Here is a 41,308-nt window from a genome sequence, read left to right as displayed (position 1 = left end):
CTTGCGGAAATCCGGGATCTGGCACACCTGCCACAGCAGCTCGACCCGCTCGCGACCCGCCGCCAGGGCGGCGATCTCCTCGTCGGCGGCGAGGCTCCGCAGGCTGCTCTGGTCGTCCGCTTCCTTGACGCGCAACAGGCCGGGCAGGGGCGCCGGCCGGTCGAGCGTGCGCAGCAGGGCTTCGACGCTGGAGAAATCGAGATCGGAGGAGCGCCATTGCAGCAGGCGCACGGGGTCGAAACGGTGGTTCTCGACCCTTGAGACCATGTCGTCGTCGAAAGGCTCGAGGCCCGCCGTGGTGCCGAAGGTGCCGTCGCGCATGTGGCGCCCGGCGCGGCCGGCGATCTGGGCCACTTCGGTCGGCGTCAGGGGGCGCTGTTGGCGGCCGTCGAATTTGTCCAGGCTGGCGAAGGCGACATGGTCGACGCCGAGGTTGAGGCCCATGCCGACCGCATCGGTGGCCACCAGATAATCGACCTCGCCCGCCTCGAACATTTCGACCTGGGCGTTCCGCGTCCGGGGCGACAGGGCGCCCAGCACCACGGCGGCACCGCCCCGCTGGCGCCGCACCGCCTCGGCCAGGGCGTAGACCTCGTTGGCCGAGAAGGCGACGATCGCCGAACGGCGCGGCAGCCGCGCCAGCTTGCGATAGCCGGCATAGGACAGGGTGGAGAGCCGGGGCCGCGAAATGAAGGCGGCATCCGGGATCAGGTGGCGGATCGCACCGCGCATGGTCTCGGAGCCGAGGAACAGGGTCTCGGAAAAGCCGCGGGCGTGGAGCAGCCGGTCGGTGAAGACATGGCCGCGCTCGCTGTCGGTCGCGAGCTGGATCTCGTCGACCGCCAGGAACTCGAAATGCCGCTCCATCGGCATGGCTTCGACGGTGGCGACGAAATAGCGGGCTTCCGACCCGATCACCTTTTCCTCGCCGGTGATCAGGGCGACCGCGGCCGGCCCCTTGATGCGCACCACCCGGTCGTAGACCTCGCGCGCGAGCAGGCGCAGCGGCAGGCCGATCACGCCGCTCCGGTACGCCAACATGCGTTCGATGGCGAAATGGGTCTTGCCCGTGTTGGTCGGCCCCAGCATGGCCGTGACCCGGCCTTCGGCGACCACCTGGGCCGGTCGGGCGGAGGGGCGGTGAATGACTGACATAACGGCCTGAACATCGGTCGCCCGGGCAGGAATCTCAAGACCGACGTGTCGGCGCCCGAAATCGCTCCGATCCGGTAAGGGATTTTTAGGGGGCCGCGCCGAAAATGTCTCCAATGGGATGCTCGGCCCGGACTCCGCGACGGCCGGTGCCTGCGAAAATATCGACGGTAGAATATGGGGGCAAAGATGGCGCTCGGCTTCAAATCCAGGACTTCGACGGTTGCCGCCCATCCGGTGGCCGCGGTCGGCGCAGTGGACAACGACGAGGCGGTGAACCTGCGGCGCCTCTATGCTTCGATCGACCGTTCGCAAGCCGTGATCGAATTCTCCCTCGATGGCGACGTCCTCGGCGCCAACCAGAATTTCCTCGACCTGACCGGCTACCGCCTTGACGAGATCGTGGGCCGCCACCACCGCCTGTTCGTCGACCCCACCTATGCCGAGAGCCGCGCCTACCGCGAGTTCTGGGAAAAGCTGGGGCGTGGCCAGTTCGACGCCGGCCAGTACAAGCGGATCGGCAAGGGCGGCAAGGAAGTGTGGATGCAGGCGAGCTACAATCCCGTGCTCGACGAGAGCGGTCGTCCGGTGAAGGTGGTGAAATTCGCCACCGACATCACCGCGACCCGCATCCTCCAGGCCAACAACGAAGGCCAGCTCGCCGCGCTGCAGAAGTCGCAGGGCGTGATCGAATTCTCCCTCACCGGCGACATCGTCGACGTGAACGACAATTTCCTGCGCATGCTGGGCTACCGGCGCGAGGACCTGATCGGCCGGCACCACTCGATGCTCGTCGATCCGGCCTTCCGTGCCTCTCCCGCCTACCGGGAATTCTGGGACAAGCTCGGCCGCGGCACCTATGACGCCGGCCAGTACAAGCGCCTGACCAAGGACGGTCGCGAAATCTGGATCCAGGCCAGCTACAACCCGGTGCTGGACATCAACGGCCGGCCCTTCAAGGTGGTCAAATATGTCACCGCCGACATCACCGACCAGGTGAAGATGGTGATCCGGGTGAAGCAGATCGCCGGCATGGTCGCCTCGGCGGCGGTCGAGGTCCGGGCCACGGCCGAGGCGATGCAGGCGACCGCGGCGGATTCGACGCGCCAGGCGGAAATGGTCAGTTCGGCCGCGGGCCAGGCGTCCGGCAACGTGCAGACGGTTGCCGCCGCGAGCGAGGAACTGGCCGCTTCGGTGGCCGAGATCAGCCGTCAGGTGGTGGACTCGACCGCGATCGCCCAGCGCGCGGTCAGCGAAGCCTCCTCGGCCAACGAATCCTTCAACATGCTGGCGGAATCGGCGCTCAAGATCGGCGACGTCATGAAGCTGATCCGCGACATCGCCGGCCAGACCAATCTGCTCGCCCTGAACGCGACCATCGAGGCCGCCCGCGCCGGTCAGGCCGGCCGCGGCTTCGCCGTCGTGGCCTCGGAAGTGAAGGCGCTCGCCAATCAGACCGCCAAGGCGACCGAAGACATCGGGGCCCAGATCGTGGCCATGCAGAACGCCACCTCGACCTCGGTCGAAGTGGTGAAGAACGTCGCCCGCACGATCGACAAGAGCGCCGAAGTGACCTCCATCATCGCTTCCGCTGTCGAAGAGCAGCGCGCCGCGACCAGCGAGATTTCCCGCTCCGCCGCCGAAGCCGCCGACGGTACCGCGCAGGTCACCTCCAACATCGAAGGCGTCAGCCGGTCGGCCGCGGAAGCCGCCAACCAGGCCGAAGCCCTGCTCGACGCCGCGGGTGAACTGGCCCAGCAGGCGGAGGCGATGCGTGGCGACGTCGACAATTACCTCGGCCGGATCGGCGCCGTAGCCGCCTGAACCGCTGCCACTTTGAACAGCCTGCATCCGAGAGGATGTGGGCTGTTGCGATAGGTCATTGCGGCGGGCGCGATCTTCGCGCGAGTATTCTTCCCGCAATGCCTCATCGTCCGTGCAGACTCGCCGCCGTTCTTCTTGCCTTCGCCGCGCTGGCCGGGTGTCAGACCGGCGACGCCGTGAAGCCGCCGGCTGAGGCTCTCTTTGTCCTCGGCCGGACGACCGAAGCCGATATCCGCGCCCAATACGGTGCGCCCACGTCGTCGGAGCGGGAGACGACACCGCAGGGCTCCGCGACCGGGTTGCCCAGCGGCGGCTCGCCCTTCGACGCCGTCCCCTTCGAAGGCACCTACACCCGCCTTCGCTACGCGCTGACGAACGAGGCCGAAGCCCGGCTGCTCGGCGGCGACACCAAAACCAAGACGGCCGAATTCCTGCTCTGGAACGATGTCCTCATCGACTATCACTTCAACAGCAGCTTCGAGGCGGACGCCACCACCTTCGACCTCGCGCGCCTGAAGGACGTCGCGATCGGCCGCACCATCGAGGCCCAGGTGATCAGCCTGCTAGGCCCGCCGTCGGGCCGGGGCATCTTCCCGGCGGTGCGCGACCCCGGCAGCCATGTCTTGCATTACAACTATTTCGCCGTCCACCAGGGCTTCTTCGTCTGGCAACGGGACGTCCAGCGCCAGCACGCCGACGTTCTGATCGACGAGCATGGTTTCGTGCAGGCCTACCGGGGCGACGACGATGCGGCCCTGCCCATGAACCGGCGTTGAAATCGTGACACGGAAGACATCATGCGCTCACTGTTGATCTTCATGGCCGCCTGTCTGCTCGGTGCCTGTGCCCGGGGCCAAGACGTCGCGCGGCCGACTATGGCCTCGGTCGTCCTGGGCGGTTCGACCGAGGCCCAGATCGTCCAGGCCTTCGGGACGCCGTCGAGCCGCCGCCAGCAGGTGGCGCCGGTGCCGAGCGCGGAGCAGCTGGCGGCCGTGAAGAGTCCCTTCGATGCCGTCCCGGCGGAAGGCGGCTACAGCCGCATCGAGTATGAATATTCGAAGCCGGACGGGCTGGATGGGACCGGCGGCGGCACCCGCGTTTGTTTCTTCGCCTTTATGAACGACCGCCTGATCAGCTACGACTGGATCAGCGGCTTCGCCGACAATTCGAGCCAGTTCGACGAGAGCCGGATCGCCTCGATCAAGCGCGGCGCCACGACCAAAGCGCAGATCGTCGAGCTTCTGGGCGAGCCCACCGGCCAGGCGATTTATCCGGCGGTACGCGACAAAGGCATGCTGCTGCTCAGCTACAGCTATGTGGGCCTGACGCCGCGCCAGCGACTGCTGTTCGACAGGTCGCGCCAGATCGTCCTGTCCTTCCTTGAGGTGCTGATCGCGCCGGACGGCAAGGTCGTCGACTATCGTTCGCGGTCGGAGACCAAGCCGATGCCCCAGGCCCCGGCCTCCAGCCCGACCTTCATGCCCATTTTCATTCCGACGAAATGAGACGGCGCCTCAGAAGCTCCAACTCGCGCTGAGGGCGCCGAAGGCGGAATGGCCCTTCTGACCGTCGAATTCCTTGGTCCGCACGACATAGGAATAGGTCAGGCGCGTCGCCCCCAGGAAGACCGAGGCGCCGGCCTGGAGGTCGCCGACCAGGATCTTCTTGTCCACGCTCGGGCTGTCGCGGAAGGTGTTGCCGTCCAGGAAGATGTCGCGCAGCACGACGCGGCCCTGCACGCCGGCGAAGAGATACCAGCCGAGGCCGTCGCGCTTGTCGTAGAAATTGGCGGCGGCGAGCGCCGGGCGGATGCGCGGCACGCCGAAATCGGAATCGAGATTCTGGCCGAAGCGCAGCATGGCGCCGGCCGCGCCATAGGTCGCGACATTGCCGAGCGAGACGGTGATGTTGGGCGACAGATCCAGGCTGAGCCCGGTGCGCTCGCCGACCAGGGTGATGGCCCGCCATTGCCGGTCGAACACGATGTTCAGGCCCGGCTCGTCCTTCAACTGATGGTCCCAGCCTTCCGAGTGGGTGTCGCGGATCAGGTCGTGGAAACCGTTCTGGATGTCCTTGCCCAGTGCCGAAGGCCCGACCACGCCGGCCTGGATCTCGATCGAATTCAGCTCGGACTGGGTATAGGCGACGAAGGAGAGCGTGCCGTAGAGGAAGGCGGCATAGGGCCGGTCGGTCGGATCGGGCACCCGGGTTTCCGTGTCTTCCGGCGTATAGATCGTCTGGCCCAGCGAAAAGCCCCAGCGGAGCTGGGCGTCCGGCCGCAGGAAGAAGCGGCCGAGGTCGCTCACGCCTTCGAGCGCCGGCGGCGGCCGGGAGGGCGAGAGCCAGGTGAGTTGGGCACCGTTCGTGTAGTAGCGATCGGTATGGGCGAAATAGTCGTTCTCGATCTGGAAGGTGAAGGTGCCGTTGGGATCGGGCGACGGGCCTTCGGCCAGGGCGGCGGCCGGGCATCCGGCGGCGAGCGCTGCGGCGAGGATGAGGGAACGGGAACGCGGTGCGTACGTCATGCTGATGTCCATCGAACGGAAGCGCAGGAGATCACGGGTTGCGCCCAAGGTCTAGCCGCCCCCTTGATTGACTTCGGGGCCGGGAAGATCCTATTACGGCGTGACGTATTCTCAGGGGTGGCAGGCGATGGCCGATTTTCCGAAGCGTAGCCTTGAAGACTGGCAGGCACTGGCGGCGAAGGAGCTGGGCGGCAAGCCGGCCGACAGCCTGACCTGGAACACGCCCGAAGGCATCGCCGTGAAGCCCCTTTATACCGCGGAAGATGCCGAAGGCCTGGAGACGACGGGCGGCCTGCCCGGCTTCGCGCCCTTCACCCGCGGCGTGCGCGCCACGATGTATGCCAACCGGCCCTGGACCATCCGCCAATACGCCGGTTTCTCGACCGCCGAAGAGTCGAACGCCTTCTATCGCAAGAACCTGGCCGCCGGCCAGATGGGCCTCTCGATCGCCTTCGACCTGGCGACCCACCGCGGCTACGACAGCGACCATCCGCGCGTCACCGGCGACGTCGGCAAGGCCGGCGTCGCGATCGACAGCGTCGAGGACATGAAGATCCTGTTCGACGGCATCCCGCTCGACAAGATGTCGGTCTCCATGACCATGAACGGCGCCGTGCTGCCCTGCCTCGCCAATTACATCATCGCGGCGGAAGAGCAGGGCGTTTCCCAGGACAAGCTCTCGGGCACGATCCAGAACGACATCCTGAAGGAGTTCATGGTCCGCAACACCTATATCTATCCGCCCGAGCCTTCGATGCGGATCATCGCGGACATCATCGCCTATACCTCCAAGAACATGCCGAAGTTCAATTCGATCTCGATCTCCGGCTATCACATGCAGGAAGCGGGCGCGAACCAGGTCCAGGAACTGGCCTATACGCTGGCCGACGGTCTCGAATATGTCCGCGCTGCGCTGTCGAAGGGTCTCGACGTCGACGAATTCGCCGGCCGCCTGTCCTTCTTCTTCGCGATCGGCATGAATTTCTTCATGGAAGTGGCCAAGCTCCGCGCCGCCCGCTTCCTCTGGGCCGAGCTGATGGCTCAGTTCAAGCCGAAGAAGGCGTCCAGCTCCATGCTGCGCACCCACTGCCAGACCTCCGGCGTCTCGCTGACCGAGCAGGATCCCTACAACAACGTCGTCCGCACCGCTTACGAGGCGATGGCGGCGATCTTCGGCGGCACCCAGTCGCTGCACACCAATTCGCTCGACGAGGCGATCGCCCTGCCGACCGAATTCTCCGCCCGCATCGCCCGCAACACCCAGCTCATCCTGGCGGAAGAGACCGGCGTCACCCACGTGATCGACCCCCTCGGCGGTTCCTACTACGTCGAGAAGCTGACCGCCGACCTGGTGACCGAGGCGCGCAAGCTGATCGCCGAAGTCGAAGCCCTCGGCGGCATGACCAAGGCGGTCGAGAGCGGCCTGCCCAAGCTCCGCATCGAGGAATCGGCGGCGCGCCGCCAGGCCGCGATCGACCGCGGCGAGGAAGTCATCGTCGGCGTCAACAAGTACCGTCTGAAGGAAGAGGCGCCGGTGGACATCCTGGACGTCGATAATGTCGCCGTCCGCGAGTCCCAGATCACCCGCCTGAAGCAGATCCGCGCGACCCGCGACGAGGCGGCGGTGACGGCCGCGCTCGACGCCCTGACCGAAGGCGCCAAGGGGACCGATGCCAACCTGCTCGACCTCGCCGTCAAGGCCGCGCGCGTGCGCGCCACCGTGGGCGAGATCTCGGATGCGCTCGAGAAGGTCTTTACCCGCCACAAGGCGGTGATCCGCTCGATCTCCGGCGTCTATGGCGCCGCCTATGAGGGTGACGAGGGCTTCGACCGCATCCGCAAGGAAGTCGCCGCCTTCGCCCGTGAGGAAGGCCGCCGGCCGCGCATGTTGGTCGCCAAGATGGGCCAGGACGGCCACGACCGCGGCGCCAAGGTGATCGCCACCGCCTTCGCCGACATCGGCTTCGATGTCGACGTCGGTGCCCTGTTCCAGACCCCGGCCGAAGTCGCCCGCGACGCGGTCGAGAACGACGTCCATGTGATCGGCGTCTCGTCCCAGGCGGCGGGCCATAAGACCCTGGTGCCCGAGCTGATCGCCGAGCTGAAGAAGCTCGGCGCCGAGGACGTGCTGGTGGTCTGCGGCGGTGTCATCCCGGCGCAGGACTACGACTTCCTCTACAAGGCGGGCGTCGCGGCCATCTATGGCCCCGGCACCAACATCCCGGCCGCCGCGGCCGAGATCATGTCGATCATCGCCAAGCGCCGCCAAGCCGCCTGATCGTCTGCCGGCCCCCGCCCGGCCGGGCGGGGGCCGTTGCGCCCGTCGAGCGTCTGTTAGTGGCGGGCGTCACAGCCAGGGGGGCTGCGGCGGCGCTATTGTCGCGCCCTCCAAGGACGACCGGCCCGACCGCCGGCCTGATGACAAGGGAGGGAAAACTGCCATGGCATCCATTCTCGACTGCGCCCGCATTTCGACCGACGTCTACAATACGAGGAACAGCGACGCGCCCGGCTGGGTGCGCGGCGCGGTCACGGCAGATCTCGCCGTGGGCGAAGCCTTCTTCGGTGCCACCTATCTGCGCGGCAATGAGGTCGTGGTGGCCTTCCGCGGCAGTGTTGAGGCAGTGGACTGGACCGACGCCGATGCCGATATCGGCCGCGGCCGCCTGCCGCTCGGCCAGCTCGCCGACGCGGTCGGCTATATGAACCGGGCTTCGGCCGCGGCGGCCCAGCGCGGCATCACGAGGCTGGTGATCACCGGCCATTCGCTCGGCGGCGGCCTCGCCCAGCTCGCCGTCGGCATTCGTCCCAATTCGGTCGGCGTCACTTTCAACGCGCCCGGCTGCCGCAACCTCACGGGGGCGGTGCATCTGAACCTCGCCAATCAGGACGTCTGGAATTACCGGACGGCGCGTGATCCGGTCAGCCGCACCGGCGTGCCGCTCGGCCGGCCCTATGTCAGCCTGCCCGTGCCGGCGACCACGGCGGAACGGGTCAGCCGCGCCGTCGGCGGCCTTCCGGGCCTGCTCGGCGGCTATCTCGCCGGTTCCGGCAACGAGCACCGCATGGCACTGATGCTGCAGGCGCTGGGCGGCAGTTCGGAATGCGGGCGCTGCGTCTGAGCCTCAGCGCCCGAAGATGCCCTTGAAGAATTGCGCCAGGGAATTGCGGTTCTGCTTGCGCCCCAATTCCTTGGCGTCGGGCAGCCAGGCGATCTGACACCCGCCGTTCGCCGGTGAAGGGGCGGTGGCCGTGCCACGGGCCGCCCGGCAGGAAGCCGAAGACGGTGCCCATGGTGGGCGGCACTTCGGTCGCGAAGGGCTCGAAATCATGGTCGTCGTAGAGCATGCGCAGGCGCCCCGCGACCGGCTCGGTCCATTCGTCGTTCATATGGACGAACAGGGTCATCACCTTGCCGGCGCCGTCCGTGAGATAGCCGTGCTCGGTGATCGCAGGAAAATCCTGCGCAGGGCCGGGATCGCTTCGGGCCGCCGATATCGGCTCGAAAAGCCCGCTACACGAGCATGGTTAATCTATAGGGCCGGCTTGCGACGGTGTTGTGGCAGTCAGCCGCCCATTTTGTCGCGATCGGGTGGCGGCAAATAGGCGGCATCGCCGAGCGACTCGCCCGGGCCGGTGACGTGGTCCACCATCTGCGCGACGACGACACCGAATTCGGTGTTGACCGCCACCTTGACCGGCACGGCGCGGGGCAGGCCGGGCAGGCGCACGAACCAGACGTCGATCGTATTGGGGAATTTCTTGGCTTCGGAGCGTTCCCAGTCGGGATCGAAGCCTTTCACCCGCCGGTATTGCACCTGGCAATGCAGGGCTTCGCCCGAATAGAAATCGCCGTGGCCGTCCAGCGTATCGGCGCCCTGGTTGTCGAAGGCGACGTCGTAGCGCCGCCTGCCGTCGAAGATCTTGTAGCCACCGTGGCACAACTCGCCGTCGCTCGACGCCGATGTCGCCATGATCGCGGCCGAGGCGGGATCGATGGCGCCGACCAGGAATTCTGGCTCGACGGGCTTGCGTCCGTCCTCCGCATTGTCCGGCACGGTGTGGACCATGGTCGGGCCGTTGTCGCCGAAGGTGACGTCGATCGAGCGCCGCTTGCCCACGCGGCCGTCATAGCGGATCTGATAGAGCAGGGGCTCGACCTTGGAGCCGGCCAGCACGCCGTCGACCCGGCTCTGCATCCGCGCCTTGAACATGCCCTCCCAGAGGCCGATGGTCCGGGTCAGGCTGTCCATCCGGTAACGCTGGGCGTCCACGATCGTCCTGGTGTCGACTTCGACCACCGGAACGCCGCCCAGGAAGACGCGATAGGTCAATGCGACCTGGCCCGGCGCGGTGGAGCCGGCCTGTCCGGCGCCCGCCGCGGGGAACATCATCAGGGTCGCAAGGAGGGCGATACGGCGAACGACGGACATGACGGCTACTCCATCCGTATGAACGCGGCTTCACGAACGCAGCTTCTGGGCTTTGCCTTCGGGCGCTGCCCTGATAAATCGAGCCGATGATGACAGGTTCCGTTTCCGCCGGCGAGCCGGCTCCGATGTCGCCGCAAACGGCCCAACTCGCCGAGGGCATCCTCCGGGGCGAGCGCCGTTCCCTCGCTCGGGCGATCACCCTGGTGGAATCGACCAGGGCCGATCATCGGGCCGAGGCGGCGCGGCTGATCGGCCACTTGCTGCCGGCGACCGGGCGTTCGGTCCGGATCGGCTTCTCCGGCCCGCCCGGGGTCGGCAAGTCGACCTTCATCGAAGCCTTCGGCTGTCATCTGGTCCAGGCCGGCCACAAGGTGGCCGTGCTCGCGGTCGACCCCTCGTCCAGCCGTTCCGGCGGCTCGATCCTGGGCGACAAGACCCGGATGGAAATGCTCTCCCGCGAGCCGAACGCCTTCATCCGACCGAGCCCCTCCGGCGGCACGCTGGGCGGTGTCGCCCGGCGCACGCGCGAAGCCATGCTGCTGACCGAGGCGGCGGGTTTCGACGTCATCTTCATCGAGACGGTGGGCGTCGGCCAGTCGGAGACCACGGTCGCCGACATGGTCGATCTCTTCGTCCTCCTGGCTTCTCCGGCAGGCGGCGACGATCTCCAGGGCATCAAGCGCGGCATCATGGAACTGGCCGACCTGCTGATCGTCACCAAGGCTGACGGCGACCTCGCCCCGGCAGCCCAACGCGCGGCCGCCCAGCTTCGCTCGGCGCTGCACCTGATGCGGCCCAAGGTGCCCTGCTGGCGGCCCCAGGTGCTCACCGTCTCCTCGGTCCAGGCGACCGGCATGGCCGACGTCTGGTCCGCCATCGGCAGCTTCCGCCAGGCCATGGAAGGGGCGGGGGAACTCGCGAAGCTCCGCGCCGAACAGGCCCGCGCAGCCCTCTGGCGCGAGATCGAGGACGGGCTGATCGCCGCGCTCAAGGACCATCCCGCCGTCGCCGCCGAAGCCCCCGCCCTGGAACAGGCGGTGGTCGCCGGCTCCACGACTCCGACGCTTGCCGCCGAGCGTCTGCTCACCGCCTTCCTCGGCCGGCCCGTGTGGCCCGATTGAAGAAGGGGCCTCCGGCTATCATAAAATGATAGCCGGAGGCCGCCCATGCCCAGCTCCTACACGATCGGCAAGCATTTCGAGGATTTCATCCGCATCCAGGTGGAAAGCGGGCGCTATGCCAGCGCCAGCGAAGTGATCCGCGACGCGCTCCGCCTGCTCGAAGACCGCGAAGCCGCCCGCGCCGCCATCGACAGAGGGATCGAGGAAGGCATCGCCGACGCAGACGCCGGCCGCGTTTATGATGCCGACGAAGTGTTCGACGAGTTGGAAGCGAAATACCGCGCCATGGCCGATGCGCAGGGCAGGCGGTGAAGGTCGTCTTCTCGACGCCCGCCCTCAACGCGCTCTAGTCTATCGGCGACTTCATCGCACAAGGCGTCCGCCGCCGGCCTTACGGCACCTACCTGATCTTCTATCGGGTCGAGGATACGCGGGTGACGATCCTCTCCATCACCCATGCGGCGCAGGACTGGGAACGGCTGTTGCAGCCCTGACGGCGGCTCGCCTCACTCCGCCAGCGCTGGATAGTCCGTATAGCCCTCGGCTCCGCCGCCATAGAGTTTCTCGCGCACGAAGGGCGTCAGGGGGGCGTCGCGGCGCAGGCGTTCGACCAGGTCGGGATTGGGGATGAAGGGGCGGCCGAAGGCGATCAGGTCGGCGTGATCGGCGGCCAGGGTCGCTTCGGCCAGGGCTTTGTCGTAGCCGTTGTTGGCGATATAGGCGCCGCGGAAGCGGCCGCGCAGGGCGACGAAATCGAAGGGTTGCGCCGTCTCGCGCGGGCCCTGGGTGGCGCCTTCGATGACGTGGATATAGACGATGCCGCGTTTGTCCAGCCCGTCGACCACCTGGGTGAAGAGGGCCGTCGGGTCGCTGTCGGCGATGTCGTTGGCCGGGCTCACCGGGGCGATCCGGACACCCACCCGTTCCGGGCCGATCGCCGCCGTCACGGCGTCGACCACCTCGAACAGGAAGCGGCAGCGGTTGGCGATCGGGCCGCCGTAGGCGTCCGTCCGCTTGTTGCTCGAATCGCGCAGGAACTGGTCGATCAGATAGCCGTTGGCGGCATGGATCTCGACCCCGTCGAAACCCGCCGCCATGGCATTCCCGGCGGCCTTGGCATAGGCGGCGACGATGCCCGGGATCTCGTCCGTTTCGAGCGCCCGGGGCTCGGACGTCGGCACGAAGTCGCCGTGCACGAAGGTCATGGCATTGGCCTTGATCGCCGAGGGGGCGACCGGCGGCGCCCCGTTCGGCTGGAAGGCCACGTTGGAAATCCGCCCGACATGCCAGAGCTGAATGAAGATCCGCCCACCCGCGTCGTGCACCGCATCGGTCACCCGGCGCCAACCGGCGACCTGTTCCGGGCTGTGGATGCCGGGGGTCGAATCATAGCCCTGGCCTTCGGGGCAGATCTGCGAGGCTTCGGAGATGATCAGGCCGGCGCTGGCGCGCTGGGCGTAATATTCCGCCGCCAGGGCCGTCGGCACATTGCCCGCACCGGCGCGCGCCCGCGTCAGCGGCGCCATCACGATGCGGTTGGGCAGGTCGATCTCCGCCAAATGATAAGGCGAAAACAGGGGGGTGGTCCAAGTCATGCGACGCGACCCTTCACCTTGTTGAACAATGCCGTCAGAGTGGGCGCCGCCTCCGCCCGGCACAACCCGGGCCGGCGGCAGGGGGCCGTGCCGACTTTGCAGGCCAGGGGCCTTGACCTTTGCGGGTATCGGGGCTAGAAGACCCACCTTCCGCAGGGGGCCGAGGCTTCCCGCGACATAGGTATTTTGCGCAAGGCGATGGGAGACTGAACATGGCGCGGCGCTGCGAACTGACCGGCAAGGGTGTTCTCGTTGGCAACAACGTCAGCCATGCCAACAACAAGACCAAGACCCGTTTCCTGCCGAATCTGGTCAATGTCTCGCTGATCAGCGAGTCCCTGAACCAGTCCGTGCACCTGCGCATCTCGGCCAATGCGCTGCGCTCGGTGGAGCACAACGGCGGTCTCGACGCTTTCCTGCTGAAGAGCCGCGACACCGACCTGTCGCTGAAGGCCCGCCGCCTGAAGAAGCTGGTCGAGAAGCGCGCCGAAGCGGCTGCCGCCGCGGCCTGAGCGCGTCGGAGCGGGTGACCATGGCCGTGCTGGCGAAAGCCGATCGGGGCTTCTTCCTCGGCGCCGTCGCCGCCATGACCTCGGTCGTGGTCGCCTCCAACATCCTGGTCCAATATCCGTTCGAGCCGTTCGGCCTGGCGGATTGGCTGACCTGGGGTGCCTTCAGCTACCCGCTCTCCTTCTTCGTCACCGACCTGACCAACCGCCAGGTCGGGCCGCAGGCGGCGCGCCGCGTCGTCTATGCCGGCTTCCTGGTCGCCGTGGTGCTCTCGGCCCTGCTGTCCGAGCCGCGCATCGCCGCCGCCTCGGGCCTCGCCTTCCTGGTCGGCCAGCTCCTCGACGTCACGGTGTTCAACCGCCTGCGCCGCCAGAGTTGGTGGCGTGCGCCCTTCGTCGCCTCGGCGCTGGGTTCCCTGGTCGATACCGCGGTGTTCTTCACCGCCGCCTTCGCGGGTTCCGGCCTGCCCTGGACCGGCTGGGCCGCCGGCGACCTCGCGGTCAAGATGACTTTCGCGCTCGGCCTGCTCGCTCCCTTCCGCTTGTTCATGGCCTGGTATCGCCGTCCGGCGATGGCCTGAGCCTCACTCGGCCGGTAGCTCGAATTCCAGCAACAGGGTCCGCTGAAGGACGCTGAAATTATCGTCCGAGACGACGATGGCGCGGGTCTTTCCCTGGGTGTCGCGCCAGACGCCGAGACATTCGAAATTGTCGACCGTCATCTCGTTGGTGATCTGGCCCAATTCGCGGTCGGCGATCGGGGCATCGCCCGCGACGGCGGCGGCGCTCACGACCGAGAGCCGGGCGCCGGCACCGGCGACCGCACTGAACCGCCGTTGCAGCAGTAGATAGTCGCCGTTCGGCAGCACCTTGATGTCGGTCGGCTTGAATTCGTCGGTCAGGTCCAGCTTCAGGGTGCGGATCGGGGCGCCGCCCGGCCGGGCGAAGACCCAGCCGATGTCGTGGCCCAGGCCGTCCGGCAGATATTCGTCGAAGGCGAGCAGGGCGCCGTCCGGCATCACCGTCATCGCTTCGAGGCCCTGGTTGGGATCGGCCGCGGCGACGCCTGGCGGGGCGTCGATACGGCTCGGCCGGTTCAAGAGGGGCGGGCGGCCGTCGGCCGAGACGGGATAATGCAGTACCCGGTGCCGGTGCTCGAAGCCGATCGCGAGACTGCCGTCCGGATACTCGGCCAGGGACTCGGCGTCGGCCATTTCCTTGTCGCTGCCGAGGGGCCGGCCATCCTCGCCGACGAGGGGGGCGAGCGTCGCGCCGCCGAGCCCGGTCACCTTGCCGTCGCGCCGTTCGAGGGTCGCGGTCAGCCAGGAACCGACATCGGAAATGAGGACGACCCGATTGCCGTCCGGGCTCACCACCATGCCGGACCAGCCGCCGAAATCCCGGTCGGCCGAAGACAGCAGAAGGCCGCCCCGATAGGCCAGGAGGCCCGCATGGTCGAGCGTCGGATCGGTGAAGCCGAGGGGCACTGGGACCGCCTCGACCGTCAGGGCGTGGGACGCCGTCTGGGCCGCGGCGGACGAGGCCAGCGCCGCCGCGCCGAGCAGAAGCAGCAGGGCGAGGCGCATGGTCAGCGCCGCCGCCGTCCCGCCTGGGCACCGGCCGCCGCCCGTGTCGGCGCCTGTTCGTCGAACAAGGAGGCGAGCTGTTCCATCATGGCGCCGCCGAGCTGTTCGGCTTCGACAATGGTGACGGCGCGGCGGTAGTAGCGCGTGACGTCATGGCCGATGCCGATGGCGATCAGCTCGACCGGCGAGCGCGTCTCGATCCAGTCGATCACCTGGCGGAGATGTTTCTCGAGATAGGAGCCGGAATTGACCGACAGGGTCGAATCATCGACCGGCGCACCGTCCGAGATGACCATCAGGATGCGGCGCTGTTCCTCGCGGGCGATCAGGCGGTTGTGGGCCCAGAGCAGGGCTTCGCCGTCGATATTCTCCTTGAGCAGGCCTTCGCGCATCATCAGGCCCAGGTTCTTGCGCGCACGCCGCCAGGGCGCATCGGCATTCTTGTAGACGATGTGGCGGAGGTCGTTCAGGCGGCCCGGCTGCGCCGGCTTGCCTTCCTTCAGCCAGCGTTCGCGCGATTGCCCGCCCTTCCAGGCGCGGGTGGTGAAGCCCAGGATCTCGACCTTGACCGAGCAGCGTTCCAGCGTGCGGGCCAGGATGTCGGCGCAGGTCGCGGCGACGGTGATCGGCCGGCCGCGCATCGAGCCCGAATTGTCGATCAGCAGGGTGACGACCGTGTCGCGGAAGGTGGTGTCCTGTTCCCGCTTGAAGGAGAGCGGATGCATGGGATCGGTCACCACGCGGGAGAGCCGGGCGGCGTCCAGCATCCCTTCCTCGAGGTCGAATTCCCAGGTCCGGTTCTGCTTGGCCATCAGGCGGCGCTGCAGCCGGTTGGCGAGCTTGGAGACGACGCCCTGAAGGGCCTGGAGCTGCTGGTCGAGATAGGCGCGCAGCCGCGTCATCTCGTCGGCGTCGCACAGTTCCTCGGCTTCGATGGTCTCGTCGAATTCGGTCGTGAAGGCGCGGTAGGGCGGCTCGCCCGGCTCGTCGGTGACCGGGCCGTTGGGCCGCCAGGGCCGCGTCGCCTCGGTCGAATCCTCGCCCTCTGCACTGTCGAGGTCGTTTTCGCTGTCGACCTGGACGGCGGTCTCGGTCGAATCATCGGCGCTCGGCTCGTCGGATTCGACCATTTCGGTGGTGGCACCCTCGGGGGCGGCGCCTTCGCCCTCCTGGTTGTCGCCTTCGCCTTCGTCCTGCTGGTCCTCGTCGGCGTCGTCGTTGTTTTCCTTGTCGTCCTGGTCGGCGCCCATGTCGTCGGACAGGCCGAGATCGGCGATCAGCCGGCGCGACAGGCGCGAGAAGGCGGCCTGGTCGCCGGCCACATCGGCCAGGCGATCGAGCTCTTTGCCACCTTTCTCGTTCACCCAGTCGCGCCAGAGGTCGACCATCTTGGTGGCGGCCTCGGGCGGCGGGGCGCCGGTCAGACGCTCGCGCACCATGAAGGCGACGGCTTCCGACAGGGGGGCGTCGGCCCGTTCGGTCACCCGCGCATAGCCCCGGGCCTTGGCGCGCTCGTCCAACATGGCGCCCAGGTTGGCGGCGACGCCTTCCATGTCGTTGGCGCCGAGGGATTCGCAGCGCGCCTGCTCGACCGCGTCGAACACGGCGCGGGCGCTCGTCCCGTCCGGCATGAAATGGCCGTGCAGCTTGTCCGAATGGTACTTCAGGCGCAGCGCCGCCGAATCCGCGTGACCGCGCACCTGGGCGATTTCGCCCGTGGTCATTTCCCGCGTCGGCTGGGGCAGGCGTACCGCGGCACCGCCGCCGGAGGGGGCGGTGTTGCTGCCGGTAAAGCCGGTGCCCGGGCTGGCCGGGCGGTTGGCGACACCTTCCGAGCCGAAGGCGACGGTCAGATCACTCTTCTCCGCCATCGCGCGCACGGTGGCGGCCACCGCGCGCTTGAATGGTTCGACGGGGCTCTCGGGCCGGGCCATGGCGCGTTACGAGATCCGGATATTGGCTGCCGACTCGGGCAATTCCTTGCCGAAACAGCGCTGGTAGTATTCGGCTACCGTCGCCCGCTCGACCTCGTCGCATTTGTTGAGGAAGGTGACACGGAAGGCGAAGGCGACGTCGCCGAAGATCCGGGCGTTCTCGGCCCAGGTGATCACGGTGCGGGGCGACATCACGGTGGAGATGTCGCCGGCGATGAAGCCCGCGCGGGACAGATCGGCGACGCTGACCATGGCGCTGACGATCTTGCGCCCTTCCGGCGTGTTGAAATGCTGTGCCTTGGCCAGGACGATCGCCACTTCCTGCTCCTTCGGCAGGTAGTTCAGGGTAACCACGATGTTCCAGCGGTCCATCTGGCCCTGGTTGATCTGCTGGGTGCCGTGATAGAGGCCGGTGGTATCGCCGAGGCCGACCGTATTGGCCGTGGCGAACAGGCGGAAGGCCGGATGCGGGCGGATCACCCGGTTCTGGTCGAGCAGGGTCAGCTTGCCCTCGACTTCGAGCACGCGCTGGATCACGAACATCACGTCCGGGCGGCCGGCATCATATTCGTCGAACACCAGCGCGGTCGGGTTCTGCAACGCCCAAGGCAGGATGCCTTCGCGGAATTCGGTCACCTGGCGGCCGTCCTTCAGGACGATGGCGTCCTTGCCGACGAGGTCTATGCGGCTGATGTGGCTGTCCAGGTTGATGCGGATGCAGGGCCAGTTCAGCCGCGCCGCGACCTGCTCGATATGGGTCGACTTGCCGGTGCCGTGATAGCCCTGGATCATGACGCGGCGGTTGTAGGCGAAGCCCGCCAGGATGGCCAAGGTGGTTTCGCGGTCGAAACGATAGGTCTCGTCCAGGTCGGGGACATATTCGTTGGGAGCGGAAAAGCCCGGCACCTCGAGGTCGCTGTCGATCCCGAACATCTGTCGCACCGAAACCTTGATGTCGGGCTTGCCGTCAGGGGTCACGGTGGTGGCGGGTGCTGTCATGATCGGTCAATCCTAACGAGGCGAGAATACTGAGCGGTTTACCTGGACAATTCGTCACGCATGAAACCCTTGTCGCGCAAGTGCCGATAAGCATCGATCACCTGGCGCAGCCGGGCTTCGGCGGATTTGTCGCCGCCGTTGCGATCGGGATGGTAGCGCTTGACGAGCGCCTTGTAGCGCGATTTCACATCCGCCCCCGAAACCCCGGATTCGAGTTCGAGCACGGCCAGCGCCTGCCGGTCTTCGGGGGACAGGCGGCGCATTTCCGGCGCCGCGCCGCGGACGGGCTTGCCGTCGACGCGAAGCCCGGCTTCGCCGAGAAGGTCGAAGGGATCGTGCGGAACGTGCTGATGCTCCGACGATGTCCGGCCGCTGGACCTTTCGCCGAGCTTCCAGGTCGGTCGGTGCCAGGTCGCGTTCTGGGCCTGATACCGTTCGATTTCGTCGGCGCCCATGCCTTCGAACCAGTTCCAGGACTTGTTGTATTCCCGCACGTGGTCCAGGCAGAACCACAATGGCTGATCCGCGGGGTTGCGCGACCGGGGGGCGCGGTATTCGCCGCACAAGCTGCACCCTTCGCTCGCGCAGGGGCGCGGCGGCGGGGATTCGCGGTGGCCTTGGGCCCGGCGCGGATAAGCACTTTCCTTCCGAGACATCTGTGGATTATGGGTGGCAAGAACCGGTGAAACAAGGTCGCCGGATGGGAAACCGCGTGCCGCCGCGTCAACAAGGGATTTCGCCATGCGCATGGCCGATCGAATTCGCCGGACCCTCGAATCCGCCCTCGCCCCCGCCACCGTGGCGGTGATCGACGACTCCGGCCGTCACGCCGGCCACGCCGGAAATGCCGGCGGCGGGGAAACGCACTTCCAGGTCCGCGTGGTCAGTCCCGCCTTTGCCGGGCAGGGCCGGGTCGCCCGCCATCGCCGGGTCAACGACCTCCTGGCTGGCGAATTCGGCCGCGGCCTCCACGCCCTCCAGCTCACCCTGCTGACTCCGGACGAGGATGCCGCGGGGAAGTAACACGCATTAAGCGTGCTATGCGGTAACACAACTTTTTGATCACATACTATAAGGATATGTGGTTATATTGTGCGCGTCTGGGTGGTCGGGTGAGGACCGGTATGCGGATGCGGAACGTCAAAATCAAGGGGCACAGGACCAGCGTGCGTCTGGAACCGACGCTGTGGGATGCGATCGAGGACATCTGCTTGCGGGAGGGCGTGGGCCTGGACGATCTCTGCACCCGGGTCGCCACGGAACGGCCGGGCAACAATTTCACCTCCAATTTGCGCTGCTGGGTGGTCGACTATTTCCGCGGCAATCCCGCGGCAGCCTGAGGGGTCAGGCCGCGCGCAGCACCTGCTCGACCGCCTCGATGGCGACGTCCTGGGTGATGAAGGCCTCGCCGATGCGCCGCGCCAGGATGAAGGTCAGCTTGCCGTCCTTCACTTTCTTGTCCTGCGCCATGTGATGGATCAGGGCCTGGGGCGCCAGTTCGGCAGCCAGTGCCGTGGCGCCTTCGATGTCGCCCGGGGCGGTCGGCAGACCCACGGCGGCCATGTGGCGGCGGGCGCGCACGGCGTCCTGGCCCGGGCAGAGGCCGAGCTGGACCGAGAGATCGAAGGCCAGCCTCATGCCGATGGCGACCCCTTCGCCATGCAGCAGGCGGGGGCCGAAGCCGGTCGCCGCTTCCAGGGCGTGGCCGAAGGTGTGGCCGAGGTTGAGCAGGGCGCGGTCGCCCGTCTCGCGTTCGTCGCGGGCGACGATGGCGGCCTTGGCGGCAACCGAGCGGCGCACCGCCTCGATCCGGGCGGCGCGGTCGCCGGCTACCAGGGCAGGACCGTGGACCTCCAGCCAGTCGAAGAAATCGGCGTCGCCGAGCAGGCCGTATTTCACCACCTCGGCATAGCCGGCCAGGAGTTCGCGCCGGGGCAGGGTTTCCAGCAGGGCGATGTCGGCCAGCACCAGGCGCGGCTGGTGGAAGGCGCCGACCAGATTCTTGCCGTGGGGCGTGTTGATCCCGGTCTTGCCGCCGACCGAGGAATCGACCTGGGAGAGCAGGGTGGTCGGCACCTGCACGAAGTCGACGCCGCGCTTGGCGATGGCGGCGGCGAAGCCGGCCAGGTCGCCGATCACGCCGCCGCCCAGCGCCACCACGGCGTCACGCCGTTCGATCCGGGCGTCGAGCAGGCGGTCCATCACCCGTTCTAGTACGGGGAAGCTCTTCGAGCCTTCGCCGGGGGCGACGACGATCGCCTGATGTTTCACACCCGCGGCGTCGAGGCTGGCCTCGGCGCGGGCGAGATGCAGGCGGGCGACGGTCTCGTCGGTGACGATCAGGGCCCGCCCGCGCGGGAAGAGATCGCGCACCCCGGCACCCAGGCGGTCGATCGCGCCGGCGCCGATGTGGATGTCGTAGGACCGCTCGCCCAGCGAGACGGGGACGGTGACCTCGGAGGTCGGGGCGGTCATAGGGCGATTCCTTGCAGGCGCGCGACCTGGGCCAGGACGTCGTCCACCACCTGGTCGTGCGGGCCGTCCAGACTGTCGACCACGAGGTCGGCCTCGGCATAGACGGGATAGCGTTCGGTGATCAGCCGCTCCAGGATCTCGCGCGGGTCGCCGCGCTTCAGGAGCGGCCGGTTGTTCCGCTTTTTGACCCGCTTCAAGAGCACGTCGAGATCGGCGCGGAGCCAGATCGAGACACCGAATTCCTTGATCCGGGCGCGGGTTTCGGGGTCCATGAAGGCGCCGCCGCCGGTCGCCAGGACGTGGGGCGTGGCATCGGTCAGCAGGCGGGCGATGACGCGCCGCTCGCCGTCGCGGAAGGCGGCCTCGCCGTGGCGTTCGAAGATTTCCTCGATGGTGCAGCCGGCGGCATCTTCGATCTCGGCGTCGGCGTCGCGAAAGGGCACGTGCAGGCGCTGGGCCAGGCGCTTGCCGATCGAAGACTTGCCGGCGCCCATCAGGCCGACGAGCACGAGCGTCCGGGTCAGCGCGAAGGGCGGCGGGCTGGTGACGGCAGGGTCGCCGGCCCCGTCGTAAGTGAGGATGTCGTCTTGCACCGCCGGAATGTGCCCGCTGGCGGGCGATCTTTCAAGGTCGTGCAGGGCAGGGCGCCATGCCGCGGCCACCCTTGTCCTGGCAGGGGGGTGCCCCTAAAGTGACGGAAATCGCCGTGCGGGAATCGCCGGCCGGGACGCATCGTCCCGTTTCCGCCACCCGCCTGTGCCTTCTTTCCGCCTTGGACGCCGTTCACCATCCGATCATGTCGAAAGTTCTCATCATCCTGGCCGGGGTCGTCCTCACCGCCGTCGTCGGCGGTGCCATCTATCTGGCGACCTTCGACCCGCCCGTGACCCGCGAGCGGGTGGAGCAGGTCCTGCCCAATGACCGCTTCCCGGAATAGGCGAGGCGGTCTCTCTCTTGTTGCCGCGGCCGCCCTGCTGGCGGCCGGCTTGCCGATCCTCGGCGCCTGCGGCGGCGGGCGGCGGGCGCCGCCGACCGCCGATACGGGTGCGCCGCCGGCGAGCGGCCCGCTCTCGCTGATGACGGCGCCCCTGACCGAGCCGGGGCCACCGCTCCAGGCGCCCGGCCCGGCGCCGGACACCACCGATCCGCGCGGTGCGGCCCTGCCGGCGCCGGTCGCCGAAGCCCCCCTGTCGACGGCTGTCGCCCTCTCGCCCGCCGGGACCGAGGCCCTGCAGGATCTGGTCGGCGGGGCTGTCTGGGCGGGTTCCGACGCGGCCGCGGCGGGATTTCTGCTCGATCGCCTGCCGGTGCCGGCACGGAGTGCCGCCGCCCGCGCCCTCACGCGCCGCCTGATCGCCGCCGACCCGCCTTGGCCCGAGCTCCTGCCCCGTCTCGTCGCCCTGCGTGCCGCGACCGGCGATGGCGCAGACCTGGCTCGGCTGGCGGGCGACCCCGCCGCCATGGGCGCCCTGCCGCACGAGGCGATCGCCGCCGTGGTGCAGGCCCTGGCAGCCTCGCCCGACCGCCGGCAGCTCTGCGGCGCGGGGCTCGACCGTCTGGCCGATCCGGCCGGCTCGGACTCCGAGGTCCTGCGCGCCGTCGCCCTGTGCCGGGTCGCTGCGGGTGACGGTGCGGGGGCCCAGCTCATGCTCGATATGGCGCGCGACCGCCAGCCCCTCGATCCCGGCTTCGAGCATCTCTTCGCCACCATGTCGGGCGGCGAGCGGGCGACGCCGGATGCCGTGAAGCCGGCGGACGCCCTGAGTCTCTGGGCCGGAGAGGCGCTCGCCCTGGCGCCGGCCGGCGGACTCGATGTCGTTAGGGTGCCCGTGCTGAATCTGGGCCTCCTGGCGCGTGGGCCGGGGTCGCTCGACTCCAGGATCGCGGCCGCCGAACGAGGCGTCGCCGTCGGTGTGGTGGCGCCTTCCGTGCTCGCCACACTCTATGAGACAGGGCCGGCACCGGCCGGTGCCGTCACCGCGCTGCCGCCCGGCCTGCGTCGTCAGGCCCTGCACCGCGTGGTGGTCGAAGCCTCGGGGCCCGCTGTGCGCGCCCAGGCGGTCGCCGCCGTGGTCGAGGCCGGGGCGAAGGATGGTCTCGCCGCCGCCATGGCCGCGGTCGAGGGACGGGCGATCGCCGATGTCGCAGCGCAGTCGCTGCCGCCCCCGATCGGTGCCGGTCTGGTGCGTGCCGCCCTCTGGGCCGGCGACATCGCCTCGGCCAAGGCACAGCTCGACCGCCTGGGCCAGGTCGCGGGCGACGGCAGCGCCGCCGCGGTCGATCTCCTGTGGCCCTACCGCGCCCTGCTGGCGCCGGCTGCACCGCTGCCCGGCGGCTTCGACGATTTCACCGATGCGCTGCCGCGGGGGAGCGACGGGACGGCCCGCCTGCGCCTGACGGCCCTGCTGCTCGACGCCCTGGGGGCAGTCCTGCCCGACCTGCTGACGGCGGCGCGCGGTGACGGGGTGGCGGTGTCGATCTCCGGCCCGGTCGAGGCGCTGATCGCCGCCGGCCGCCGGGGCGAGGCCCTGGCCTCCGTCCTGGCGCTGCTGGGCGACCGGCCGCTGGCTGCCGTGGCGCCGGACGAGCTCGCCTATGCCGTCTCGGTGCTGCGCCGGATCGGCCTCGGCGACGATGCCCGGGCGCTGGCGGTCGAGGCGGCACTGGCCGCCGGCCTCTGAACGGGGCGGCCGTGAGCGAGGCGCCCGTCCGCCGCCGCGGCCGGCCCAAAGTGGTGCCGGCCTTCGCGCCGCGCGGCCGGACCGCAGCGCTGATCGACGGCTTCCTCGAAATGATGGCGGCGGAGCGCGGCGCTGCGGCCAATACGCTGGCCGCCTATAGGCGCGACCTGACCGATTATGCCTTCTTCCTGGAACGCCAGGGCAGGAGCCTCGACGCTGCCGCGGCGGAGGATGTCGAAGCCTATTTCGCCAGCGTCGAGGGGCGTGGCCTGAAACCCTCGACAGCGGCGCGTCGCCTTTCGGCGCTTCGCCAGTTCCACCGTTTCGCCCTCTCGGACGGCATCCGGACGGATGATCCGACCAGCCGGATCGAGGCGCCGCGCCAGGGCCGCCGGCTGCCCAAATATCTTTCCGAGGAAGAGGTAGAGCGCCTGCTCGGCCTCGCTGCCGACGGCCTCGGCAAGGCGGCGGGCAAATCGGGGGAGAAGCGGCGGATGCGCTTCCTGGCGCTCCTCGAAATCCTCTATGCGACCGGGCTTCGCGTTTCCGAACTGGTCGGCCTGCCGCTCGCGGCCCTGGCCCAGGATCCGCGCTTCGTCCTGGTTCGCGGCAAGGGGGGGCGGGAACGCCTGGTGCCCCTGTCGGATCCCGCGCGCTCGGCCATCGCGCGCTGGCTGAAGCTCCGCCCCGTGGGCCTGCTGCCCAAGCAGGCGAAATTCCTCTTTCCCGCCGGTACCGCGACCGGGCACATGACGCGCCAGCATTTCGCTCAAGGCCTGAAGGCGTTGGCGGCGGAGGCCGGGCTCGACCCCGCCCGGGTTTCGCCCCATGTGCTGCGCCACGCCTTCGCCAGCCATCTGTTGGCGCATGGGGCGGATCTTCGTGTCGTGCAGACGCTGCTCGGCCATGCCGACATCTCCACGACCGAGATTTACACCCATATCCTCGACGAGAAGCTGCGCACCCTCGTCAACCGGCACCATCCGATGGCAAAATTGCCGCGGCGCACAAGTTGACAAGCGATACCACCCTTTCTACCGTCCCCGCCACTTGATCCGGAGACAGTCCTGATGAGCTTCAAAGTCGTCGAGCAGGCCCCCGCCCGTCTGAATCGCTGCGAACTGGCCGTGCCCGGTTCGAGCCCGCATATGTTCGAGAAGGCGGCCAAGTCGGCGGCCGACGTGATCTTCCTCGACCTCGAGGACGCGGTCGCGCCGGACGACAAGCCGAAGGCGCGCGAGAACATCATCCAGGCGCTGCACGATGTCGATTGGGGCGACAAGACCATCTCGGTCCGCATCAACGGCCTCGACACCCACTATGCCTATAAGGACATCGTGGAAGTGGTCGAGCGCGGCGGCGAGCGCCTCGACCTGATCATGATCCCGAAGGTCGGCACCGCGTCGGACGTCTATGCCGTCGACATGATGCTGACCCAGATCGAGGCGGCGATCGGCCGCAAGAAGAAGATCGGCCTCGAGCACATCATCGAGACCGCCCTCGGCATGCAGAACATCCACGAGATCGCCGCCGCCTCGAAGCGGAACGAGTCGCTGCATTTCGGCGTCGCCGACTATGCCGCCTCGACCCGCGCCCAGACGACCCAGATCGGCGGCCCGAACCCGTCCTATGCCGTGCTGACCGATCCGGACGAAGCGGGCGAGCGCGTCCGCCACTGGGGCGACATGTGGCATTATGCGGTTGCCCGCATGGTGGTCGCGGCCCGCGCCAACGGCCTTCGCCCGATCGACGGTCCTTTCGGCGACTTCTCGGATTCGGACGGCTATCGTGCCCAGGCGGCCCGCTCTGCCGTGCTCGGCTGTGAAGGCAAATGGGCGATCCACCCGAAGCAGATCCCGGTCGCCAACGAAGTCTTCACCCCGTCGGAGAAGGAAGTGACCAAGGCCCGCCGCATCCTGGAAGCCATGACCCAGGCCAAGGCCGAGGGCAAGGGCGCCGTCTCGCTCGACGGCAAGCTGATCGATCTCGCCTCGATCCGTCAGGCCGAGGCCCTGGTCCAGCAGGCCGATCGCATCGCCAACAAGTGATTGCCAAAGGTGGGGTTCCGGAGTAACCCCACCCCCGCAAGGCCGTCCCGGCGAGAAGAGGGTTGAATCATGGTGATGTTCCTCGACTTCGAGAAGCCCATCGCGGAGCTCGAAGCCAAGATCAAGGAACTGCAAGCCATGCCGGCAACACCGGGCATTTCGATCGCCGAGGATGTCGCCCGGCTCGAAGTGAAGGCGGATCTCCTGCTGCGCCAGACCTATGGCAAGCTGACCGCTTGGCAGAAGACGCAGGTCGCCCGCCACCAGGGGCGGCCGCGCTTCAACGACTATGTGAAGATGCTGATCGAGGATTTCGTGCCGCTGGCGGGCGATCGCGCCTTCGGCGACGACAAGGCGATCCTCGGCGGCATGGGCCGTTTCCGCGGCCGGCCGGTGATGGTGATCGGACACGAGAAGGGCGCCGACACCGAAGGTCGCATCCGCCACAATTTCGGTATGGCCAAGCCGGAGGGCTATCGCAAGGCGATCCGCCTGATGGAACTGGCCGATCGTTTCGGCATGGCGGTGATCACCCTGATCGACACCCCGGGCGCCTTCCCGGGCATCGAGGCGGAGGCGCGCGGCCAGTCGGAAGCGATCGCGCGCTCGACCGAGATGTGCCTGAAGCTGAAGGTGCCCCTGGTCGCCGTGATCGTGGGCGAGGGCGGCTCGGGCGGGGCGGTGGCGCTGGCCACCGCGAACCGCGTGCTGATGCTCGAACACGCGGTCTATTCCGTGATCTCGCCCGAAGGCTGCGCCTCGATTCTCTGGCGCTCGGCCGAACGGGCGCAGGATGCCGCCGCCGCCCTGAAGCTGACCGCGCAGGACCTGATGAAGCTCGGCGTCATCGATGCCGTGGTTTCGGAGCCCTTGGGCGGTGCCCAGCGCGATCCCAAGGCGACCATCGCCTCGGTCGGTCATGCCATCTCGACGGCCCTGGCCGAATTCAAGGGCAAGGACGGCGAGGCGATCCGGCGCGAGCGGCGCGAGAAATTCCTCGCCCTCGGCAGGACCCCGGTCTTCGCCTGAACTCGCTCAGTGCCTGAACAGGCGCCGGAGCAGGTGCCAGGGGCTGAAGCGCGAGTCGCTCCAGCCGTCGCTGCAGGTCTTCAGAAAGAAGGCCAGTTGCGCGGCATCGCTCGCCCGGTCCGTGGGCATGAAGTAGACCCGCGGCACCCCGTTCCGCGACACCATCGAGCAGGCGAGGCCGATCTGGCCGTCGTCCAGCCCCGGATAGAAATAGACCGCGCCCAGCCGACGCATGTTCTGGAAATCCTGGGCCAGCGCCGGGGTCGACTGCATCACCTCGGCGACCTTGCCGGCGACGGCGCGCACCCCGGCCGTGGTCAGCCTGCCGCCGGACTTCAGGGCGCCGGGCACGACAGCCGACAAGTCACCGCCCGGCGAAGCACTGCCGCCCGCCGGCGACTTTCGCACAGCCGCGGCCGCCGCGGTCCGGATCGTCTGCACCGCCGCGGCATCGAGACCCGGAAGGGCCGACTCTTCGGCGGCGACACAGGCGGCCTCGAACGTCGCATAGAGCAGCGGCAGCATCCGGATCCTTTCCCGTTCGCCCAGGCGACGATGATAGGCGACGCCGAGTCGGAGTAAAGTGAGGGGCGTCACCGCTGCCATGCAGAAGCCCCCATTTGACGGCGCCCTTCGCATCTGCGATAAGTGGCGTACCGGAAGTTCCGGCATCAGGCGCTCCAGCCGCGTTGGGATGGTTTCGACCGTCCGCCTGTCGAGTGCATCGATCCCTCAACCCTTGGCGACCCAGATACGCGGGGCCGCTGGATAGGAACCGTTGGACGGGTCCGCGCGGGATGCGCGGCCACGGCGGCTATCGAGAAAGTTCCCTAGTGACTCAATTCAAGGACCTCGGCCTCGCCGAGCCCATCCTCCGCGCCCTCGCCGACGAAGGCTACGAGGTGCCGACGCCGATTCAGGCGCGCGCCATTCCTTCGCTGATGGAAGGCCGGGACATTCTGGGCATCGCCCAGACCGGCACCGGCAAGACCGCCGCCTTCGCCCTGCCCATCATCCACCGCCTGATCACCAACCGCCAGCGCGCGCCCCAGCGCGGCGTGCGCACCCTGGTGATGGCGCCGACCCGCGAGCTCGCGGCCCAGATCGGCGAGAGCTTCTCCGCCTATGGCCGCCATGCCGGCATCTCGGTCGCCGTCGTGGTCGGCGGCGTCGGCCACGGGGGCCAGATCCGCGCCCTGGCGCGCGGCGTCGACGTCCTGGTGGCGACCCCCGGCCGCCTGCTCGACCATGTCGAGAGCGGCAACTGCCGGCTCGATCACTGCGAAGTGGTGGTGCTGGACGAGGCCGACCACATGCTCGACCTCGGCTTCGTGGTGCCGATCCGCAAGATCCTGTCGAAGCTGTCGCATCGCCGTCAGAGCCTGTTCTTCTCGGCGACCATGCCGCGCGAAATCGCCGGCCTCGCGGCCGAGATGCTGCGCGATCCCGTGAAGGTCGAGGTGACGCCGGTCGCCACCACGGCGGAGCGGGTGAGCCAGCAGGTCTATCTGATCGAGGCGAACGGCAAGCGCGGCCTTCTGGTCGAATTGCTGCGTCCGGCCGATGTGACCCGGCCGCTCGTCTTCACCAGGACGAAGCGCGGCGCCGACCGCGTGGCCGAACATCTGGAAGCCCATGGCATCGCGGCCGCCGCGATCCACGGCAACAAGAGCCAGGGCCAGCGCGAACGTGCGCTCGACGGCTTCAAGTCGGGCAAGGTCCGCGTCCTGGTGGCGACCGACATCGCCGCCCGCGGCATCGACGTCGACGGCATTTCCCATGTCTTCAATTTCGAACTGCCGAACGTGCCGGAACAATATGTCCACCGCATCGGCCGGACGGCGCGGGCAGGCAATGCCGGCGTCGCGATCTCCTTCTGCGACCGGGACGAGGCACCCTTTCTCCGCGACATCGAGAAGACGACGCGCCAGAGCCTGCCGGTGATCGACCGCCGGGCCGATCCCAGGGCCCCGGCCGAAGCACCCAAGCCGCGCCCGCCGCAGCAGCAGCGCCGGCCCCAGAACGGTGGTCAGGGACGGCCCCAGAACGCCGGTCCCGGCCGGCCCCAGAACAGTGGCAGTCGCCGTCCGGGTGGCCAGCAGCCGGCGCGCAAGCCCGGCAATGCACCGGCGCGGAATCGCGCCCAGGGCTGATCGAATGACGCCCGGCGCCCCTTTCTCGGGGCGCCGGGCATGGCATGATGGCGGCCTCGTCGGGGGGGCGTCGCCATGATCCAGCTGCATCAGTTTCCCAAGGCCTGGGGCATCAATCCGAGCCCGTTCTGCCTCAAGGTCGAAGTCTTCTTCGCGCTCGCCGGCATCGAGTGGCGCGAGGTGAACACGCCGCCCTTCCTGGCGCCCAAGGGCAAGCTGCCCTTCATCACCGACGGTGGGACCCGGATCGCCGACAGCGGCGCCATCATCGAGCATTTCAAGGCCAAGGGCATCGACCTCGACGCCGGGCTCGACGAGGGGCAGCGGGCGCTGGCCCACCTGATCCGCCGCACGGTCGAGGAGAGCCTCTATTTCGTCCTTCTCTATGCCCGCTGGATCGATCCCGCGGGCTGGAAACTGTCGAAACCGGCCTTCTTCGGGGCGATGCCGCCCGGCATGCGCGACCTGCTGCCGCCGATCGCCCGGCGTGGCGTGCGGAAGGGCCTGCACGGCCAGGGCTACGGCCGCCACAGCCCGGCCGAGATCTATGCCCTCGGCATCGCCGATCTCGAAGCGATCGCCGCCCTGATCACGCCTGACGGTTTCGCCGTGGCCGAGCGGCCGGCCAGCGTCGACGCCACGCTCTACGCCTTCCTGGTCAGCATCATGGATGCGCCGCTCGACATGGTCCTGAAGCGCCGCGCCCTGGAACTGCCCCGTCTGACCGCCTACAAGGCACGCATGGCGGCGCGCCTCGCTCAGGCCCAGTCTTCGAGCTGAGGTGGCGGGCCGGCGTCAGACGACGCCGGCTTCCTTCAGGCGGGCGATGATCGCGTCGGCCGCCTGTTCGGTCGTCATATTCGCCGCGTCCAGGTGAATTTCGGCATGTTCCGGGGCCTCGTAGGGGCTGTCGATGCCGGTGAAATTCTTGATCTGACCCTGGCGCGCCTTCTTGTAGAGGCCCTTGACGTCGCGGGCTTCGGCGACGCTGAGCGGGGTGTCGACGAAGACCTCGAAGAACTCGCCCTGTTTCACCAGTTCGCGCGCCATCCGGCGTTCCGAGCGGAACGGCGAGATGAAGGAGACCATGACGATCAGGCCGGCGTCGACCATCAGCCTTGCCACTTCGGCGACGCGGCGGATGTTCTCCACACGGTCGGCATCGGTGAAGCCGAGGTCCTTGTTCAGGCCATGGCGGACGTTGTCGCCGTCGAGCAGATAGGTGTGGCGCCCGGCGGCGAAGAGCTTCTTTTCGACCAGGTTGGCGATCGTCGACTTGCCGGCGCCGGAAAGGCCGGTGAACCACAGGATGGCCGGCTTCTGGCCCTTCAGCTCGGCACGCTGGTCCTTGGCGACGTCGACCGCCTGCCAATGCACGTTCTCGGAACGGCGGAGCGCGAAATGCAGCAGGCCGGCGCCGATCGTCGTATTGCTGATGCGGTCGATCAGGATGAAACCGCCGGTGTCGTGGTTCTCCTTATAGGCGTCGAAGGCGATCGGCTGGTCGGTCGCGACGTTCACGACGCCGATCTCGTTCAGCTCCAGCTTCTTGGCCGCCAGATGTTCCAGCGTGTTGACGTTCACCTTGTATTTGGGCTCGGTGATCGAGGCGGCGACCGTGCGCGTGCCGATCTTCATCAGATAGGGCCGGCCCGGCAGCAGGGGCTGGTCGCTCATCCAGATCACCGTCGCCTCGAACTGGTCGGCGACATGGGCCGGGCTGTCGGTCCTGGAGATCACGTCGCCGCGCGAGATGTCGATCTCGTCGGCCAGCGTCAGGGTGACCGACTGGCCGGCCCCGGCGCAGGGCAGGTCGCCGTCATAGGTGACGATCCGGGTCACCGTGCTGGTCTTGCCCGAGGGCTGCACCCGGATGGCGTCGCCCGGGCGGATCTCGCCCGACGCGATCAGGCCGGAGAAGCCGCGGAAATCGAGGTTCGGGCGGTTCACCCATTGCACGGCCAGGCGGAAGGGCGCGCTCTTGGCCGCGTCCTCGACCTCGACGGTCTCGAGATAGCCCATCAGCGAAGGCCCGTGGTACCAGGGCGTCTCGGCGCTTTCGGCCAGCATGTTCACGCCCTTGAGGGCAGAGAGGGGGATCGGCGTCACATCGGTCAGGCCGATCTTGGCGGCGAAGGCGGTGTAATCATCGACGATGCGATCGAAGGTCGCCTTGTCGTAACCGACCAGGTCCATCTTGTTGATGGCCAGGACGACCTTGCGGATGCCGATCAGCGAGACCAGGTAGGAATGCCGCCGGGTCTGGACCAGCACGCCCTTCCTGGCGTCGATCAGGATCACGGCGACGTCGGCCGTCGAGGCGCCGGTCACCATGTTCCGCGTATATTGCTCGTGGCCCGGGGTGTCGGCGACGATGAACTTCCGCTTGTCGGTCGAGAAGAAGCGATAGGCGACGTCGATGGTGATGCCCTGTTCGCGCTCGGCCGCCAGGCCGTCGACCAGGAGGGCGAAGTCGATGTCGCCGCCCTGGGTGCCGACTTTCTTCGAATCCGCCTCGAGGGCCGCCATCTGGTCCTCGAAGATCATCTTGGAATCATAGAGCAGGCGGCCGATCAGGGTCGACTTGCCGTCGTCGACCGAGCCGCAGGTGATGAAGCGCAGCAGCGACTTGGTCTCGTGGGCCTTCAGGTAGGCGTCGATGTCGGTCGCGATCAGGTCGGAGATGTGGGACATCAGAAGTAACCTTCCTGCTTCTTCTTTTCCATCGAGGCGGACTGGTCGTGGTCGATCACCCGGCCCTGGCGCTCGGAGGTTTTGGTCAGCAGCATTTCCTGGATGATGGAGGTCAGCGTATCGGCCTCGGATTCGATCGCCCCGGTGAGCGGGTAGCAGCCCAGCGTGCGGAAACGCACCTTCTTCATCGCGGGCGTTTCGCCCGGGGCGAGCGGCATCCGCTCGTCGTCGACCATGATCAGCGTGCCGTCGCGTTCGACGACCGGGCGCTCGGCCGCGAAATAGAGCGGCACGATCGGGATCTGCTCGAGGTGGATATATTGCCAGATGTCGAGCTCGGTCCAGTTCGACAGGGGGAAGACGCGGATCGTCTCGCCCTTGTTCTTCCGCGTGTTGTAGAGACGCCAGAGTTCCGGGCGCTGGTTCTTCGGATCCCAACGGTGCTGGGTCGAGCGGAAGGAGAAGATGCGTTCCTTGGCGCGGCTCTTCTCCTCGTCGCGGCGGGCCCCGCCGAAGGCGGCGTCGAAGCCGTATTTGTCGAGCGCCTGCTTCAACCCCTGCGTCTTCATGATGTCGGTATGCAGCGCCGAGCCGTGGACGAAGGGGCTGATCCCCATGTCGACGCCTTCCTGGTTGATATGGACCAGGAGATCCATGCCCAGCGTCTTCGCCATCTGGTCGCGGAAGGCGATCATCTCCCTGAACTTCCAGGTCGTGTCGACATGGAGGAGCGGGAAGGGCGGCTTCGACGGGTAGAAGGCCTTCTGCGCCAGATGCAGCATCACGGCGCTGTCCTTGCCGATCGAATAGAGCATGACCGGATTTTCCGTCTCGGCCACCACCTCGCGCATGATGTGGATGCTCTCGGCTTCGAGCCGCTGGAGATGGGTCAGGGTGTCTTGGGACACGATCGGCTTCTCGATTCTGGGTTATTCACGTCCGAAAATCGTATAAATTTCCGGTTTCCGAAATCGGATGGAGAAAAGACCCGGCGTCCGGCCAAGTCAAGCCTCGGCGATGGCCTTTCCTCTTTTTGGAAAATTATGATTTTCCAAATGGACCTGTCAACACTCCTTCGGCCCGATTGAAGGCCGAAAAGGGGAAGTGGTCAGGGGGCCGCGGGCGAGGTGGTGATTTCGGGCGGCAGGACCGGCACTTCGCGCAAGAGCGTGATGGTGATGCGGCGGTTGGCGGGGTCGAGCGGATTGTCCGGGTTCAGCGGCTCGGACGAGGCCTTGCCCGAGACCTGATAGATCCGGTTCGGCCGCACGCCGGCCTCGGTCAGCACGCGGCGGCTGGAGTTGGCGCGGTCGGCCGAGAGTTCCCAGTTGGTATAGCCGGTGGTGGTGCGATAGGGCGCCGCGTCGGTATGGCCGGCGATGGCGATCTGGTTCGGCAGGCGCGCGATGATGCCGGCGATCTTGGTCAGCAGGGTGACCATCTGGTCCGACATGCGCGACGAGCCCGATTGGAACATGGCCTCGTTCCGGCCGTCGACGAGCTGGATGCGCATGCCTTCGGGCGTCACGTCGACCAGCACCTGCGAGGCGACGGCCTGCAATTCGGGCGAAGACTGCAGCGCCTGGCGCAGTGCCTGGGCGGTTTCGGCGAAGCGCTTTTCCTCGGCCTTGCCCTGGGCCTCGACCCTGGCGCGGGCGTCGGCCTGGGCGGAGGGGGCGCCGGGCGGCGGCGTCTGCTGGCCCAGGGCGTCGACCGGGCGGGGATCGGCATTGCCGCCCTGGCCCGTGCCCGTGCCGGTGACGCCAGAACCCTGCTGGGTGTTGCTCTGGGCATTGGCGGTGCCGGGCAGGGGGGTCGCGATCGCCGAGCTGGCGCTGCCGCCGTTGGATTGCTGGCTCTGGCTGTCGTCGGGCGACTGGGCCGAGCCGCTGGTCGGCATGGTCGAGTCGCTTTCCTGCTGGTCCGAGGTCTGGCTGCCGGATTCGATCCGGCTCATGATCGCAGGGCTGCCGCTGTCGTTGCGGTTGCCGTCCTGCGAGATGTTCTGGCCGCCCATGACGCCGCCTGCGCCCGAGGTGGTCTCGCTGATCGAGATCGGGTCGAAATAGTCGGCGATGCCCTGTTTCTGCGCTTCCGAGGTCGCGTTCAGCAGCCACAGCAGCAGGAAGAAGGCCATCATGGCGGTCACGAAGTCGGCATAGGCGACTTTCCAGGCGCCGCCGTGGTGGCCGCCTTCGACCTTCTTGACCCGCTTGATGATGATCACGGGTTCGCCGTTCTTGCCGTTCGCCATCAGACCGGGGCCAGTTTCTGGTTCGCTTCCTCGACCTCGTAGAAGGTCGGGCGGACATGGCTCTGCAGCGCCTTGCGGGCGAATTCGACCGAAACCGCGGGCGGATAGCCCTGCAGATGGGCGAGCAGGCCGGACTTGATGCAGTGGAGATAGCGAAGCTCGGCGTCATGGGTGGTGCGCACGGCATTGGCGACCGGCGCGATGAAGCCATAGGACGTCCACACGCCCATGAAGGTGCCGACCAGCGCACCGCCGATCAGGTGGCCCAGCACTTCGGGTGGCTCGGTGATCGACCCCATGGTGTGAATGACACCCAGCACGGCGGCCACGATGCCGAGCGCCGGCATTCCATCGGCCATGTTCTGCAACGCGTGCGAGACTTCGTGGACCTCTTGGGTATGGGTCTCCAGCTCGACGTCGATCAGGGCTTCCATCTCGTGCGAATTCTCGGTGCCGAGCGTCATCAGGCGCAGGTAGTCGCACAGGAAGATGACGGCGTGATGGTCCTTGACGAAGACCGGGAACTGGTTGAACAGGGCGCTGTCGTGCGGGTTCTCGACATGCTGTTCGAGCGCCAGCATGCCCTTGGTCTTGGCCAGCTTGAACACGGAATAGAGCAGGGACAGAAGCTCGAGAAAGGCAGCCTTGTTGTAGCGCGGCCCCTTCATCGCCGAGGCGACGTCGCCGCCCGTCTTCTTCAAGACGGTGACCGGGTTGCCGATGATATAGGCGCCGGCCGCCGCGCCGAAGATGATCATGAATTCGAAGGGCTGCCACAGCACTTCGAGATGGCCGCCGGCCAGGGCATAGCCGCCGACCACGCAACCCAGCACGACGACGAAACCAATGATCAGGAGCATGGGGCGACCGGAGCGAGATCAGGAGCAGGGATGACGCTTGCACTGTGCCCCGGGGTGGTTAACAAACCGCTTAGAGTGGGCGGGAGAGGACGATGAAACGCACCGTTTCGGCACTGTTCGCGCTCTTCGCCCTGGATGGTTGTGCGCTTGTGCCACAAGGCGGGATCGGCGACACGCCGGTGCCGGACGAATGCCGCGAGGTACCACCCGCCCCGGCGGCCGATGGCAGGGCCGCCGCCATGGTGCGCATCGCGCGGGCGGAATGGCACGCCTGGGGCGACCGGGTGGCCGAACTCCAGCCCGGCCGCCAGGTCCTGATCTTGCCCGACGGCAAGGCGACCGGCTGGGAAGAGGAGCGCCCGGCCTTCGCCGCCCTGGCCCGCTACTGGTGCGTGACGCCGCCCCGGCGCAACCATTGGGCGCTGGCCGCCCAGGCGGCCGGCTTCCCCAATGTCGAAACCGCGGCGGGCACGATCGACAAGACCGCCTTCGAGCGGACGCCGATCGGCCTGAGCCCGTTCAACGAACCCTGGTCGGCCGCCTTCGTCTCCTGGGTGGTGTGGCAGGCGGGTGTGGCGGAGGATCGCTTCCGCTATTCCGACACCCATTGGGACTATGTCGCCGACGCCATCACGGCCGCCCCGGGCAGTCGCTCCTTCACCGCCCGCGGCATCGCCGATACGGTGCCGAGGCCGGGCGACCTCGCCTGCGCCACGCGGAGCGGCCAGCCGCCAGCCGACTGGCACGATCTCGCCACGGAGGGCAGCCGGCCCATGCATTGCGACATCGTGGTCGGTACCGCCCCCTGCGCCTTCGCCGCCTCCGGCCGCTGCGTCGAAGCCATCGGCGGCAATGTCCTGCAAGGCGTCACACTGACCCGCGCCCCCCTGGACGCGGCCGGCCATCTGCTGACCGGCCCCGAGGTCAGCCGTGACTGGATCGTGATCCTGGCGGGGGACTAGGGGCGGCCGGAAGGAATTCTATCCGTTGAAAGTCGCGTGGTCCCGACCGGCGCGCCGTCGCTGGCTGGCCGCCCTTTGTGATGAGCGCATTGCGCTTCATTCGAGATTTTCAGACTGCGACGAAGCCACCGTCGACCAGAAGCTCCTCCCCGCCGACGAAGCTGCTCTCGTCAGATGCGAGAAACAATACGGCCCTGGCAATCTCTTCGGTCCGGGCGAGCCTGCCGAACGGAATAGTCTGCCGCATCCATTCGTCGGCGCCGGCATTGTTCCGCAGATAGGTCTGCATCGCCGGGGTCAGGACCATGCCGGGGGAAACAACGTTCACACGAATGCCGTAGCTTTTCAGATCGGTCGTCCACGTCCGTGCCAGAGAGCGGATGGCCGCCTTCGTCGCGCTATATATCGACAGATTGGCGAAGCCCTTGCTACCCGCGCCCGATCCAGCCAGCACGACGGCACCGCCGGCGGACATCAGCGGCAGAGCCTTTTGCACGGTAAAGACGGTGCCCTTCACGTTGATCGCGAACAGGCGGTCGAAGTGGTCTTCCTCGATGCCGCCGATCGGGGCGGACTCTGATATGCCAGCGTTGGCGAAAACCACGTCCACATGGCCGTGGTCTCGGGCTATTTGCGCGTACAACCTGTCGAGGTCGGCAAGATCGCTGACGTCACCTCGAACACCGACGGCTCCGCCGCCAATTTCATCGAGCGCTTCGTCCAGACGCTCTTGCCGGCGTCCCGTGACATACACATGGGCGCCCTCCGCCGCGAACAAGGTGGCTGTTTTCAAGCCGATGCCTTCCGTTCCGCCCGTGATCACCACGACCTTGCCGTCAAATCGCCTTGTCATGTCCCCTACACGCCCTTCATAAAGTGGAGGATTGCTCCATTTTTTTATATGGAGGAATCCTCCACTTATCAAGCCGGGATGAGGAGAGGCTTTTGGCCGACGAAATTTCATTGCGGGCCGATGCGCAGCGAAACCGGGAGCGAATCCTCGCCGCAGCCGAGGCCGCCTTTTTTGAAGGAGGCGCTGGCGTCTCTTTGGACGACGTCGCAAAGCGCGCCGGAGTCGGGATCGGGACGCTCTATCGGCGCTTTCCAACGCGAGAAGCACTCTTGGCGGCAGCGTATAACGCCAGATTCCTGGCTTTCGCCGAGGACAGTCGTGCCAGAGCCGCTACGATTGATCCCCTGAACGCCTTGCGGGCCTACATCAAAGAACTCGTCCGATATACGAATCTCTACCGTGGCTTCGCCGCGTCGCTCGGGACGGTTCTGCAGATTGGAACCGCTGGATGCCTCGCAACCAGCGAGGAAGGCGCTCGACTCCTGGCCAATGCGCAAGACGCTGGAGTCATCCGGCCCGATATCGGTTTCAATGACATAGTATGCGTCGTAACGGCAATCTCACTCGCTACCGAAAAAGACGCATCGCCCGAAAAGAACATCGATCGTTTGTTGAGCGTATTTATCAATGGTCTCGTCGCGGACTGAAAGTGTCGCGAATATGATCAGGGTGTTTCCGCTTTAACGCCCGATACTGCGCGCCGACAATCGAGGTGAGGGGGCTACGGCCCCCTCCATCTCGCCATGATTCCTGCCGATGACATTCACCCTTCGGCGCCGCTCGGGCGCAATTGGCGGACCGGATAGCCGGCGGCGGTGATGCGGGTGATGATGTCGGTGAGATGCTCGGCGTCGCGGGTTTCGATCACCAGGTCGAGGTCGGCATTCTTCACGGGCACGTCGAGGAACAGGCGCTGGTGGTTCACTTCGAGGATATTGCCGCCGCCGTCGCCGATCAGGCTGGCGATGGCGGCGAGCGTGCCCGGGCTGTCCGAGATCTGCACCCGGAGGCCGGCGATGCGGCCTTCACGCACCAGGTTGCGGCGGATCACTTCGCCGAGCAGGCGAAGGTCGATATTGCCGCCCGAGAGCACGAGGCCGCAGCGTTTGCCGGCGAAACGGGCGGGATGGGCCAGCACGGCGGCGAGGCCGGCGGCCCCGGCGCCTTCGACCACCGTCTTCTCGATCGCGAGGAGGAGGCCGATCGCCCGCTCCAGCTCCGCCTCGGTGACCAGGAGGATGTCGTCGACCAGGTCGCGGGCGATCGCCCGCGTGATCTGGCCCACTTCCTTGACCGCGATGCCCTCGGCGATGGTCATGCCGCCGCATTGGCCTTCCTCGCCCTTCAGCACGTTGTACATCGAGGGATAGAGGGCGGCCTCGACCCCGATCACCTCGATCCCGGGCTTCAGCGCCTTGGCCGCCACGGCGATGCCGGCGATCAACCCGCCGCCGCCGATCGGCACCACCAGGCAGTCGAGATCCGGCACTTCGGCCAGCATTTCGAGGCCGACGGTGCCCTGGCCGGCGATGATCGCCGGATCGTCGAAGGGGTGGATCATGGTGAGCCCTTCCGCCGCCGCGATGCGCTCCGCCGCGGCGAAGGCACCGGCCAGCATCTCGCCTTCCAGCACCACGCGGGCGCCGTGGTCGCGGGTCTGACGCACCTTCACGAAGGGCGTGGTGCGCGGCATCACGATGGTCGCCGGAATGCCGAGCCGGGCGGCGTGATAGGCGACCCCCTGGGCGTGGTTGCCGGCCGACATGGCGATCACTCCGGCCTTGCGCTCCGCCGCATTCAGGCTCTGCAACTTGTTGCAGGCGCCGCGGTCCTTGAAGGAGGCGGTGAACTGCTGGTTCTCGAACTTCAGGAACAGCCGTGCCCCGGTGATCTGGCTGAGCGTGCGGGCCTCGGCGCAGGGCGTCTCGACCACCTGGCCGGCCAGGGCGGCGGCGGCGGTGCGGATGTCGGCGATGGTGACGGGCAGATCGGTCATGTCGGGGCGGGTCCTTCTCCGTCCCGACTTGAGCAGATCAGGCGGCTTGCGGGAACCCCCAGTCGGCGCCGGTCAGCTCGGCCGCGACCTGCCAGAGGCGCGCGGCAGCGGCCGGGTCCGGCGTGATCTTCTTGTCCGCCTTCGCGGGCTCGCCGCGCATCCCGCCGAGCTTGGTGGGACCATAGAGGTCGCCGCCCTTTGCCGCCGGATCGGTCGCGGCCAGGAGGCTCGGTGCCGCCCCCATGGCGGGGGTCTGCGCCATCAGGGCATTGCCGAGGGCCAGCATCGCGGTTTCCAGCAAGGTCGGCTTCATCGAACGGCCACCCCAGGCCGAATTGGTCGCGGCATAGCCGGGGTGGGCCAGCAGGTTCTTGATCGCCAGGCCAGCATGGTCGATCCGGCGCTGCAACTCTTCGGCCAGCAGGAGATTGCCGAGCTTCGAATCGGCATAGGCCTGCCATTTGGAATAGGGCCGGCGGCGCCAGTCGAGATCGGCGAAGTCGAGCTTGCCCTTGCGGTACATGGCGCTGGTCACGGTGACCACGCGGGCGTCGTGCCCCTTGGCCAGCAGGGGCAGGAGACCGAGGGTCAGCACGTGGTGGCCCAGGCAATTGGCGCCGAAATGCCATTCGAAGCCGTCCTTCGTATGGCCATAGTCGATGCCGAAGACGCCGGCATTGCAGATCAGCAGGTCGACCGTCTCCAGCCTGTCCACCAGTTCGGCGACACAGGCCCTGACGGAAGCGAGGTCGTCCAGGGTCAGGGCGACGGTCTCGATCCGTGCATCGGGGAATTCACCGATCAGGCGGGCCACCGTCTCCGTGGCGCGGGCCGGATCGCGGCAGGCGATGATCACGAGCGCACCCCGGGCGGCGAGGCCTCGTGCGGTCTCGAAGCCGAGGCCGCGGTTGGCGCCGGTGACCACGGCAATGCGGCCGTTCAGCTTCGGCAGTCGGTCGATGTTCCAGGCCATGGTTCGGTCCTCCCGCGGGCAGGATGCCCTGAAAGGCGGCGCCGTGGATCGTCCGTTTGGGCGACATCTTTCCGACACGGGCAAAGCCCATCATGCTGGGTGCGGGACAGGATTCCCGGGGAGGGGTTTCGATGCGCTACCGGCGGTTTTCCAGCGTGGACAAGGTGATTGAGGTCCTGAACCCGAGCTATCCGATCCTCTGCGTCCATCCCGACCGGCTGGCGCGCAGCGCCCAGGCCTTCCTGACCGGCTTTCCGGGCCGCGTCCTCTATGCCGTCAAATGCAACCCGCATCCCCTGGTGCTGGAGGCGCTGTGGCGCGCCGGCATCCGCCATTTCGACACCGCCTCGCTGAACGAGATCGCGCTGGTGCACGAGCTGCTGCCGGATGCGCATTGCTATTTCAACCACCCGGTCAAGGGCACGGCGGCGATCGAATCGGCCGACAAGGTCTACAACATGGACGCCTGGGTGGTGGACACGGTCGACGAGCTCGACAAGATCGAGGAAGAGGTCGGCAAATGCCCCGACATCATCCAGGTCCGCCTGCAGACCGCCTCGGGTTACGCCGCCTTCGACCTCTCGCTGAAATTCGGTGCGACGCGGGACGAGGCGGTGGCGCTGTTGCAGGACGTCGAGCGCCGGGGCTATGTGCCCGCGGTCTCCTTCCATGTCGGCAGCCAGTGCCGCACGCCGGAAGCCTATGCCCGCGCCATCGCCGAGGCGGGCGACGTGATCGAGCGTGCCGGGGTGAAGATCCGCTTCCTCAACGTGGGCGGGGGCTTCCCGGCCCATTACCGCGGCACCCAGATCCCGCCGCTCGACAGTTTCTTCGAATCGATCAAACACGCGGTCGGCAAGCTGTCGCTGCCGCCGGATTGCGAGTTGATGTGCGAGCCGGGCCGCGCCCTGGTGGTCGAGGGCTGCACCATCCTCGTCCAGGTGCACCTCCGGAAGGGCGGCAGTCTCTACATCAACGACGGCACCTACGGCAATCTCTCGGAGCTCAACATCGGCAAGCTGACCCCGCCGGTCCGCCTGATCCGCAAGGGCGGCGCGCCCATGTCGCGGGAATTCGCGCCCTTCCGCATCTTCGGGCCGACCTGCGACAGTCTCGACGTGCTGCCCGAACCCTTCGTCCTGCCCGACGACGTGACCGACGGCGACTGGATCGAAATCGGCCAGGTGGGCGCCTACTCCAATTCGGTGGCGAGCCATTTCAACGGCTTCTACACCGACACGGTGGTCGAGATCGGTGACGGCCCGGCCCACGAAGGGCCGAGCCGCCTGGTCAGCGCGAACCCCTGAGCCTCATTAGTGGGGCAGGCCCAGGACCTGCCCCGGGTAGATCAGGTCCGGATCGCGGATCTGGCCCTTGTTGGCGCGGTAGATGTCGATATAGCGATAGCCGGTGCCGAAGCGGCTCCGCGCGATGCGCCACAGGCTGTTGCCCGGCTGGACGGTGAAACTGTCCGGCTGGCCGGGCGTGGCGGCCGCGACATCGACCGGGGCGCGCTCGAAGGGCAGTTCGCGCCGGGCGATCACCTTGCCGTCTGCGCCGATCACGTCGATCCGCAGGCTGTAGCGCCCGGGTTCGACCGGAACCTTGGGCGTCGCGCGCCAGCGGCCGTCGGCGCCGGCCTTGGTCTCGGCGATCAGGCGGTCGCCCAGATAGAGGCGGACGAGGGCATCCGGCGCCGCCCGGCCGGAGAACAGCGGGGCGCCGTCGGCCCCATATTCGACCGTTTCCAGCGTCGGCTCCGGCCCGCTCGGCGCGGCCGGTCCCTGGTCCGGCGCCTGGAGCACGCGGGACGGCGCATCCGGCGTGGCGCCGTCGCGATTGGTCAGCACGGCGACCGGGCCTTCCATGGCGGCGCCCGCCGCCGGGCCTTCAGTGGGGGCGCCCGCTGCCGGTGCCTCGGCCGCAGGGGCCGGCGTCTCGCCAGGCTTCTTTCGGCTCGGCACTTCGACCAGCACGACCTGTTCCGAGCGCAGCACGGTCCCGTCCGCCAGTGTCGCTTCGAGGGAGAGTTCCAGCGTGCCCTCGGGCAGCGGCTGGTCGACCACCAGGACCCAGCTTCCGTCGGCCGCCTGCGGCTTGCTCGTGCCGATCGTGGCACCATTGCCCAGGATTTTCACCACGCTCTCGGCCGGGGCGTGGCCGGCCAAGACGGCGGTGCCGTCCTGGGCGATGCGGGCGAGGTCGAAGCTCGGCGGCGTCGCCGGGGCGTGGGGCGCTCGAGTCTGCGGCGGCTCGGCCGGAGGCGGGGGATTCTGCGGCGCCGGGGCGGCCGCCTGAGGGGACGACGTCGGCGCGGGCTGCGGTGCGGCCGGCGCCTGGGGCGCGTCGGCGGGGGAGGTCGGCCGCGTCGGCGTGGCGCTCAGCCACCAGACCAGGCCGAGGACGAGGGCCAGGACCGTGGCGCCGGCAGCGACAACCACGATGCGCCGGCCCCTGTTTTCGTCTTCACCCGGGGGTGTCGTCCCCTGCGCAGGCTCCTCCATGATCTCCAGCTACTCCCCCTGGTGCCCTATACCCGATGCGACACTATCAGTTGCTCGGCTTTTTGCCATGCCTTACCGGCGCCTGGGACAGGAGATAGGCCGCGATGGCAGTGCGGTCGGCCTCGGTCAGGTGGCTGGTGCCGTCCTC

General features: G+C 67.7%; 41 protein-coding genes. 22 read left to right on the top strand and 19 right to left on the bottom strand.

The genetic code is table 11. The features are described 5' to 3' along the window. A partial coding sequence (locus tag WC493_RS10575; protein ID WP_373065350.1) for a helicase-related protein occupies positions 1-1,155 on the bottom strand: 1,155 nt, incomplete at its 3' end. Between the two features lie 186 nt (positions 1,156-1,341). Between WC493_RS10575 and WC493_RS10570 the strand changes: the two genes are divergently transcribed. The 3 genes from WC493_RS10570 (at position 1,342) to WC493_RS10560 (ending at position 4,481) form a co-directional block, all read left to right on the top strand. Then, entirely contained in the window at positions 1,342-2,976 is a 1,635-nt protein-coding gene (locus WC493_RS10570; protein WP_373065348.1) for a PAS domain-containing protein, read from the top strand. A gap of 176 nt (positions 2,977-3,152) precedes the next feature. Beyond that, positions 3,153-3,752, top strand: a complete 600-nt coding sequence (locus WC493_RS10565) for a hypothetical protein (RefSeq protein ID WP_373065346.1) — start codon at positions 3,153-3,155, stop codon at positions 3,750-3,752. Positions 3,753-3,773: 21 nt separating this feature from the next. Then, positions 3,774-4,481: a hypothetical protein gene (locus WC493_RS10560; RefSeq protein ID WP_373065343.1), complete on the top strand. Its 708-nt coding sequence runs from the start codon at positions 3,774-3,776 to the stop codon at positions 4,479-4,481. Positions 4,482-4,490: 9 nt separating this feature from the next. On the opposite strand, the gene WC493_RS10555 is transcribed toward WC493_RS10560, so the two are convergent. Then, positions 4,491-5,501 (bottom strand): lipid A deacylase LpxR family protein, encoded by a 1,011-nt coding sequence (locus WC493_RS10555; protein ID WP_373065341.1) that lies wholly within the window; start codon positions 5,499-5,501, stop codon positions 4,491-4,493. Between the two features lie 127 nt (positions 5,502-5,628). Here WC493_RS10555 and scpA point away from each other — a divergent pair, with 127 nt between their 5' ends. Next, positions 5,629-7,779, top strand: a complete 2,151-nt coding sequence (scpA, locus tag WC493_RS10550) for a methylmalonyl-CoA mutase (protein ID WP_373065338.1) — start codon at positions 5,629-5,631, stop codon at positions 7,777-7,779. A gap of 163 nt (positions 7,780-7,942) precedes the next feature. Beyond that, the gene (locus WC493_RS10545) at positions 7,943-8,623 is read left to right on the top strand and encodes a hypothetical protein (protein ID WP_373065336.1); all 681 of its coding nucleotides are present in this window, start codon (positions 7,943-7,945) and stop codon (positions 8,621-8,623) included. Positions 8,624-9,067: 444 nt separating this feature from the next. Here WC493_RS10545 and WC493_RS10540 read toward each other — a convergent pair whose 3' ends face one another. Then, positions 9,068-9,934, bottom strand: a complete 867-nt coding sequence (locus WC493_RS10540; protein ID WP_373065334.1) for a DUF3108 domain-containing protein — start codon at positions 9,932-9,934, stop codon at positions 9,068-9,070. A gap of 125 nt (positions 9,935-10,059) precedes the next feature. On the opposite strand from WC493_RS10540, the gene meaB reads away from it, so the two are divergent. From meaB to WC493_RS10525, 3 genes are read left to right on the top strand one after another with little or no spacing between them, the layout of a single operon-like run. Beyond that, positions 10,060-11,055 (top strand): methylmalonyl Co-A mutase-associated GTPase MeaB, encoded by a 996-nt coding sequence (meaB, locus tag WC493_RS10535; RefSeq protein ID WP_373065332.1) that lies wholly within the window; start codon positions 10,060-10,062, stop codon positions 11,053-11,055. 45 nt (positions 11,056-11,100) lie between these two features. Continuing rightward, a complete protein-coding gene (locus WC493_RS10530; RefSeq protein WP_373065330.1) occupies positions 11,101-11,367 on the top strand; it encodes a type II toxin-antitoxin system ParD family antitoxin in 267 nt (88 codons plus the stop codon). A 41-nt stretch (positions 11,368-11,408) separates the two neighbouring features. Continuing rightward, positions 11,409-11,549: a type II toxin-antitoxin system RelE/ParE family toxin gene (locus WC493_RS10525; protein WP_373065354.1), complete on the top strand. Its 141-nt coding sequence runs from the start codon at positions 11,409-11,411 to the stop codon at positions 11,547-11,549. A 12-nt stretch (positions 11,550-11,561) separates the two neighbouring features. Here the strand turns inward: WC493_RS10525 and WC493_RS10520 are convergent, their stop codons facing one another. Beyond that, complete coding sequence (locus tag WC493_RS10520; protein ID WP_373065328.1) at positions 11,562-12,650, bottom strand: alkene reductase; 1,089 nt, start codon at positions 12,648-12,650, stop codon at positions 11,562-11,564. A gap of 212 nt (positions 12,651-12,862) precedes the next feature. Here WC493_RS10520 and rpmB point away from each other — a divergent pair, with 212 nt between their 5' ends. Both rpmB and WC493_RS10510 read left to right on the top strand, forming a co-directional pair. Further along, entirely contained in the window at positions 12,863-13,162 is a 300-nt protein-coding gene (gene rpmB / locus WC493_RS10515) for a 50S ribosomal protein L28 (RefSeq protein ID WP_373065326.1), read from the top strand. Between the two features lie 20 nt (positions 13,163-13,182). Then, complete coding sequence (locus WC493_RS10510; protein ID WP_373065324.1) at positions 13,183-13,740, top strand: queuosine precursor transporter; 558 nt, start codon at positions 13,183-13,185, stop codon at positions 13,738-13,740. A 3-nt stretch (positions 13,741-13,743) separates the two neighbouring features. Here the strand turns inward: WC493_RS10510 and WC493_RS10505 are convergent, their stop codons facing one another. From WC493_RS10505 to WC493_RS10490, 4 genes are read right to left on the bottom strand one after another with little or no spacing between them, the layout of a single operon-like run. Next, positions 13,744-14,745 (bottom strand): esterase-like activity of phytase family protein, encoded by a 1,002-nt coding sequence (locus WC493_RS10505; protein ID WP_373065322.1) that lies wholly within the window; start codon positions 14,743-14,745, stop codon positions 13,744-13,746. Between the two features lie 2 nt (positions 14,746-14,747). Further along, a complete protein-coding gene (gene cobT, locus WC493_RS10500) occupies positions 14,748-16,679 on the bottom strand; it encodes a cobaltochelatase subunit CobT (RefSeq protein ID WP_373065320.1) in 1,932 nt (643 codons plus the stop codon). Positions 16,680-16,685: 6 nt separating this feature from the next. Then, a complete protein-coding gene (gene cobS, locus WC493_RS10495; protein ID WP_373065318.1) occupies positions 16,686-17,678 on the bottom strand; it encodes a cobaltochelatase subunit CobS in 993 nt (330 codons plus the stop codon). Between the two features lie 38 nt (positions 17,679-17,716). Then, positions 17,717-18,421, bottom strand: a complete 705-nt coding sequence (locus tag WC493_RS10490; RefSeq protein ID WP_373065316.1) for a J domain-containing protein — start codon at positions 18,419-18,421, stop codon at positions 17,717-17,719. Here WC493_RS10490 and WC493_RS10485 point away from each other — a divergent pair. Together WC493_RS10485 and WC493_RS10480 are read left to right on the top strand one after the other, a co-directional pair. Beyond that, positions 18,420-18,701, top strand: a complete 282-nt coding sequence (locus WC493_RS10485) for a BolA family protein (protein ID WP_373065314.1) — start codon at positions 18,420-18,422, stop codon at positions 18,699-18,701. The genes WC493_RS10490 and WC493_RS10485 overlap by 2 nt on opposite strands. Before the next feature lie 107 nt (positions 18,702-18,808). After that, the gene (locus WC493_RS10480) at positions 18,809-19,018 is read left to right on the top strand and encodes a ribbon-helix-helix domain-containing protein (RefSeq protein WP_373065312.1); all 210 of its coding nucleotides are present in this window, start codon (positions 18,809-18,811) and stop codon (positions 19,016-19,018) included. 4 nt (positions 19,019-19,022) lie between these two features. Here the strand turns inward: WC493_RS10480 and aroB are convergent, their stop codons facing one another. Further along, positions 19,023-20,153 (bottom strand): 3-dehydroquinate synthase, encoded by a 1,131-nt coding sequence (gene aroB / locus WC493_RS10475; RefSeq protein ID WP_373065310.1) that lies wholly within the window; start codon positions 20,151-20,153, stop codon positions 19,023-19,025. Then, positions 20,150-20,647, bottom strand: coding sequence for a shikimate kinase (locus tag WC493_RS10470; RefSeq protein WP_373065352.1), 498 nt, complete (start codon positions 20,645-20,647; stop codon positions 20,150-20,152). Before WC493_RS10470 ends, aroB begins: the two co-directional genes overlap by 4 nt. Positions 20,648-20,949: 302 nt before the next feature. On the opposite strand from WC493_RS10470, the gene WC493_RS10465 reads away from it, so the two are divergent. The 5 genes from WC493_RS10465 to WC493_RS10445 all read left to right on the top strand — a co-directional run bounded on the left by WC493_RS10465 (position 20,950) and on the right by WC493_RS10445 (position 25,911). After that, positions 20,950-21,090 carry a hypothetical protein gene (locus WC493_RS10465; protein WP_373065308.1) on the top strand — a complete coding sequence of 47 codons (141 nt, stop codon included), beginning with the start codon at positions 20,950-20,952 and terminating at the stop codon, positions 21,088-21,090. Then, positions 21,071-22,834, top strand: coding sequence for a hypothetical protein (locus WC493_RS10460; protein ID WP_373065306.1), 1,764 nt, complete (start codon positions 21,071-21,073; stop codon positions 22,832-22,834). Before WC493_RS10465 ends, WC493_RS10460 begins: the two co-directional genes overlap by 20 nt. Before the next feature lie 11 nt (positions 22,835-22,845). Next, complete coding sequence (locus WC493_RS10455; protein WP_373065304.1) at positions 22,846-23,850, top strand: site-specific tyrosine recombinase XerD; 1,005 nt, start codon at positions 22,846-22,848, stop codon at positions 23,848-23,850. A 54-nt stretch (positions 23,851-23,904) separates the two neighbouring features. Beyond that, on the top strand, positions 23,905-24,882 hold the full coding sequence (locus WC493_RS10450) for a CoA ester lyase (RefSeq protein ID WP_373065302.1): 978 nt from the start codon (positions 23,905-23,907) through the stop codon (positions 24,880-24,882). A 69-nt stretch (positions 24,883-24,951) separates the two neighbouring features. Then, positions 24,952-25,911, top strand: a complete 960-nt coding sequence (locus tag WC493_RS10445) for an acetyl-CoA carboxylase carboxyltransferase subunit alpha (RefSeq protein WP_373065300.1) — start codon at positions 24,952-24,954, stop codon at positions 25,909-25,911. A 6-nt stretch (positions 25,912-25,917) separates the two neighbouring features. Here the strand turns inward: WC493_RS10445 and WC493_RS10440 are convergent, their stop codons facing one another. Continuing rightward, positions 25,918-26,517 carry a hypothetical protein gene (locus WC493_RS10440; RefSeq protein WP_373065298.1) on the bottom strand — a complete coding sequence of 200 codons (600 nt, stop codon included), beginning with the start codon at positions 26,515-26,517 and terminating at the stop codon, positions 25,918-25,920. 227 nt (positions 26,518-26,744) lie between these two features. Between WC493_RS10440 and WC493_RS10435 the strand changes: the two genes are divergently transcribed. Both WC493_RS10435 and WC493_RS10430 read left to right on the top strand, forming a co-directional pair. Continuing rightward, the gene (locus tag WC493_RS10435) at positions 26,745-28,064 is read left to right on the top strand and encodes a DEAD/DEAH box helicase (RefSeq protein ID WP_373065296.1); all 1,320 of its coding nucleotides are present in this window, start codon (positions 26,745-26,747) and stop codon (positions 28,062-28,064) included. Positions 28,065-28,139: 75 nt separating this feature from the next. Continuing rightward, a complete protein-coding gene (locus WC493_RS10430; protein WP_373065294.1) occupies positions 28,140-28,844 on the top strand; it encodes a glutathione S-transferase family protein in 705 nt (234 codons plus the stop codon). 15 nt (positions 28,845-28,859) lie between these two features. Here WC493_RS10430 and cysN read toward each other — a convergent pair whose 3' ends face one another. From cysN to motA, 4 genes are all read right to left on the bottom strand, one after another. Continuing rightward, positions 28,860-30,758: a sulfate adenylyltransferase subunit CysN gene (gene cysN / locus WC493_RS10425; protein WP_373065292.1), complete on the bottom strand. Its 1,899-nt coding sequence runs from the start codon at positions 30,756-30,758 to the stop codon at positions 28,860-28,862. After that, positions 30,758-31,666 (bottom strand): sulfate adenylyltransferase subunit CysD, encoded by a 909-nt coding sequence (cysD, locus tag WC493_RS10420; RefSeq protein ID WP_373065290.1) that lies wholly within the window; start codon positions 31,664-31,666, stop codon positions 30,758-30,760. The genes cysN and cysD overlap by 1 nt, the downstream gene beginning before the upstream one ends. Before the next feature lie 200 nt (positions 31,667-31,866). After that, on the bottom strand, positions 31,867-33,012 hold the full coding sequence (locus tag WC493_RS10415) for a flagellar motor protein MotB (RefSeq protein ID WP_373065288.1): 1,146 nt from the start codon (positions 33,010-33,012) through the stop codon (positions 31,867-31,869). After that, positions 33,012-33,872 (bottom strand): flagellar motor stator protein MotA, encoded by an 861-nt coding sequence (gene motA / locus WC493_RS10410; protein WP_373065286.1) that lies wholly within the window; start codon positions 33,870-33,872, stop codon positions 33,012-33,014. The genes WC493_RS10415 and motA overlap by 1 nt, the downstream gene beginning before the upstream one ends. A gap of 92 nt (positions 33,873-33,964) precedes the next feature. On the opposite strand from motA, the gene WC493_RS10405 reads away from it, so the two are divergent. Next, positions 33,965-34,834, top strand: a complete 870-nt coding sequence (locus WC493_RS10405; protein ID WP_373065284.1) for a DUF2272 domain-containing protein — start codon at positions 33,965-33,967, stop codon at positions 34,832-34,834. A gap of 109 nt (positions 34,835-34,943) precedes the next feature. Here WC493_RS10405 and WC493_RS10400 read toward each other — a convergent pair whose 3' ends face one another. Further along, positions 34,944-35,687: an SDR family NAD(P)-dependent oxidoreductase gene (locus WC493_RS10400; RefSeq protein WP_373065282.1), complete on the bottom strand. Its 744-nt coding sequence runs from the start codon at positions 35,685-35,687 to the stop codon at positions 34,944-34,946. Between the two features lie 92 nt (positions 35,688-35,779). On the opposite strand from WC493_RS10400, the gene WC493_RS10395 reads away from it, so the two are divergent. After that, positions 35,780-36,334 (top strand): TetR/AcrR family transcriptional regulator, encoded by a 555-nt coding sequence (locus WC493_RS10395; protein ID WP_373065279.1) that lies wholly within the window; start codon positions 35,780-35,782, stop codon positions 36,332-36,334. Positions 36,335-36,450: 116 nt separating this feature from the next. Here WC493_RS10395 and WC493_RS10390 read toward each other — a convergent pair whose 3' ends face one another. Next, a complete protein-coding gene (locus WC493_RS10390) occupies positions 36,451-37,683 on the bottom strand; it encodes a threonine ammonia-lyase (protein ID WP_373065277.1) in 1,233 nt (410 codons plus the stop codon). A 37-nt stretch (positions 37,684-37,720) separates the two neighbouring features. Then, the gene (locus WC493_RS10385) at positions 37,721-38,656 is read right to left on the bottom strand and encodes an oxidoreductase (RefSeq protein ID WP_373065275.1); all 936 of its coding nucleotides are present in this window, start codon (positions 38,654-38,656) and stop codon (positions 37,721-37,723) included. Positions 38,657-38,787: 131 nt separating this feature from the next. On the opposite strand from WC493_RS10385, the gene WC493_RS10380 reads away from it, so the two are divergent. Then, positions 38,788-39,963, top strand: a complete 1,176-nt coding sequence (locus tag WC493_RS10380; RefSeq protein WP_373065273.1) for a type III PLP-dependent enzyme — start codon at positions 38,788-38,790, stop codon at positions 39,961-39,963. Between the two features lie 6 nt (positions 39,964-39,969). On the opposite strand, the gene WC493_RS10375 is transcribed toward WC493_RS10380, so the two are convergent. Then, positions 39,970-41,097 carry a LysM peptidoglycan-binding domain-containing protein gene (locus WC493_RS10375; RefSeq protein ID WP_373065271.1) on the bottom strand — a complete coding sequence of 376 codons (1,128 nt, stop codon included), beginning with the start codon at positions 41,095-41,097 and terminating at the stop codon, positions 39,970-39,972. Positions 41,098-41,308: the final 211 nt, after the last annotated feature.

This window comes from Zavarzinia sp., from assembly GCF_041650655.1.
Lineage (GTDB): Bacteria > Pseudomonadota > Alphaproteobacteria > Zavarziniales > Zavarziniaceae > Zavarzinia.
Note: the sequence above shows the minus strand (reverse complement) of the source record. Positions and strands in the feature narration are given on the sequence as shown.

Excerpts from the sequence above, each read along its gene's own strand:
- WC493_RS10380 (WP_373065273.1), top strand. The coding sequence starts at position 38,788 with ATGCGCTACCGGCGGTTTTCCAGCGTGGACAAGGTGATTGAGGTCCTG.
- WC493_RS10560 (WP_373065343.1), top strand. The coding sequence starts at position 3,774 with ATGCGCTCACTGTTGATCTTCATGGCCGCCTGTCTGCTCGGTGCCTGT.
- WC493_RS10540 (WP_373065334.1), bottom strand. The coding sequence starts at position 9,934 with ATGTCCGTCGTTCGCCGTATCGCCCTCCTTGCGACCCTGATGATGTTC.
- scpA (WP_373065338.1), top strand. The coding sequence starts at position 5,629 with ATGGCCGATTTTCCGAAGCGTAGCCTTGAAGACTGGCAGGCACTGGCG.
- aroB (WP_373065310.1), bottom strand. The coding sequence starts at position 20,153 with ATGACCGCCCCGACCTCCGAGGTCACCGTCCCCGTCTCGCTGGGCGAG.
- WC493_RS10555 (WP_373065341.1), bottom strand. The coding sequence starts at position 5,501 with ATGACGTACGCACCGCGTTCCCGTTCCCTCATCCTCGCCGCAGCGCTC.
- WC493_RS10470 (WP_373065352.1), bottom strand. The coding sequence starts at position 20,647 with ATGGGCGCCGGCAAGTCTTCGATCGGCAAGCGCCTGGCCCAGCGCCTG.
- WC493_RS10545 (WP_373065336.1), top strand. The coding sequence starts at position 7,943 with ATGGCATCCATTCTCGACTGCGCCCGCATTTCGACCGACGTCTACAAT.
- WC493_RS10400 (WP_373065282.1), bottom strand. The coding sequence starts at position 35,687 with ATGACAAGGCGATTTGACGGCAAGGTCGTGGTGATCACGGGCGGAACG.
- rpmB (WP_373065326.1), top strand. The coding sequence starts at position 12,863 with ATGGCGCGGCGCTGCGAACTGACCGGCAAGGGTGTTCTCGTTGGCAAC.
- WC493_RS10415 (WP_373065288.1), bottom strand. The coding sequence starts at position 33,012 with ATGGCGAACGGCAAGAACGGCGAACCCGTGATCATCATCAAGCGGGTC.
- WC493_RS10460 (WP_373065306.1), top strand. The coding sequence starts at position 21,071 with ATGACCGCTTCCCGGAATAGGCGAGGCGGTCTCTCTCTTGTTGCCGCG.
- WC493_RS10490 (WP_373065316.1), bottom strand. The coding sequence starts at position 18,421 with ATGGCGAAATCCCTTGTTGACGCGGCGGCACGCGGTTTCCCATCCGGC.
- WC493_RS10465 (WP_373065308.1), top strand. The coding sequence starts at position 20,950 with ATGTCGAAAGTTCTCATCATCCTGGCCGGGGTCGTCCTCACCGCCGTC.
- WC493_RS10450 (WP_373065302.1), top strand. The coding sequence starts at position 23,905 with ATGAGCTTCAAAGTCGTCGAGCAGGCCCCCGCCCGTCTGAATCGCTGC.
- WC493_RS10445 (WP_373065300.1), top strand. The coding sequence starts at position 24,952 with ATGGTGATGTTCCTCGACTTCGAGAAGCCCATCGCGGAGCTCGAAGCC.
- WC493_RS10430 (WP_373065294.1), top strand. The coding sequence starts at position 28,140 with ATGATCCAGCTGCATCAGTTTCCCAAGGCCTGGGGCATCAATCCGAGC.
- WC493_RS10520 (WP_373065328.1), bottom strand. The coding sequence starts at position 12,650 with ATGACTTGGACCACCCCCCTGTTTTCGCCTTATCATTTGGCGGAGATC.
- WC493_RS10530 (WP_373065330.1), top strand. The coding sequence starts at position 11,101 with ATGCCCAGCTCCTACACGATCGGCAAGCATTTCGAGGATTTCATCCGC.
- WC493_RS10385 (WP_373065275.1), bottom strand. The coding sequence starts at position 38,656 with ATGGCCTGGAACATCGACCGACTGCCGAAGCTGAACGGCCGCATTGCC.
- WC493_RS10570 (WP_373065348.1), top strand. The coding sequence starts at position 1,342 with ATGGCGCTCGGCTTCAAATCCAGGACTTCGACGGTTGCCGCCCATCCG.
- WC493_RS10390 (WP_373065277.1), bottom strand. The coding sequence starts at position 37,683 with ATGACCGATCTGCCCGTCACCATCGCCGACATCCGCACCGCCGCCGCC.
- WC493_RS10480 (WP_373065312.1), top strand. The coding sequence starts at position 18,809 with ATGCGGAACGTCAAAATCAAGGGGCACAGGACCAGCGTGCGTCTGGAA.
- cobT (WP_373065320.1), bottom strand. The coding sequence starts at position 16,679 with ATGGCCCGGCCCGAGAGCCCCGTCGAACCATTCAAGCGCGCGGTGGCC.
- WC493_RS10485 (WP_373065314.1), top strand. The coding sequence starts at position 18,420 with ATGCGCATGGCCGATCGAATTCGCCGGACCCTCGAATCCGCCCTCGCC.
- motA (WP_373065286.1), bottom strand. The coding sequence starts at position 33,872 with ATGCTCCTGATCATTGGTTTCGTCGTCGTGCTGGGTTGCGTGGTCGGC.
- cysN (WP_373065292.1), bottom strand. The coding sequence starts at position 30,758 with ATGTCCCACATCTCCGACCTGATCGCGACCGACATCGACGCCTACCTG.
- meaB (WP_373065332.1), top strand. The coding sequence starts at position 10,060 with ATGTCGCCGCAAACGGCCCAACTCGCCGAGGGCATCCTCCGGGGCGAG.
- WC493_RS10505 (WP_373065322.1), bottom strand. The coding sequence starts at position 14,745 with ATGCGCCTCGCCCTGCTGCTTCTGCTCGGCGCGGCGGCGCTGGCCTCG.
- WC493_RS10440 (WP_373065298.1), bottom strand. The coding sequence starts at position 26,517 with ATGGCAGCGGTGACGCCCCTCACTTTACTCCGACTCGGCGTCGCCTAT.
- WC493_RS10405 (WP_373065284.1), top strand. The coding sequence starts at position 33,965 with ATGAAACGCACCGTTTCGGCACTGTTCGCGCTCTTCGCCCTGGATGGT.
- cobS (WP_373065318.1), bottom strand. The coding sequence starts at position 17,678 with ATGACAGCACCCGCCACCACCGTGACCCCTGACGGCAAGCCCGACATC.
- WC493_RS10510 (WP_373065324.1), top strand. The coding sequence starts at position 13,183 with ATGGCCGTGCTGGCGAAAGCCGATCGGGGCTTCTTCCTCGGCGCCGTC.